Below are 57,671 nucleotides of genomic sequence, written 5' to 3' on the forward strand. Positions count from 1 at the left end.
TGCAGCTTCTTCGCGAGCTTTCGATATGCCTTCTGGATATCGGCCGAAGACGCCGTCGGGGCAACGCCAAGAATCTCGTACGGATTTCTCACTACCTGCTCCGCAACAACATAATGCCCCCAAGGTCATGAGGGCTCAAAACGAGACGATTTGCAACACCGCTCGCGCCGACTCATCGTGCGACGGCCGCATCGCTGGCGCACCGTTCTTGCTGCTGTACTCCCGCTTCGATCGGCCGCTCGCGCCGGTTTGCGGTATCGCCTGGCTCTCTGAGCAGCGAGCATCCATGCCGCCAGCGCGCTAGGACGTATGTCCCGGGTCCAGATAGTTCGGCATGTTCTTCTCCTGCTGAGGCGTCATTCTGGCGGTGTCCGGCTTGCCCACCACTCCCCTCGGACCCAGCAAGGCTCGCGTGATGTCGTCTTCGCTCAAGCGTGGCTTTCGATCGTCCAGTTGTCCGTCACCCCCGTGACTCGGTCCCATGACCGACCTCCTGTGGATGATCTCCTGTGAACGGCCGTCCAGAGAATACCGCGTCCCGACGGAAAAATCCGGCAGGGCGCGGTGCCAATTCCCAACGCTGGTCGCTCGCGCACTGCGATTTGTCGGTATGGTAGGACAGCGACACGCTCCTATTATGCTCGATAACCAACCGCGCACGGGGCCGGCGCCCGGCAAGCTTCGTCCGGCCCAATCGTCGCATTCCCGCAAAATTGAAATTGCCTGGATCGCGCCAGCGGCCGAGCAGCGAACGCGGCGTTGCCGGACGGTCATCACTTCTTGCGTGGCTCTGCTCACCGCGATCGACGAGGATGTCGGCAACAGGCACGCGGCCCATTTCGCGCCGAGACGAATGCAGCGGATCTCCAAAGCCGCCAAGCAGAAGGTCGCTGGAATGAACAGGATCGAGATAATTCCGCACCATCGCCTACAGCTTGTCGGGTCGACACGGGAGATCATTTAGCATCATTTAGCAATGACCATGCCACTTGGTGCATGACGCAATTTCAACAGCTTGTAATCTGCGTTTGCCGAGTTACGGACAGTTTGTTCAAATCACGCAAGACAAACTGTCCGCGCAACCATATCTCCGCCTACGCGTTCTCCAATCTATCATCCAGTCTTGCACAACGCGTGCGATCAACGGCTGCGTGACGTCGGCACTTTCGTGCCTTGTCAGGCAACGCCGCGCGCGACGGCGTCGGCCGATACCGGCGTATCCGCGAAAAACTTCGGTCATTGACTATCCCTCGAAAGGGTCACACGATGAGAGCGACAGTGATGTTCGCTTGTTCGCTGACGTCACCGCGTGCGCAATGACGGATGTCATCATTCCGCCATCTCTCGACGGCGCCAATAGGTGACATGCAGCAACTCTTATTGCTTCGTTGCCGTGAGGTGCCAAGATGAACGTAGAAAAGTACACCGATCGCGTACGGGGCTTCATCCAGTCGGCGCAATCGCTCGCCATGCGCGAGGGGCACCAGCAATTCTCGACGCTTCATATCCTGAAGGTGCTACTCGACGACAGCGAGGGCCTGGCGGCAGGCCTGATCGACCGGTCGGGCGGCAACTCGCGCGCGATCCTGAAGGCGACCGAGGATGCGCTGGCGAAGCTGCCGAAAGTGTCCGGCGCCGGTTCAGGGCAGATTTATCTGGCGCCCGAGACCGCGCGCGCCTTCACCGCGGCAGAACAGGCCGCCGACAAGGCTGGCGACAGCTTCGTCACCGTCGAGCGGCTGCTGCAGGCGCTCGCGGCCGACAAGGACAGCGAGGCCGGCAAGCTGCTCGCCAAGGGCGGCGTCAGCCCGCAAAACCTGAATGCGGCCATCAATGCGCTGCGCAAGGGACGCACGGCCGACAGCGCGTCCGCCGAGAACGCCTATGACGCGCTGAAGAAATACGCTCGCGACCTGACCCAGGCGGCGCGCGACGGCAAGCTCGATCCGGTGATCGGCCGCGACGAGGAGATCCGCCGCACCATCCAGGTGCTGTCGCGGCGGACCAAGAACAATCCCGTGCTGATCGGTGAGCCCGGCGTCGGCAAGACCGCGATCGTCGAGGGCCTGGCGCTGCGCATCGTCAACGGCGACGTGCCGGAAAGCCTGCAGGACAAGGCGCTGCTCGCGCTCGACCTCGGCGCACTGATCGCCGGTGCGAAGTATCGCGGTGAGTTCGAGGAGCGGCTCAAGGCAGTACTGCAGGAGGTGACTTCGGCCGAGGGCGGCATCGTCCTGTTCATCGACGAGATGCACACGCTGATCGGCGCCGGCAAGGCCGACGGCGCGATGGACGCGTCCAACCTCTTGAAGCCAGCGCTCGCCCGAGGCGAGCTGCACTGCATCGGCGCGACCACGCTCGACGAGTATCGCAAGCATGTCGAGAAGGACCCGGCCCTCGCCCGACGCTTCCAGCCAGTGTTCATCTCCGAGCCGACGGTCGAGGACACGATCTCGATCCTGCGCGGCTTGAAGGACAAGTACGAGCAGCATCACGGCGTCCGTATCGCCGACTCCGCGTTGGTGGCCGCGGCCACGCTATCGAACCGCTACATCACCGACCGCTTCCTGCCCGACAAGGCCATCGACCTGATGGACGAGGCCGCGGCGCGGCTGAAGATGCAGGTCGATTCCAAGCCGGAAGAGCTCGACTCACTCGACCGCGACATCATCCGGCTCAAGATCGAGCAGGAGGCGCTGAAGAAGGAGAGCGATGCCGGCTCCAAGAGCCGCCTGCAGACGCTGGAGAAGGATCTCGCCGACCTGGAAAGGAAGTCGGCCGACATGACGTCAAAATGGCGATCGGAGAAGAGCAAGCTCTCCGATGCCCAGAAGATGAAGGGCGAGCTCGAACAGCTGCGCACCGAACTCGCCAACGCGCAGCGCAAGGGAGAATTCCAGAAGGCGGGCGAACTCGCCTACAGCCGCATTCCGGAGCTCGAGAAGAAGCTCGTCGCGGTCGAGACCAGCGAGACCTCGTCGACCAGCGAAACCGTGACGGCCGACAATATCGCGCAGGTGGTATCGCGCTGGACCGGCGTACCGGTCGACAAGATGCTGGAGGGTGAGAAGGACAAGCTGCTGCGCATGGAGGAGATGCTCGGCAAGCGCGTCGTCGGCCAGGCCCAGGCTGTGCGCGCGGTGTCGACCGCCGTGCGCCGCGCGCGTGCCGGCCTGCAGGATCCCAACCGGCCGATCGGCTCCTTCATGTTCTTGGGCCCCACCGGCGTCGGCAAGACCGAGCTCGCCAAGGCGCTCGCCGAATATCTGTTCGATGACGAGACCGCGATGATCCGTCTCGACATGTCCGAATACATGGAGAAGCATTCGGTCGCACGGCTGATCGGCGCTCCACCCGGCTATGTCGGCTATGACGAGGGCGGCGCGCTCACCGAAGCGGTGCGGCGTCGGCCCTACCAGGTCGTGCTGTTCGACGAAATCGAGAAGGCCCACCCTGATGTCTTCAACGTGTTGCTGCAAGTGCTGGACGATGGCCGCCTGACCGACGGCCAGGGCCGCACCGTCGACTTCCGCAACACGCTGATCATCATGACCTCGAACATCGGCGCCGAATATCTCGTCAACCAGCCCGAAGGCCAGGATACCAGCGCGGTGCGCGACCAGGTGATGAACATGGTGCGCGCTCACTTCCGCCCCGAATTCCTCAACCGCATCGACGAAATCATCTTGTTCCACCGCCTGCAGAAGAGTGAGATGGGCCGGATCGTTGAGATCCAGTTCGCGCGGCTGCGAAAACTGCTGGAGGATCGCAAGATCGAGCTGGAGCTCGACCCGAAGGCGCGGGACTGGTTGGCGGACAAGGGTTGGGATCCTGCCTACGGCGCCCGCCCGTTAAAGCGCGTGATCCAGCGCGCCGTGCAGGACCCGCTCGCCGAAATGATCCTCGCCGGCGACGTGCGCGACGGCTCGGAGGTGAAGATCTCCGCCACCAAGGCGGGCCTCACCTTCAATGGCAAGAAGCCGGAGACCGCCGGGGCGGACGAATTCGAATCGGCGTGAGACGGGCCCGGACAACGCTGCACACGCGCCATGTCATCGCAGCGTCGTCTCCCGGCATCATAGGCAAGCTGCCCTTCAACCACGGAGGAACACATGTCGGAGCTGAAGGTCAAGGACGGTATGGAGGTCATCGGCGCCGATGGCGTGCATGTCGGCACCGTCGATCGCGTCGAAGGCAGCCGCATCAAGCTCAAGAAGCGCGACAGCGGCGATGCGCTGCACAAGGGGCACCATCACTATATCGAGCTCGGCTTTGTCGCGGATGTTGAAGGCTCCAAGGTCCGTCTCACCGCCAACGCCGCGATTGCGGTGACGCTTGAGGAGGAGAAGTCCGGAAAGCCGACTGGTCCTGCTGCGGAAGCCTAGCGTTTCGAGCTCTTGTAAAGGTAACGGTTGCATGCTCCTCTCCTTGTTCTCTGGGTCTTCCGCCGAGCGCCTGCTCGCTGCAGTCGTGGAATAATGCTTCAGTAAGGAGAGATGCGTGCCATCAGCCGTTCCGCAACCGGTCGCTGCGAAGCTGACGCGCGCCGCCATCTTCCTTGCCGTCACGCTCAAGCCAGATCCGGCACATGACGCGGTGGTGCGGTCTTTGTGCAGCGATCTCGCCGCGCTGGTGCGGGCCGTGGGCTTCCGCGACCTCGAGGGACGGCTGTCGTGCGTCATGGGCATCGGCTCCGACGCCTGGGACCGGCTGTTCGGCGCGTCGAAGCCGAAAGATCTGCATCCGTTTCGAGAGATCCATGGCGTCCACCACGCCGTCGCGACGCCGGGCGACCTCCTGTTTCACATCCGCGCCGTGCCGATGGACCTGTGCTTCGAGCTGGCGACACAGATCGTGGCCCGGCTCGGCGATGCGGTTGCCTCGTCGGACGAGGTGCACGGCTTCAAGTATTTCGACGAACGCGACCTGCTCGGTTTTGTCGACGGGACGGAGAACCCGGAGGACCAGGCTGCGGTCGACGCCACCATCATCGGTGACGAGGATGCGGCCTTTGCCGGCGGCAGCTATGTGATCGTGCAGAAGTACCTCCACGACATGAAGAAGTGGAACGAGCTGCCGGTCGAGATGCAGGAGAAGATCATCGGCCGAACCAAATTGTCCGACATCGAACTGGACGATGCGGTGAAGCCGATCTACGCGCACAACGCCCTGACCACGATCGTGGAAAACGGCGAGGAGCTCGATATCGTCCGCGACAACATGCCGTTCGGCAACATCAGCAAGGGCGAGTTCGGCACCTATTTCATCGGCTACGCGAAATCTCCGCGTCGGATCGAGCAGATGCTGGAGAACATGTTCGTCGGCCGGCCGCCGGGCAATTACGATCGCCTGCTCGACTTCAGCCGCGCCGTAACGGGTACGCTGTACTTCATTCCGTCGGTGACGTTCCTGGAAGACGCCGCGAACGCGGGCCCCGCTCCCTCGCCCGCAGAATCGTCGCTCGACGACGATCGGGCCGACGATGCCCCTACACCGAAAATGCCGCCGTCCGATGGCTCGCTCGGTATCGGCTCACTGAAAGGAGAGGCTGGACATGAATAACCTTCATCGGGGACTCGCCCCTATCTCAGACGCGGCATGGGCCCAGATCGAAGAGGAAGCCTCCCGCACGCTGAAGCGCCATTTGGCGGCGCGCCGTGTGGTGGATGTCGACGGTCCGAAGGGCACGGACTTCTCCGCGGTCGGCACCGGCCATCTGCGGAAGATTCCGACGCCGGGCGACGGCGTCGAGGCAACGCAACGCGATGTCAGGGCGCTCGTGGAGTTGCGCGTCCCCTTCGAGCTCAGCCGTCAGGCCATCGACGACGTCGAGCGCGGCTCCAACGATTCCGACTGGGATCCGCTGAAGGCTGCGGCACGCAAGATCGCCTTCGCCGAGGACCGCGCCGTGTTTGATGGATACGCTGCGGCGGGTATTCAGGGCATCCGCCAGGGCAGCAGCAACCCGGTGCTGACGCTGCCGTCGAACGTCAAGGGCTATCCCGGCGTGGTCGCGCAGGCGGTGAGCCAATTGCGGCTGGCGGGTGTCAACGGTCCCTATACGCTGCTGCTCGGCACCGAGCCGTATACGGCAATCGGCGGCGCGACCGACGACGGCTATCCGGTCCTGCAACACATCCAGCGTCTTCTCGATGGAAAGATCATCTGGGCGCCCGCGATCGAGGGCGGCGTCGTGCTGACCACGCGCGGCGGCGACTTCCAGCTCTCGATCGGCCAGGACCTGTCGATCGGCTATCTCAGCCATTCGGCGACCGCCGTCCAACTCTACTTCCAGGAGACCATCACCTTCCTGATGCTGACAAGCGAGGCGTCGGTGGCCCTGGCGTCGGAAGCGAAGAAGAAGTCCGCCTGACGGCGGACGACATCAAATTGCCGGAGCGGCCTCGGGCCGTCCCGCGCTGGGAATTCGTCCAACGCGAACGGAGAGGAGGCCCTCAATGCAGGAATACGATCTCTACATCAATCCACAGAAAGCCTCGATCGGCCTCTACGTCCGCAAGGGCGCGGGTCTTCCCGACCTCGCCGACTCCAAGAACTGGGTGTTCGACGGCACTGCCGCACAGGCCAGTCTGCCGCCGGCCCTGGTCGAGGAAATCGAAGCCAACGGTCACGCCTTTCGCGACATGGATTGAGGCCCAGGCACGCTCGTCGATTCTGTCGGCCGGCTCGCAGAATTCTGTCTGACGCGGCATCCATTCCGCTCAGGACGCAAGGATAGCGGCGACCTTCTCGGCCAGGGCCGCTCCCAGATCCGCATTGTTCTCGGCCGAGAAGTGGATGCCGTCGGCGCCGCCGGTCGAAATCACACCTCCCGCGTCGAAGAAATCGACCTTCATGGAGTTGGCGAGCGCCTTGTAGTGCGACGCGAGCGCCAGCGTCTTTTCGCGGCTGCCTTCGAACAGGCTCTCGAGGGAAGAATCGTACAAGGCGGCCAACGGAGGCGGCGCAACGATCAGCACCTTCGGCGCACGATAGGCGGTCCCGGACGCCAGCACCTGCGCCACCAACTCCGACATCCCGATGGCGATGTCGTGCGGTGTGCGGCGGTAGTCGCTCTTGGTATCGTTGGTGCCAAGCAAGATGATGACGAGGTCAAGCGGACGGTGGCTCGCCAGCGCGATCGGCAGATAGGCGGAGCCGTTCAACCCCGGATCGACGGGATCGTCGATCGATGTCGTGCGCCCACTCAAGCCCTCCTCGATGATCTCGTAACCGGCGCCGAGCCTGGCCGCCATGACACCGGTCCATCGCTGGTGATACGGGAAGCGCGTGGGCGACGTCTCCGGCGCCACGATCCACCCCCAGGTCAGGGAATCGCCAAAGCACATGATGCGTTTCGTCATCGGTACCCTGCCCCGTCAGGTTGAGAGTGCATGTCGTCGGAGAATACGGCGAGCAGAATCATCAGCGCGTCGACGATACGATCGATTTACCACCAGCACAGCAGAGCTTCGACGGTTCACGCCTCGCCGGTTTTGACGGGGGCTGTCTCGGGCATCAGGCTCATTGCAATGAGGCCGACGGTCGCCGCGAGCAGCAGGTACCAGGACGGCGCCAATGGATCGCCCGAAACATGAAGCAGCCAGGTGACCACGAGCTGCGCGGTGCCGCCAAATGCCGCGATCGCAACCGCATAGATCGTGGCGAAGACGCCGCCGCGAATGTTCTGCGGCAATGCTTCCGTGAAATTCGCATAGAAGGCGGTGAACGGCAAAGATCCGATGAATGACAGGATACCAAAGCCGATGAGCAGCGACGACATTCCGGGATCCTGCACGATCCAGAGGAAGGACGAATAGGTCAGCACCAGCACGACCAGCTGCGGCCAGACCATGATCGGCTTGCGTCCAAAACGGTCCGCGAGCCATCCGCCGAACACCGCGCCGATGATCTGGAGACCGTTGCTTACCAGCGACACGGCGAACGCCAGGGACGACGACACATGCAGGGTGTTCTTGGCATAGGTCGTCATATACTGGGTCACATAGGTCGAGATCGTACCGCTGGCGAGGATCATCACCGCCAGCACGATCACCCGGATATGCCGGCGCGCCAGCGCGACATGGCTCGAGCTCTCGACACGCTCGGCGGCACGGGCATCGTGCGAAATCGTTTCCGGCAGCGTGCGGCGCATCCACAGGCCGAACGGCAGGCAGACGGCCCCGATCAGGAATGCGATGCGCCATCCATAGGCCTGGATCATGTCCGGCGTCATTGTGCTGCTCAGGATGACGCCGACCAAAGCGCCGGTGGTCGCCGCGATCTCCTGGCTGGCAGGCTGCCACGCCACCACCAGGCCGCGACGCTGCGGCGAAGCGATCTCGACGAGATAGGCCGTGGTCGGCCCGACCTCGCCGCCGAGCGCAAATCCCTGCATCATGCGCGCAGCGATCACGATGACCGGCGCGGCCAGACCGATCGAGTCGTAAGACGGCGTGAGCGCGATGGTCAGGATCGCGGCTCCCATCAACGCGAAGCTGAGCAACATGGCCGGCCGCCGCCCGACACGGTCGGAATAGATGCCGAGCACAATGCCGCCGATTGGCCGCGTCAGAAAGCCGGCGCCGAAGGTCGCCAGCGACAACATCAGGCTGCCGTATGCGCTATGCGCCGGAAAGAAGGTGTGGCCGATCTCGATGGCGAAGAAGCTATAGGTGATGAAATCATAGAACTCCAGCATGTTGCCAATGGTCGCGGCAAATGCTGCGCGCTGGACGCCGAACTCCTGCTTGTCCTGAATATCCGGCAACGAACCCGGTTCCTTGTGCTCTCGATCAGTCGGGATATTATTCTCACGGCTGTGTTAGGCAAGGCACGGCAGACCCACGCGGCCTGCACGCAGGTCGCAATCAACAAGAAGGATGGAGACTTGGTGCCGGCCGACAGACTCTTTGCCAATGCGCGCTTCGCCGACGGCTCTCGCGGCAACATGCTGGTCCGCGGCGGCCGTATCGTTGCGATCGAGAGTTCCGAGCATCACCCGGCCGGTGTCGATGCCGTCGACCTCGACAATGCGCTGGTCGTTCCCGGCTTTGTCGAAGGTCACATTCACCTCGACACGAGCTTCTATGGCGACACTTGGCGGCCGCATAGACCGTGCACGAAGGGTTTCGATGTCCATGAGCGGGTGGCGTTTCAGGCCGAGAATCTTGCTGTCGCCGCGCCCATGGACGTCCGCGCGCGGAACCAGCTCGATCTCTGTATCGGGCATGGCACGACGCACATGCGCAGTCACGTTATGGTGGATGGTTCGGTGGGCCTGAGGTCGCTGGAAACCATCCTGGGAGTCCGCGACGAATACCGGCACCTGATCGACATCCAGCTCGTTGCCTTTCCGCAAAGCGGTATTCTCAGCAGTCCCGGCACGCCGCAATTGCTCGACGAGGCGATCAAGCTCGGCGCGAACGTCGTCGGCGGCCTCGATCCCGCAAGCTTCGATCGCAATGTCGAAGGCCATCTCGATGTCGTCTTCGGCGTCGCGCAAAGGCACGGCGTCGACGTCGACATTCATCTTCATGACGCCGGCAGGCTCGGCGCCTTCGAAATTGAACAGATCGCAGCGCGCACGCGGGCGCTCGGCATGGAAGGCCATGTCGCCGTCAGTCACGCCTATGGGCTCGGCGATATTCCGGCGGACGCGCTGATGAAAATCGCCGACATCTTGGCGCGCTCGGGGGGTCGCGATCATGACGAATGCGCCCGGCAGCCGGCCGTTTCCTCCGATCGCGGCGCTCAGGGCGGCCGGCGTCACGGTGTTCAGTGGAAACGACAACATCCGGGACTCCTGGTGGCCTTACGGCGATGGCGACATGCTGGGGCGAGCGATGATGATCGGATATCGATCGGGCTTCTACACAGACGAGGAGCTTGGGATCGCGTTCGATTTGGTCACTGCGGCGGGAGCCAAGGCGCTCAGGTTCGAGCACTATGACCTGCGCGTCGGCGCGAAGGCGGATTTCGTGACGTTGAAGGCCGAGCATATCCAAGAAGCCGTTGTCGCGCTGCCTGCGGGCCGCTCTGTCTACAAGGGCGGAGTGCTCACGGCGCGCGATAATCGCATCATCAAGGATGCCGGCCAGGCCTGACCCGGGAGCCGCCGTCGCGACGTCACTCGCGCAAGCGACCGAGCCCTCGGGCAAATTCCACGACCTCGACATACCCTGGATTGCACATTATGACCCTTCGCACTGGCCATGCCGCGTAGCGCGAGATCAGCTCGTGGTCGGCCACTCCCTCACGGCGATCCGGCCGACACAAGGAAGCGACATGGCTCACGCTTTGAACCGCGATACGGATCAAGCTCCGACCACCGAGACCGGCCGGGTTGCACCGAACCGTCCGGATTTCGACAGCGAAGCCGTGTGGAACGCCCGCGTCGATCTCGCCGCCTGCTTTCGCTTCGCCGCGCGCCTCGGCATGCACGAGGGAATCTGCAACCACTTCTCCGCCGTCGTGCCGGGCTATGACGATCTCTTCCTGGTCAATCCCTACGGCTACGCCTTCAGCGAGCTCACCGCCTCGCAGCTGTTGATCTGCGACTTTCACGGCAACGTGCTGTCCGGACAGGGATTGCCGGAAGCGACCGCCTTTTTCATCCACGCGCGACTGCATCTGAAGGTGCCGCGAGCCAAGGTCGCCTTCCATACCCACATGCCGCACGCGACCGCACTTTGCATGATCGAAGGTGAACCGCTGGGATTTGCCGGCCAGACTTCGCTGAAGTTCTATGGCCGCACCAGGGTCGACCGCGACTACAACGGGCTGGCCCTCGACGGCACGGAAGGCGATCGCATCGCCGCAGCCGTGGGCGATGCCGACGTGATCTTCATGAAGCATCACGGTGTGCTGGTGCTCGGCAACTCCATCGCGGAAGCCTGGGATGACCTCTATTATCTCGAGCGCGCCTGCGAGGTGCAGTGCATCGCGATGTCGACCGGACGCCCGCTTGTTCCGGTTCGCACCGATATCGCAGCGGCGACGGCGAGGCAGATGCGGGAAGGCGACGCCTCCTCGGCCCGGCAGCATCTCGAAAGCCTGAAGCGGATCCTCGATCGGGAGGAGCCGTCCTATCGGAGTTGAGCCCCCGATCAGCTCAGCAGCGCGGCCGGCGAACTTCAGCGCGCGGAGGGAATGATCGCGCGCAAGATATCCCGATTCCATGCCTGACGCGCGCCATCGAACGCAGCAAAATCGTGATCGAACTGCCAATAGGCCCACGCCCAGCCGTATCGCTCGGCCGTTCGCGCCACGAACGACAGGTATTTCGTCCGGCTGTCCGAGGGAGCCCGCTCGTAGACGCCGAATTCGCCAAGGTAGATCGGACGTCTTTCTTTCTCCGCCCAGAGACGGATCCTGTCGAAATCCGCCATGATCTTCGCTTCGTGCTCCGCGCTGCCCCAATTCAAAGGTCCGATCTTCGAGAACGTCGGCGACCACGGCGCGCCCTGTTGCGTGAACCGAAGGGGCGCGTAATAGTGAAAGGTCACGATCAGTCTTCTGTCCTCGGCCAGCAAGGCCAGCTCGTCGATCGGCGCCTCCTCGGTATTCAACGCGGCGACAATGACACCTCGATCGGGACTTCCCGCCCGGATGATGCGAAGACATTCGCCAAGCAGTGAATTCCACTGGGCCGAGGTCATGTTCCCCCCGGGTTCATTGAGGATATCGAACAACAGCGCGGGATATCGTCCCGCATAGCGCGATGCGATCTGCCGCCAGAACGCCTTGAGTTTCTCCGCGCATGCCGCGACAGCGCGCTGGCAGAGGTCAGTATCGTGCTCGTCAAGGATGGGTATCAGCTTTCGGGCAAGCACCTGTTCAATCACGAAATCGAGCCGCCTCAGGACAGCTTCGTCCAGCACGTTCTCACCCGAAGAAATTGATCCTGACATGCGAGAAGCCCGCCTTGCGAATGGCGGACAAGTTTTTCAGACGGAATGGCGCATTCTGGTATCCCTCCCAGATGCCGTCATATCCGAGAATATTGATGCCACGCCCGAGTGCGGGGCCGCGTTCTGCCCCGTCAGCGGACCAGGCCAGCGCAGCCAGGAGAACGACCAGCAGCAGGTTGACGGTTCCCGGCCAACGAACGCGAGCAGCCATCATTCCACTCCGATTCACGACGGCTCCCGACTTACCGCGTAGACGGGCCTGCATATTGCGAGGAAGAAGGAAATCAGAAGCACCGATGCAAACATCGTCGAACGAAGAAAGGTCGTCTACGTGAAGTTCGTCTGGTAACTGAGAACGACAAATCCGATGATGAGAGCGCAATGGAGGCGGTCGATTGCCCGCTCGGAAATCAGGTAGAGCATCTTGTTTGAGAACAGGAAGACGCTTGCGGTGAAGAGAAGATACCCCAAGAATCCCGTTTCAATCAGAACGGCAATGTAGCCGTTGTGATAGTCGTCAAGCACCCATCCGTGGTTCTGATTGAAATAGTCATAGATCTCCGGATTGGTCCAGAATCCATTGATCCCGAAACCGAGCAAGGGCGCATCGTCGAAATGACTGATCGCGTAGTGCCAGATGAAGGTTCGCTCGGTGAAGTTGATCGTGGAGTCGAAGAGGTGAATGGCGTCTTATCCGGTCACGTAGAAATACAGGATCAGGATTCCTCCTGCTACGCACATGACGCACGGCAGCACCGCATAGATCTTCATGCACCCGACCGACCGCATGGACGTAAGGACCAGAGCGCAGGCAGCGAGTGCCACGGCGCCGGCGCCGCGTGATTCCGATGCGAGGACACAGACCGACGCGAGCAGGAATGTGGCGAGGAAGGGCAGCCACCCCTGTCCGGTCATCTTTCGATAAGCCGAAAAGAACATCAGGTACGCGCCTACGAATCCCAGGGTCTGTTTCGACTCGAACACGCCTTGCCACTGACCGTTGTGCATCCAGGTGTGGTCGATCCCGACATCCGGGACGAACACCGCACAGAGAGTCGACGCTATCACCAGGACAAAAAGCCCTCTGACCGTCGACTTTATGATGTCATCGATCTCGACGCGGGTGATGAGACAGAACGCGCCGAAGGTCGTCATTGCGAGCGCCGCGGCCTTCATGAAAGCCGCCAGGCTCAGATTGGTCCACAGCACCGAGCTCGTGGCAAAGGCGTAGAATGCGACGACCGCGATCGTATCGAGATTGACGGCCAGTCGCAGACGGGGGCGTACAAATGCACTCGCGTAGATCAGCACGCCCCACATCAAGAGGGCGACCGACTGCTGCAGATAGGCATGTTCCGGCGCCAGCAGTCCTGAATTGAAGGTCCCCATCGACATGACCACGTTGACGGTGATGGACCAGCCGATGACCGTCTTCGCGACGTTTTCCGCCTCCACGCTAGGTGTCTGCCAAAGCCCGCGGTCAGCCTCGTCCCAATCCACCTCGGTTCGCGCTCTGGTCATGAGCCGAGCTTCATGAAGCATGGTTAATCATTTGCTAGCCCGGGCCGACTGGAGCCGGAGCGTACGCTTCTCGTTCTCGGTCGCCGCGCCGCCTCAGTCCCGCTTGGGACGCGAGGCCCTGGTGCGGTTGAACAGAAGATAGAGAGCATGCGGATTGGTGGTTAGGTAACGCCAGAACAGCCGGCGCGGCTCGAGCCAGAGGCGCCAGGCCCATTCCAAACCCGAGCTCTGCATCCATTGCGGCGCGCGCGGCCGGCTGCCCGACAGGAAGTTGAACAGCCCGCCCGAGGTCTTGATGACGCCTACACTGGAAAGCTGCGGCATGAACTCTTCGACGAACGCCTGCTCGTAGGGCACGCCAAGCGCGACCCAGAGGAAGTCTGGCGCCAGCGCGTTGATCTCATCGACCTTGGATCTCAGCGCTTCGCCGCGCAGATAGCCGTGCGAATGACCGACGATCTTGAGCTTCGGATACATGCTGCGGGCGTTGGCGACCGCCGCTTCGTTCTCCGCCGCATTGGCGCCGAACATGTAGAAGGACAGCCCGAGTGCCTGGGCCTTGCGCGCAACGACGTGGAACAGGTCGGTCGTGGCGACGCGTTCGGGCAGCGGCTGTTGAGACCGGAGCTTCGACATCATGACCAGCGGCTGCCCGTCGGCATTGATCAGGTCAGCGGAACGGAACAGCCGGTCGGTCACCGGCTCGGTCGAGCATCGCGAGAGCACCTCGCCATTGGCCGACGTCAGATATAGCGGCCGGCCGATGCGTCGCCGTGGAAACACCGCGTCGATCATGAAGTGTGCCGTCTGCTCGAGATCGACCACGGCGAGCCGCAGCCCGCCAACGGTCTCCCGAGGAATATTTGCGGTCGCGGCTCTGCCGACGGGGTTGGCGCGACGTTCACGCGTACCGGGTGCTTTGCTCAGCATCGCCGTCGACGCGGGGACGTCTGCCGGGGACTTCGGCTGCGCGCCGCGCTCTGTGTTCCAAATCCGGACACGCGGGGCAACCGTATCGGAATTGATACGCCGGGCGCGTTCGCCGTCGTGCCGCGACGACGAATTTTCGTAGGAAACGCGAGCTTTCTGACTATGACTCAACATGTTCACCGGAGACTCCAATGCTTCCGCGCCTCCAAGTGCAATATCCGGTCCAGCTCGCGCGCTCATCCGCGCCGAGGTCGTTGACCGGGCTGTCCACGGTTCATTAACGATAACGACGGACGGCATCGCGACTACGCCTGCGGCCGTACGTCTGGTGATGTGGCAAACGGCATTCGCGCGGCCGGGGACGACGGCTGTCGGCGCCAGCATGGTTGGGCCTCATATGCGTTTCCGCCAACCGCGAGATCGGCGAAGCCATCGTGTTAATACAAACCACATTCCGCTGCTGCCCGAACCACTCGGCCTTTGCTATAAGGGCGCCGCGCTGGCTTGGCAGGCGCCTCGAAACCACCGGTTGTCTGGTCTCACATGAATAAGAACAATGACGCGTTCGATGTATGCATCGACGACGCATTCGATTTCTTGTCTCAAGAATATGCAGAATTATTCAAGGACTCAGACGCCACCGCCTTTCAGCACCCGCTGTGGCTGAGCGCTCTCTACAGCAAGCTCGCGCCCGCCATGACGGCGAAGCCGCTGATTGTCGTCGTTCGCGATCGGGCAACCGGCGCACTGGCGGCGGTGCTGCCCCTGCTGCAGGTGCGGCGCGGGCCTATGCGGACCGTCGAGTTCGCGGACCTGCGCGTATCCGACTACCTGGCGCCTGTTTGCACCGTCAAAAAATTCGCCGATCTGCTCCAGGATCAGAGTGCCTGCGCGAAGCTTCGACAACTGATCAGGCCGTTTGATCTGTTGCGCCTGCCCAAACTGCTCGATGCCAGAATGCCGATCGAGAGTCTTCTGGCGGCGCCGCGCCGAGTTGCCGCGAATACGAATTCGTATGCAACGGTTTTGACGGCCCCATTCGAGCAATGGCAGGCCAACGCACTCAACCCTTCCTATCGAAAAGAGCTTGCAAAGAAGTGGCGTCAGCTTCAGAAGAAGGGTGCGTTGACCTTCTCGTGCTGCACCGACAGTGCTTCCATCATGGAGGCGATGGAAGCGATGAAGAAATTTCGTGGCCCGCGCTTTCAGGCACAAGGCGACGGCGACCTTCTGCAGCGCCCCGAGTATTTCGACTTCTACTCCGACGTGGCGCTGCGCGGCCTGGGCTCGTTTGTCCGGCTATATGTCATGAAGATAGATGGCAACGTGATTGCGACCGTGCTCGGTCTGTCTCACCGTGACAGCTTCCTCATCCTGATGACGGCGTTCGACATCGCAGGATACAAGAGCCAGTCGATCGGCTCGCTGACCTTCGAACGGGTCGCAAAGGCCTGTATCGACCGTGGTGATCTCGTCCTCGACTTCACCATCGGCGACGAGCCGTATAAGAAGCTGTTTGGAGGTCGGCCTTCGCCGATATCAAGCGTGACGCAAGCCGGCAGCGCCGCCGGGGCCGTTGCGATGTTCGCATTGAAGCAAGCGCCCTGGATCAAGCAGGCGGTCAAGAGAATGGCTGATTTCAGAGCTCAGCCGATCCGGACCTCGACCGACACATAGTAGCGGGGCTGCCCGAACGGCCCCTCTTCCGGCTACCTGAGCGCACTGCGAACGCGTGCGACCCAACCAGGCCGAATCCGGTCCACCCGGTGAGTGATGCTCCGTCGCAGGAAATGCAGTCTCCGCTGCACGTTCCACCGGATGTCCGTGCTCGAAGCCAGAGCCTGGCGAAAGTGCGCCACTTGCAATGAACGCTGGTCGGCCGCGACCTTCTCCCGGTCGGAATAGAACTGCGAGATCTTCTCGATGCCCATGCCGTCGGTCTCCAGCCAGCGCGGGACGTACTCCGTGCAGAGACGTTCGATATCCACCAACAGGCGGCTTACGCCGGTCCCGGCGGCAGGACAATTGGTCTGAAACGCATCGCCGATCGCCACGACACCCGGCTGTATGTGGCCTTCGATCACGGACAGGTCCATCACCCAGTTTTGCACCTGATCGATAACGCGGAAGTCGCCGACATACCGCTGCAATCCCGGCATCAAGCGAAGCAGTGTCGGCTTTGTATCCCGCCGCAATTCGCGCATGATCGGATCGTTCGGGTCGCGAAACAGGAACAGGTTTGCCCGCATGCCGTCCGGAACCGGAAACAGGTTGAGATAGTCGACGCCGTCGGTCGACCTCTCCCCGTAGCAGGTCAGCGATTCGAAATCGAACGGCGCGTCCTCCGCGGCCGCAATCGAGAATCCGAAGGAAACCGAATGGCGCGCGGCAAGCACCCGCCGCTTCATTCCGAGATTGTACCCAAGCGCCCCCGCCATGCCAGTCGCCAGAACGACGAGGCGCGACGTGACGCGTTTTCCGGAAGCCAACAGCAAATGTTGAAGGTCTTCGCTGCAGTTTATGCCGGTGACCTCGTCACGGATGAAGCTGGACTGGTCGGCCAACAGGCGTCGGGCCGTGGCAACGAGGTCGGAATAGCGAATCCCGTACGCGCGGCGGACACTGAAATCGACCACCTTGCCCTCCCTGATGTTGACCACCCGGTCAAAGGTAGCGGCGGCTGCCTCGATGTCGCCGAGGAAGCCCAGCCGGCGAAAGATATCGACCTGCGTACCGGCGATCTTTTCAACGCGAAATTCGTGCGGAGGGACCGTGCGCTTGTCGATCAGGACAACGCGATATCCGGCGCGGGCCAGCACGGCTCCGGCGAGCGAACCGCTCAACCCGGCGCCGACGATCGCAATATCGGTCTCGATCACCGCAGTGTCATCTGTTGCTGTCGGCTTTGTCGTGCTCTGGTCGGCGATCATGCTGTCCACTCCAACGGCTGATGGCGCCGGGACTGCAATTTCCCTGCCGGCTGCACATCCTTCCCCGAGCCGCTCCGATCCATTGCGATATTGAGGTTAACGGCAACACATGAGACCCGGGCGACGGCAGCTCGGCACGCACCTTGCACGATGAGCGTCATGAAAACCTGTTTTCCTGAGGCTCAGCAGCAGAGTTCGCGGTCGTTTGCTGCCGGATCGATGGCGCGAATCCAGTCCCGGAGAGCCACGATATCGTGCCTATGATGCGCAGATCCGGCCCCGCACCGCTGCATTCACGCGGCTACGCCTACCGCGACGACCCCCTCGCGCCTGCCTCATTTGGAGACAGCGAGGAGTGCGGCGTTTCGGAATGGAGCAAAACGGCTGGTTCGCCCGGTTCACACCCGCGGGGAGATGAGAGCGGCGAGGCGGAACTGAATCTTAGCAACCGACCGTTAACACTCCCCGCCTCACCGATTGTTTCGCCTCGACGGCGTGGCAGTTTCTTGAAAGGAGAAGGGTCCCTCGCCTTCATGTTCGCCTCTCTTCTCCAACTGATGCGGCGTGACGTGACACGCGGCGTTGCCGGGACGATCCTCCTCAAGGTCGGCAGCGGCGGGCTTGCGTTCGCGTTGTTCTCGCTGGCGGCGCGGGCCATGTCACCCGAGGCGTTTGGAGATTTTGCGACCTGGCTGTCGGTTGCCCAGATCGCATCGGTCGTGGGTCTGATCGGCCAGGAGCTGCTTCTGGTTCGCTTCCTCAACGAGTACGAAGTCAAAGGCCGCACCGATCTTGCCAAGGGGGTGCTGTTATCCAGCCTGAAGAGCTCGGCGATCGCCATGCTGATCTCGATCTCGGCCATCGCGGCGGTGGCAGGCATTCGCGGCGAATGGTGGCTCCTGATCCTGTCGGTCTCGGCGTTTACGGCCGTCAATGCCGGCCTGATGCTCGGCAGCCAGATCGCGCGATCCCTGGTCAGCATTCTAATGGGAGAAGGAAACCGGGAGTTCTTCTGGCGGGTTGCCGTCGTCCTGTTTCTGATCGCAGTTCTGTTCGGTCACCGGCAGCTCACCCCCGCGGGACTGTTCACCGCGATGACGGTCGCAATGCTCGCAGGCTTGCTCGTACAGATCGTTTCGATCATGCGTGTTATTCCGCACCTGCGCGACGTGACCGCCCGCTTCGAGACGTCCCGCTGGAGGACGAGCGCGTTTCGGTTCTGGCTTTCCTCCATCCTTGAGGCGGCGAACCAGTACTTCGACGTCATCCTCGTTTACTGGATGCTGGATCCTGCAACAGCGGGTGTTTATTTTGCGGCCTCGCGCTTGGCGAACATCTTCGCCATGCTCTCGGCAGCGCTATATACGTTCGGCGCGCGCCGGCTCCCCTCGCTGTACTTCAGCAGGAACCACGATGAGCTTGAGCACACCCTGAAGCTCATGGCGGAGGTGACCGCGCTTTGCGTGCTCAGCGGGCTATTCCTGGTCTGGGTCGGAGCGCCCTATCTTCTCGGTCTGTTCGGGCCGCACTTCGTCGCTCAGCAATGGGTGTTGATCGTGCTCGCGATAGGGACGGCATTTCAGGCGGCGGGCGGCCCGGCCGCGGCGATATTGCAATTGACCGGCCATGAGCGCGAATATGTCCCCGTCGTCACTGCCAACGTCGTGTTGCGGCTCGTCGGGTTTCTTGTCCTGATCCCCTGGCTCGGCGTGCTCGGCGCCGCGATTTCCGCCACGGTGTCGCTGGCGCTCGCTACCATCGCGCTCAACGTGCTTTGTCGCAAGCGAACCGGCCTCGACCCGTCCATTCTGGCACTTTGCCACTTCGCGTCTGATAAGGCAGATACCTACGCGGTCGGCACGGCGGACTCGAACGACTAGGTCGGTTCAGTCGCGCTCAGCTCGCGAATCCCAGCGCCTCGGCTCGCGCGGCGTGGGCCGTCGGGCTGGCGGCTACACGGTTGACGACAACCGCCATGGACACGCTGCCGAATTTTGATAGGCCAGCTTGTGCCTTGCGTATGGCGGCTGCATTGGCCGCGCCGTCGCGAACCACCAGGATGACCAGGTCGGCATAGGCAGCCAGCGCCGCCACATCCGGCTGCGCGACAAAGGACGACGCGTCGACGATGATGAGGCCGAAATCGGCACGAATATCGTCCGGCGGCAACGGCCGGCTCTTCATACTGCCGTTCAGGAGCTCTTCGACGGAGCGAAGGTCCGACTTGACGATGCCGGATGCTTGCGTCACAGGCGTCGCATCGGTGGGCTTCGGTTCCATCTCGATCAGGACGCTCAGCGTTCCGTTCTTGATGGCAGACCGGTTGAGCGATCGTGCCACCGTGCTGCCGCCGGCACTGGCGTCCGCGGACATCACAAGCGCGACCTTGCCGTGCGGCCCCGGAAGCTGCTCGATGTTCTCGATCAAGCGTTGCAGATGCGGACTGAGATCGGGTTCGCCCGTCGTGGAGATCGGCGTCTGCCAGACGCTCTTGATGGAGCCCGGCGACGACACGTTGGGAATCCGGACCAGAACCGGCGGCTCCGGCGGCAACTCGGTTTGCAGCGAGGGAGCATCCGCACCGCGGGTTCCCGGAACGGGTTTCGCCGGGAGCAGCTTCAGGCCAGGCGCGGCGACGATGGCCGTCGCGATCAGCAGCGAGGCAATCGCGAGCGCGGCGATCAGCAGGGGCAGCGGCGGAAGCGTCGAGCGCACCGGCGCTGTGGCAGGCGAAGCGATCTTGGTCTGAGAGTTCTGCAGCAGGCGCTGCTCGTCGGTCGTCTTGTACCGCGACAGGAACTGCTCGTAGATGTTTTTGTTGGCGTCCGCGTCACGCTGCAACTCCTGCAACCTGACGAGCGCCTGACCGTCGACCAGGATCTGCGATTCGACCGCTTTCAGCTGGTCTTCAAGGCCCTTCTGCTGGTCGCGCTGGGCCTCATATTCCGACTTTGCAGTCTCGATGTTCTTCTTCCGCTCGATCTCGATCCGCCGGTTGAGGTCGTTCAACTGGCCGTACGACATGACGAGGTCGGGGTGACGGTCACCGAGCACCGCACGCTTCTGCGCAATCTGATCGTTGAGCGCCGAGCACTGCGCCCGCAGCGCGGCCAGGAGGTCCTGCTTGACCGGCCCATCGACATTCGCCTTCAGGTCGCGTTGCACCTGCTCGTAGCGCGCCTTGGCCTCCTCGGTGCGCGCACGTGCGGCGGCAACCTGCTGCGTGAGATCGGTAACGCGCAATTGCTGGGTCGTTGAATCCCTGCCGGCATTCACGATCCGGTGCTCGAGCTTGAACGCGGCGACGGCATCCTCCGACGCCCTCAAGCGGTCGCTCAGCGTCTTCAGCCGGCTCTTGAGCCAGTCGGCCGCCTCGTCGGTGGCCACGACGCGGGTCCCGCGCTGATTGGCAACGAAGGCCTCGGCCACGGCGTTGGCGTAGTATGCGGCGCGCTGCGCATTGTTGGACGTGAACTTGATGGCGATGACGTAAGTGAGCCCACGACGGGAAATGTCGAGCCGGCTGCGAAACTTGTCGAGCAGACGGGTGGGGTCGCTCTTGCCGCCGGCAATGTCTTCGTCGTCCGCGACCTTGAGCTCGATCAGCGGCCGCAGGAAGCCGTCGGATTTCGCAATCTCGACCAAGCTCTGAAGCGCTGCGGCATCCTGGCCGATCCCCGGCAGCACGTCCTGATCGGTGGTCACGCGCTGCTCACGCGGGTCGACGACAACCAGTGCAGTTGCCGCATAGCGAGCCGGAATAAGCAGCAGGAGGATGGTACCGATCGCGAAGATGACCGACGCGAGCGTCAATATGCGTCGACCGTTTTCGCGCAGGAAGGAAATTGTACCTGCAAGAGTCAGCACACCCTTGGGGGCTTCCCCCACAGGCTTGCGGGCCGGTACACCAGTCTCCCACGACGCTGCGGGATCCGTTGGATCGGACCGTCTCGGGCCTTGGCGGCTACCGAACATCATGGGTTCTGACTCAAGTTCACTGGCATTCACTGCTCAGCGGCCTGCCTTAAGTAGATATCTATGGTTAATCGACAGTTACCTCTAGTTGCACGGCCGTAACCGATGCATGGCCGTAACCAATTAGTTAACGCGCTGCCTGTACCTTGCCGCCAACACAATGGAATCTCGCTTCGCCAGCAAGTCCGTAAAATGTGCAGTAACCTCAACACGCGTTGCTCGACGTACGAACGTGTCTCGCGTGATAAGGATGCGCATAAAAATGAGGGAGACGAATCCACTCCCTCAACGGCTGAGGAATCCGTGCTCCACTTTAAGCCAAGCCCAGACCTGCGCGAGGCGCCGCTCCAATCGTCATCCGCATCACGCGATCGGCCAAGCACGATCCAGCCGAAGCAGCGCGTCATCCTGATGCAGACTCAGGCGGAGAACGCCGGCGCTCAGGAGATCTCGAGACTGCTTGGCAACGGCCTGACCGCGCGCGGCTATGAAGTCTACAATCTGTTCTTCTTCCGCAAATCGGATTCCTTCGACGAGCCGCCCAATACGCTTTACTGCGCTGCGAGCCGCCCGGGAAATCCAGCCGCGCTGCTCAGGATGCTGTGGACGCTCGCCGGTCATATCAGAACCATCAAGCCCGATGTCGTCCTGACCTTCCAGCATTTCGGCAACGTCATCGGCGCAGGCGTATCGCGCCTCGTCAGCCGCGCCCCCGTTATCGCCAACCAGGTGTCCTCGGCAATGTCGATGAGCTGGCCGGTTCGTGCCGCCGACATCGTCATGGGCAGCGTCGGATTCTTCACGTGCATCACGCTGAACTCGCGGGACATGGAGCGCGAGTACGCGCGCTACCCGGCTCCCTATCGGTCGCGCATGAAACACGTCCCGCACGGTTTCGACGACAAATCTCGCGGTCTGCCAAGAAAGATTGCGCGGCAACAGTTCAAGCTGCCGCCGGATTGCATCCTGCTCGGGTGCGCCGCCAGGCTGCACCCGCACAAGCGGCTTGATGCGGCAATACGTCTGCTCGCCGGCGAACTGTCGTGGCACCTTGCGCTCGCCGGGCAAGGTGCGGATAAGGAACGGCTAAGGGGTTTGGCCGACGAGCTGAAAGTAAGCGACAGATTGCACTTCATCGGCGAGATTGCGCCACAGCAGATGGCGGACTTTCTGGCCTGCCTCGACGTGTTCGTGTTCCCCTCGCAAGCCGAAACCTTCGGACTCGCCGCCGTCGAGGCCGCGAGCGCGGGCATTCCTTGCGTCGTAAATGACCTTCCTGTCCTGCGCGAAGTGCTGTCGTTCGACCGCAAGCCCGCTGCCATTTTCGTTGATGCTGGAAACCAGGCCGAGTTGTGGGCCGCCGTTTCCAGGATCCTGGTGGACAGCACCCTGAGCGCAGAGCTGCGACAATGCGCCAAGGGCCTGAAGTCGCGCTATTCGCTAGATATCATGGTCGACGAATACGTCCACATTCTCGACGAAGCCATTGAAACGGGCGTACATCAGGTGGGCCGGACATGATCATCGAGTTTCGCTGCGAAAGGGAGCATGCACGGCTGTGGATGTGCCGCGAGATGCTACCCGTCAACGGACAGGACGTCCCGGTGCAGATCGCGTGGATCGCGACGGCGCAGCCTCGGCCCGCCGGCCTGGAAGCGCTGTTCGATCTCGAGCGCATGGTGTTGCGCAAGGGCAAGGCGGGCGGCGCCGACAGATTGAAGGCAATCCCCGAACAGTCGCGCGCTTCATTGGGCAAGGCCGACGTGGTGGTCGACTTCACGACTGCGAAACGGAATCCGGACTGTTCTGCCCGGCTCTATCTTCGTCCGCGATTCAACGGCGTGGCGGGAGAGAACGCCGCGCTCGCGGCCGTGCTCGCCGGTGATCTGCCGGTGATCGAAATCGTCAATGAGCTCGACGGTACGGTGATGGACCGCGGCCATCCTTCCGGCGAAATCGCAACCGGCTTGAGCGGTGCGCTTGAAACGGTCATGGCACGAACCCTGACGATGCTGACGGCAATTCTGTCCGGAGCCACACGGCTGGTGCCGCAGCTGTCCGCTTCGACCAGCGGACGCACGCCGCAAAATGCCACCGCCTATGTCGCACGCGGCCTGGCTGCTTCGATTGCCAAGGAGATCTATCGCCTGTGCTGCTACGCGCCGCATTGGCATGTCGGCTGGCGCTTCGTCGAAAACGCGGATGTCTGGCACACCGGCGATCTATCCGGGCCGACCTGGAACGTGCTGAGGGATCCCGGGCATCGCTTCTTCGCCGATCCTTTCCCGGTCAAATGGCAGGGACGAACATTCGTCTTCTTCGAAGACCTCGACCACCGGGTCGGCAAGGGCATCATTTCCGCCGTCGAGTTCGACGGCAAGGGGCCGGTCGCAAACGTCGTGCCCGTGCTGGAAGAGCCATGGCATCTGTCCTACCCGTTCCTGATCGAAGACAATGGCGAGCTATGGATGATCCCGGAAAGCACCGAGCATCAGGACGTCCCGCTGTACAGGTGCATTCGGTTTCCCGACAAGTGGGAGCGTCACGGCACGCTGCTCTCCGGGCTTGAGCTCGCCGATGTGACCATCACGCGCCACAACGGCCTCTATTATCTGTTCGGGGCCTGGCGCGACGGCACCGGCGGATATTCCGATACATTGGCGATCTACTATGCCGAGCAGTTGTTCGGCCCCTGGTTGCCTCACGCCAACAATCCGGTCTTGATGGATCGCGCGAGTGTCCGACCGGCCGGAAACTTCGTGAACATCAATGGCCGGCTGTGGCGGCCGGTGCAGGATTGCACCAACGGATATGGCGGGGCGCTCGGTCTTGCGGAGGTGCTCGAGCTGTCGCCGACGACCTATAGGCAGGCCGTTCGTCACTCGCTCAAGCCCGGTCCGGCATGGACCGGGCGAAAGCTGCACACGCTCAACCGGTGCGGCCAGCTCGAGGTGATCGACGGGTCGCGGGTTCAACCGAAGACCACGGTTTTGCTGCGCGGATTGCTGTCCGCGGCCCGCACGTCCCTGTCGGAATGGCATAGCGCGGCAGGAGCGAAACCTGTCGCAAGGCGGGTCCAATAGCGCGCCTGCGACCTTTTTCGTCGCGGATCGGGCTCCGAGGCGCTTACGGCTATTTCCCGATCTCAACTGTCGCCGATCGGCCGGACACCAACGCAACATTGTCCGGAATGTGGTCCAGCACGATGCGCACCGGCACGCGCTGCGCAAGCCGAACCCAACTGAAGGTCGGATTGACGTTTGCCAGCAGGTTCGCACCTTCCGCCCGGTCGCGATCCTCGATACCCGCCGCGATGCTCTCGACGTGCCCGGTCAGCCGGGTCGGATCGCCCATCAGCCGTATCCGTGCCTTGTCGCCGACGTGGAGGCGCGCGAGCTTGGTCTCCTCGAAATAGCCCTCCACATGCAGCGTATCTGTGTCGACGAGCGCCATCACGCCCTTGCCGGCGGTGACGTAGGCACCGGGCCTGAGATCCATGTTGGAGATCGTGCCGTTCACTGACGCGTGCACCTCGCTGCGGTCGAGGTTGAGCTGTGCCACCGCGCGATCGGCGACGGCCTGATCATAGGCTGCTTTCGCCTGGAGCTGAGCGGCCAGAACCTGCTCCTGCTTCTGCTGCGACACAGCGTCGGTGGTCAGCGCGCTGTAGCGCTTCAGGTCGGCGTTCGCCTGATCCAGCGTGGCGCGATGGCCGGCGACCGCGGCATCGGCCTGCTGCAGCGCCAGGGCGAAGCGTTCGCGATCGATCCGGAACAGGACATCGCCGCGACGAACTTTCTGATTGTCCTTGACCAGCACATCGGTGACGAAGCCGGATACGTCGGGTGCAACCTGAATGACGTCGGCGCGAACCCGGCCGTCACGCGTCCATGGAGATTCCATGTAGTAGACCCATAGCGCCCGGCCGACGGCGAGCGCCGCGACGACGGCGATAAGTGTCAACGCAACGCGGCCAAGCCAGGTGAGATTCCCCTTCATGGCAAAAACTCCGAAAGATAGACGACGACGCCCAGCAGGCAGACGTAGAGGGCAAAATTGAACAGCGCGCGGTGCCAGACCAGCCGGTCAAGGCCGAAGCGCTGCATGATCCGGCTGACGATAGCGCTCAGCGCATAGGCCACGATCAGCCAAAGCAGCAGCGCCGGAACCAGGACGCCGTAGATGTCGAGCTCATATCTCATGCCGCAAAACTCTCTTCGGGCCGCGGCTGGTACGCCGGCGCATTCGGAAACAGGCCGCGACGGATGCCGACGAGGCCGAGCAATGCATCATCCCGCGCGCTGTCATTGGGGTCCTTGACGACCTCGGCCAGCGCTGCATCGATGCGTGACAGCAGTTCGAGACGCACTGCACCTCCCGCATGACGACGAAAGACGGCCGCGAGATCGTCGAGCATGTCGTCGATAACGCGCACGGTCGATGCGGCCAGGCCGTAGCGGGCACGTCGCAGGTCGATAATGTTGAGTCCGATGCGAAGCTGGACCAGGCTGTCGGCATCGCGGCGGTCGCTCTCCGAGATGAAGGCAATGCGCTGCACCAGCAATCCAAGCCGATGCAGCATCAGGCCGGCGAACTGCGCGCGATCACCGCGGCCGCGGCGCTCGGCGGCGACCGCGAGCGTCTGCCAGCTCGATAGCATCAGGCGCTTGGCGACCCACTCAGCGCCGACGCCGCGTGCGATCCGCGTCACGACTTCGGCAACAACAACGCCGACGAAGAAGGCGACGGCGGAATTGGCATAGGTTGCAAAATCCGCACTGTAGGTCGATTGCAGCGCGAGCAGCGTCGCGGTGTTGGCGGCGAGCGCCATGCCGGTCGGCGCGGTCGCGGGCCGCGCGATCAGAAAACCGTACAGCAGGAAGGTCGGCGCCAATGCGACGATCAAGACCTCGATATGAGAAATTCCAGGCACCAGCGCGAATTGATAGATCGCGACGACGACGATCGCGACCAGCGACCACAGACCGAAGGCCCGGATGCCGCGCGCGGGCTCGTCATGCGCGGCGAAGAAGGAGCAGGCGACGGCTGCCATCATAGGCGCGGAAGCTCCGTCCGCCCAGCCGGTCGCGATCCACAGGCCGCAGCAGATCAGGACGGCTACCGCCGCACCTGCGGCCGACCACAGCGCCATGCCGTGATCGCGATGACGAACCGGCGCAGCGCCCGACTCGGGGCGGAACGCCAGCGCAATGGTGGAGACATCCCTGCCGGCCGCGATCGCATCGCCCACCGCGCGGCAGTCGGCCGAGATGTCGACAAGCTCGCACAACCGCAACAGCAGGCTGATCGTGATGATGCGCTCCCGAGGCGCGACGCCGTCGAGCGCGGACTGCCGCTCCGCAATCGCAGCACGGATCCGCTCCCCGGATTGCCGCAAACGATCCTCGTTCACGATCCATTCGCCGAGATCGCCGAGCAGTTGCCTCAGCTCCGGCTGCCTTTGCAGCGCGCCCTCGCCCAGTGCGGCAAGTCGATCTTCGATCGAGGTAATCACCGGCAACAGCATCAGCATGCGCAACCGGACCTCACTGAGGCCGCGCACGGCACCGGCGGCGGCCAGCCGGTCATAGGCGAGATGAGTGGCCAGTGTGTCGATCTCGACGATATCGGTGGCAAGGCGAAGGCGCTGGACCCGGTGCGTCTCGCTGGTCCCGTGTTGAAGCAGCACGTCGCGGGACAGGCGGCGCGCATCCGACAGCCAGCTCCTGACGCGGCCGCCAACGGCCGGCGCGACGCTGCGAGGAAACACCACTGTTGACACCACGCTGGCACAGATGATGCCAAGCGATATCTCCTCGAGCCTCGCCACCGCGATATCGAAGATGTTTCCCGGCTCGGCCACGGACGGAAAGCCGATCAGCGCGACGGTATACCCGGCCAGCATGAAGACGTAGCTGCGCGGCGTTCCGTCGAGTAGCGACAGGTAAAGGCAAAGCCCGACCCAGAGCGCAATCGCGAGGCACAGCAGCTCCGGCGCATTGATCAGGTTCGGCACCATCGCAACCGTCACGGTCGCGCCGATCAGCGTCCCCATCACGCGGAAGAATGCCTTGGAGCTTGTCGCGCCGGCCAGCGGTTGCGAGGTGATGTAGACAGTTGCCATCGCCCAATAGGGTCGCGGCAGATCCAGCGCCAACGCGACCACGAGCGCCAGGATCGACGCAGCGAACGTCTTCAAAGCGAAAATGAGGTCCGCGTGGCGGACCAGAAACGGCTCTTCCGCGCGCATGACTATTTCGCCTCTGGAGCAGCCTTCGGTTCCTGCAGGCGGCTGGCACGCTGCTCGATGCGCTGGAGCATCTCGAACGTTATCGCAAGTTCGTCGCTGCCGATATCCTTCAGCAGACTGGCCCGCACGCGGCGCAAGATCCGGTTGGTCTCCTCGACTTTCGCCTCTCCGGCCGCGGTGAGATGCAGCGTTTTGGCGCGCCGGTCGGTCGGGTCCTCGCGGCGCTCCACGAGCCCTTCGGTCTGCAGCAGATCGATCAGCCGCACCAGCGAAGGCCCTTCGATCCCGAGCTCATCGGCCAGTACGCCCTGACGGACGTTTTCCCCTTGTCGCGACAGCACCAGCAGGGGAATCGCGGTCGCGTAGGACAGGCCGTGATCCGACAGCACCTGGTCCGACTCGCGGCGCCAGATGCGTGCAAGCCTCGTGATCAGGCGGCCGATTTCGGCGTGGATATGCGCTTGCGATGGAGCCATGCAAATTAGATAGGATACGAACTATTAGGCTGCAACTATATAGGCTAAGACATTTCGGGGGATCACGAAAAAGCGAATGGCTGCGCAGGAGGGCGCGGGCCTGACGGCAGCGGCACGCGAGGAACTTTCCGGCGAAGGCAGCCCGGCGCTCGCGGATTTATGTCCCAGTGCTGCTCCTGACGCCCCTCGCAACTTGTCAAGGACTGGCTGTCGGCTGCCACAGCCGCTATCTGGAAAGCGAGAGGCCGGCGTAGGCGCGTGCCTTGTGCAGGGAGTTCCAGGTGTGAGCGTCGCATTCACCAAGGAAGAAAGTGCCGAGACCGCGTCCGAAACGCTGCTGCCGGACCGTCCGATCTCGTCTCACCCGAATCTTGTCACGGCGGCCGGCCTGAAGGCGCTGGAAGCACAGTTGAAGGCGGCGCAGGAAGCTTACGAGATCTCGCAAAAGATCGACGATGTAAACGAGCGGCGGCGGCAAGGCGCGCTGCCGCTGCGAGATGCGCGATATTTCGCGGAGCGGGTCCGGACGGCTCAGGTGGTCCCGGAGCCAACAACGTTTGACACCGTTTGCTTTGGAAGCACGGTCACCTTCAGCCGCGATGACGGTCGCATCCAAAAGTATCGAATCGTGGGCGAGGACGAGGCCGACCCGAAGAAGGGGATGATCTCCTTCGTTTCACCGATCGCCAGGCTTTTGATGGGCAAGTCCGTCGGAGAGGTGATCGAAGCGTCGGGACAGGACATCGAAGTCGTCGCGATCTCATAGCGATCGGGACTGACAAGCAAGGCACCTCGTATCGAGGTGGAGATAGCGGGCATTGAGCGTGTCGCCTGGCGCCGGCGACGGCCGGGTCGATCGGTCTGGAGTCCAACGGACTCCAGACCGATCCGTTCGATGGTTAGCTGAACTGGTTCATCGTGTTGTGGACACCACCGGCCTTCAGAGCAGCCTCGCCGGCGAAGTATTCCTTGTGATCGTCGCCGATGTCGGATCCAGCCATGTTCTGATGCTTGACGCAGGCAATGCCCTGACGGATTTCCTGCCGCTGGACGTTCTTCACATATCCCAGCATGCCCTGCTCGCCGAAATATTCCTTCGCGAGGTTATCCGTCGATAGAGCAGCCGTGTGATAGGTCGGCAGCGTGATCAGATGGTGAAAGATACCGGCGCGCTTTGCCGAATCGGCTTGGAAGGTACGGATACGCTCGTCGGCTTCGATCGCCAGCGGCGTGTTGTCGTATTCCGCCTTCATCAGTTCGGCACGGTTATACTTGCTGACGTCCTTGCCGGCTTCCTTCATCGCATCGTAGACCTGCCAACGGAAGTTGAGCGTCCAGTTGAAGGAAGGCGAGTTGTTGTAGGCCAGTTTCGCGTTCGGCACCACCTCACGGATGCGATCGACCATCTTGGCGATCTGCTCGATGTGGGGCTTCTCGGTCTCGATCCACAGCAGGTCGGCGCCGTTCTGCAGCGAGGTGATGCAGTCGAGCACGCAGCGATCTTCGCCGGTGCCGGGACGGAACTGATAGAGATTGCTGGGAAGGCGCTTCGGACGCATCATCTTGCCGTTGCGGTTGATGATGACATCGCCATTCCTGGCGTTCTCGGCCGTCACTTCCTCGCAATCGAGGAAGCTGTTGTACTTATCGCCGATGTCGCCGGGCTTGTGGCTCACGGCGATCTGCTGCGTGAGGCCGGCGCCGAGCGAGTCGGTGCGGGTCACGACGATGCCGTCTTCCACGCCCAATTCGAGGAAGGCGTGACGGCAGGCACGGATCTTCGCAAGGAAGACGTCGTGCGGCACAGTCACCTTGCCGTCCTGGTGGCCGCACTGCTTCTCGTCGGAGACCTGGTTTTCGATCTGCAGCGCGCACGCGCCGGCTTCGATCATCTTCTTGGCGAGCAGGTAGGTCGCCTCGGCATTGCCAAAGCCGGCGTCGATGTCGGCGATCACGGGCACGACGTGGGTCTGGAAGTTGTCGATCTTCTCGATCAGCTCCTTTTCCTTCGCCTTGTCGCCCGCCTTGCGGGCCGCATCGAGCGCGCGGAAGATGTCGTTGAGCTCGCGGGAATCAGCCTGACGCAGGAAGGTGTAGAGCTCTTCGATCAGGGCCGGCACCGAGGTCTTCTCGTGCATCGACTGATCGGGCAGCGGTCCGAATTCGGAGCGGAGCGCCGCGATCATCCAGCCCGAGAGGTACAGGTAGCGGCGATCGGTGGTGCCGAAGTGCTTCTTGACCGAGATCAGCTTCTGCTGGGCGATGAAGCCGTGCCAGCAACCGAGCGACTGGGTGTACTTGGTACTGTCAGCGTCATAGGCGGCCATGTCGGCACGCATCAGCGCCGCGGTGTAGCGCGCAACGTCGAGACCGGTCTTGAAGCGATTCTGCAGGCGCATCCGCGCCACGGCCTCGGCGGTGACGCCGTTCCACGTCGGCTTGGTCTTGAGGAGCGCTTCGGCTGCCTCAATCTCGCTCTGATAGGACGCCGGTCCCTGGATGGCCCGGTCGCTGATCCCACGCGGTTGGAAGTTCATGTGCATGATCCCTTCGGTGACGACAAATCTGGAGCGTTTGTACGCGCCACCTCGCCGGTTGCCAGTCATCCCGCAGAAAGCTTGTCATACTTTACAGGAATATGGTGTATTGTTGTAAGAACATTACAAAGCACGAGAATTCGATATGACAACCTCCAGCGCCCGCTCCGTCTTCATGGGACCACGACTGCGACGGCTGCGACGCGACCTCGGGCTGACCCAGGCGGACATGGCGGCCGACCTGGAAATATCGGCCCCCTACGTCGCGCTTTTGGAACGCAATCAGCGGCCGGTGACGGCGGATATGCTGCTTCGTCTTGCCCGCACCTACAAAATCGACCTCGCCGATCTCGCAGGCGACGGCGGCGCCGATCACACGGCGCGCATGCAGTCCATTCTGAAGGAGCCGATGTTTTCCGACATCGATATCCCCGCACTCGAGATTAGCGACCTCGCCGTCAGCTATCCGGGAATGACCGAAGCATTCCTTCGCCTCTACACCGCCTACCGCGAAGAGCAATTGGCGCTCGCGGAGCGAAGCGCTCCGGAGCGGACCGGCGCGACATCATTACCGGGCCAGGAGAGCTTTGACGCAAACGACCCGGTCGCGGAAGTCAGGCGGTTTCTTGCCGCGCGCCGCAATAACTTCGCCAACCTGGACGATGCAGCCGAACGTCTCGTCCAGGCACCTTCCGGACCGGCTGGATTCATCGAACGCTTTCGGGTTCGTCACAATCTTCAAGTGCGCTATCTGCCGCCGAACGTCATGCTGGGCTCGGTCAGGCGGCTGGACCTCCATCGCAGACAGCTCCTGCTTGAGGATTCTCTCGATACCGCAAGCCTCAATTTTCAGTTGGCCAAGCAACTTGCCTATCTCGAACTGGAAGATGAGATTGGCGCGGCACTGGAAGCCGGCAAGTTCTCGACCAAGAGCGCTGAATTGCTGGCACGTCGGGCGCTCGCAGCGTACGCCGCCGGCGCGCTCATCATGCCCTATTCCGTGTTCGCGAAAGCTGTCGATACGCGTCGTTACGATGTAGAGGCGCTGGCGCGTCAATTCGGCACCAGCTTCGAACAGACGGCGCATCGCCTTACGACCTTGCAGCGGCCAGGGCTTGAGAAGGTCCCGTTCTTTCTGATCCGCGTCGATCCGGCCGGCAACATTTCCAAGCTGCTTGACGGTGCGGGATTCCCGTTTGCCAAGCACGGAGGCGCGTGTCCGCTTTGGTCTGTCCACGGCGTCTTCAGGACACCACGCCAGATTGTCACGCAATGGCTGGAATTACCCGATGGACAGCGCTTCTTTTCGATCGCCCGCACTGTCACCGCCGGCGGAGGTTCGTTTGGCGCGATCCGCGTGGAGCGGGCGATCGCGATCGGCTGCGCTGCCGAGCATGCGGGACAGTTGATCTATACCCGCGACGGGCAGGGTCCGCGTGCGGACGAGCCGACGCCGATCGGCGTTGCATGCCGCGTCTGTCACCGCCCGAAATGCGCCGCACGATCGGCGCCGCCAATCGGACGCGAGATTCTTCCCGACGATTTCAGGACCTCAAGCGTCCCCTTCGGGTTCTCCGGGGACTGAAATCTTCTCAAGGTGAACGCCGTTGTCGACGCATCCGATGCAGCAGGGTCCGTTCGGGCCTTGTCGAAAACTGCGCCGTGCGAACGCCCAGCCTCGGCGTTGTACGAGCCGCTCGAGCTGCCCACCAGTCAATCATCCCGCCCGTGTCCGAATGCCCTTGGCTTTGTCTAGTTTTGTGTCACGTTCCAGCCCAAAGCCCTCCAGCCTGTAACGTGCTCGTCCCCAGCACACGCCGATTTTTCAACTGGAGGTGGAAGACCGAACTTAACGCGCACCGAGGCCCTTGGAGCGCCTGGTTTTGGTTTGCCTGTATTAAGCTCTCATGCATGGTCGCGCGTTCTCGTTGGCAGCGCAGCCGCGCCGGGCGGCGACGCGCTCTGCTTTTCCCGCACAAGCGCGGATCTCGGCGCCGCACGGGCCAGGCCGGCCAGCGCCATCTTTCGCCGCCGGCGTGCCTGCAATTGCTGATCCGCCAGCACGCCGATCAGAATCACCGTCCCCATCACGGCGAAGTTCAGGGAATTGGGGATGCCCAGGATATTCACCAGGTTCTGCAGCACCTGCAGAAGCGCCGTTCCCAGCACGATGCCGAGAATGGAGCCCTCGCCTCCGCGCAGGCTGCACCCACCGAGAACGGCAGCCGCGATCGCATAGAGCTCATAGAAGTTGCCGAACGAACTCGGAGAGACGGAGTTGGTGTAGAACACGAACAACACGGTCGAAATCCCGGCCAGTCCACCGCTGATGATATAGGCGGTCGCGATCACGACATTTGTGCTGATACCGGAGAAGCGCGCCGCCTCCTCGTTCTTGCCCACCGCATAGAGCCAGCGCCCGTAGACCGAGCGGTGCAGCAGCACGCCAAGGATCAGCGCCAGGATGATCAGGAAGATGAAGGTGTTCGGGATGCCCGCGAGATTGCCGGAGGCGATGTTGCTCAACGTGCTCGCCTCGTCACCGTAGCCGAAGCCGCGTGTCGAATCGCTCGTGTAGTAGCGCGCGACGCCGCGATAGATCAGCAACCCGCACAACGTCACGATGAAGGGCTGCATCTTCAGCCGTGTGATCAAGAAGCCCTGGATGCCTCCCAGCGCCAGCCCGCCCAGCAGGACCAGCAACAGCGCGAAGGGCCAATAGATCTGATAAGTCGTCAGAAGGTCGACGAAGACGACGCCGAGCAGCGCGAACATCGAGCCGAGCGAAAGATCGATGCCTCCGGTGATGATCACGAGCCCCTCGCCTAGCGCGAACACACCGAACAGGCCGATCAGATTGGCCAGGTTCAGCAAGTTCACCAACGAAAGGAAGGCCGGATTGATCGCGCCCGTGATGGCGGAGACCACCGCCAGAAGCAGAAACAGTCCGAGTTCTTTTTTCACCATGACGCAGCGGCTTCCGTGGTTTCCAGTGCCTGGCCCATCGCAAGCCGCAACACGTTGTATTCGCTGAACTGCTCGCGCTCCAGCACGCCGCTGACACTGCCTTCATGCATCACAGCTACCCGGTCGGAGACGCCGATGACCTCCTCCATGTCCGAGGAGATCATCACGATCGCGACACCCTGGTCGGCGAGCTCCCGCATCAGCGCGTAGATCTCGCTCTTGGCACCGACATCGATGCCACGGGTCGGCTCGTCGAAGAACATCACTCGAGGCTGCATGGACAGCCACTTGCCCAGCACGACCTTTTGCTGGTTGCCGCCGGAGAGCGTCACAGCCTCCATATCGATGCTCGGCGCCTTTATGGACAGGCTCCTGGCCTGTTCCTTCGCGACCTTGTGCTCGGCCGCGCCGTTGACCAGCCACATCCGTGCATAATTCAGCAAGTTCGCGAGCGTCACGTTCTCCCGGATCGGCAGCTCCAGCACCAACCCGGATTTCTTGCGGTCCTCCGGCACCAGATAGATCCCTTGCCTGATCGCGTCCCGCGGCGACGCGACACCGACCGGCGCGTTGTCGATCCTGATCTCGCCACCCAGCAGCGGATCGATGCCGAACACCGCGCGGGCAAGGGAGGTGCGGCCAGCGCCCACGAGCCCGGCCAGACCGAGGATCTCGCCGCGCCGCACTGAAAGGTTAATCTGCCGGTCGGGAAAGGCGGCCGTCACGAGGCCGGCGATATCGCAACCGCCCTGCTGCGGCGACCGCGCCGGCGGCGTATACAGCCTCTTCAGGTCGCGGCCGATCATCAGCCGGATCATTGCGGCATGGCTTAGCTCGTTCCGCGTCAGCTCCCCCACCGTGCGCCCGTCGCGCAGCACCACAACGCGGTCAGCGCAGGTCATGATCTCGCCCAGCCGGTGAGAAATATAGATCACTGAGATGCCGTGCTCCCGCAGGTCGGCAATCACCTCCAGCAGCCGTTCAGTCTCCGAAATTGTCAGACTGGAGGTCGGCTCGTCCATGATGATCACGCGGGCGTCAATCGAGAGCGCCTTGGCAATCTCCACCATCTGGCGCTCCGCGATGGACAGGTTGTCGACCGGCGTGTCCGGCGCGAAATCGGCGCCCAGCCGCTCCAGCAGCGGCATCACGCGGGCGCGCATCTCCTCGTTGTCCACCAACTTCAGCGGGCCGCCAGTGAGCTTCTCGCGCCCTATGAAGACGTTGGCCGCGACGTCGAGATTCTCGAACAGGTTCAGTTCCTGGTGCACGAAGGCAATGCCGGCCTGTGTCGCCTCATTCACTGTCATCCGGGCGTGGTTGTTGCCGCCAATACGGATCACGCCCTCGCTCGGCGCGATCACGCCTCCTAGCACGCGCATCAGCGTCGATTTGCCGGCGCCGTTCTCGCCGATCAGGCCCAACACCTCGCCGCGATACACGCGCAGGTTAACATCGTCGAGAGCCCTGACACCGGGATATGTCTTGCTGATCCCGGCGAGTTCGAGCAACGTGTCTGCCATTTAGCGTTTCCTCCCGCATGACGCCCGGCGGCCTGTGGCAGCCGGGCGTTGAAGCACGCCGAAGTTACTTCTTCAGCAGTTCCTTCAGATTTGCGGTGAACTCCGCGACATTGGACTTGCTGACCACCTTGGTCGGCACGATCAGCTTGCCGTCCGCCGGGATCCAGGACTTGTCGCCGTTCAACGTTTTGATGATGTTGTTGGCGGAGAGGTAGCCGAACTCGTACGGCTGCTGCACGACCGTGGATTCGATCGTGCCGTCGGAAATGCCCCGCAGCGTGCGCTGGTCCTCGTCGAAGCCGACGATCTTCACCTTGCCGGCCTTACCCGCAGCCTTCACCGCGTCATAGATCAGCGGTGTCTCGTAGCTCCACAGGCCGGACAACAGCGCAATGTCGGGATATCTGACGAGCACGTTCTCCATGTTCGCCTTGGCCTTGGCGAAGTCCACCTGATCAGTGAACACGTCGACCAGTTCGACCTTGGTACCGGCGATCGCCTCCTTGATACCCTGCACCCGCTCGCGAGCGTTGTCAGCGTCCATCGTTCCGACGAACAACGCGATCTTGCCGCCGTTCGGCAGCGCCTTCTTGATTTCCTCGCCCGCCTGCCGCCCAGCCGCGACGTTGTCGGTGCCGATATAGGCGAGACGATTGCTCTGCGGCGCGTCGCTATCCGTCGTGATCAACACGGTCCTCGCCGCAACCTTGTTGAGTTCTTCGGTTGCGTGCTGCGCATCGTCTACAGAGATGGAGATGCCGGCGACGCCGCGCACCAAGAGGTCGTCCAACTCGCGCCGCTGGCCCGCCGCGGTGCCTTCGTTGGTGACGATCAACTCGATATTGTAGTCCGGATGCTCCTTCTGCGCCTTCTCAAGCCCGCGCCCGGCGATGGTCCAGAAGTCGGCCGCGACATTGGTCACCAGTGCGATGGTCTTTTTCTGCTGCGCCTGCGCCACTCCCGTGGCCATCACGAATACGGTTGCGCTCGCCAGCAGCGGCACGATCAGTTTCTTTATTGAGCCGTTCATGTGCACCTCCCTTTCGTCACCCCACCGTGAGGGGACCCACGTCCGGGCGCTTGTTGCGCCTTATTTTATTTATTAAGAGAATAAATTAGGCAGAATCAGACCTCCAGTCAAGGGTGTATCTGTTCTATTCTTCAAGTACTAAGCGCAGATGCGATACGATACGGCAACTCTACGGCACACATCATCTGTTTACATCTGCTAGTAGTGCAAATTAGTTTCAGATTGCGAACTAAAAGTCGTCACGCACATTGATTAACTTCACTCAGCGAATTAAAAATGCCCAGCATGGTCGAGCAACCTGAGCCGCCGAGACGTGCCTCAAGCGTGGCCCGCGGATCGAACCGCGGCCGCCTCGTGGAAGTCTTGCGACGTCAAGGGCCGTTGCCGCGCGTGGAGCTTGCACGCAGTACGGGGCTGAGCTTCCCGGCCATTTCGGCCATCACGTCGAAACTGATAGCGGAAGAACTGCTTTGCGAGGCCGAGACCGACACGGGTGCGGCGACGTCGTGGCCTGACGACACCGACGAAGAGGATGCGGACGGGCTGAATGGCCGTCGCCGTGGCCGGCCGGCGGTGCTGCTGACCCTGAACCCTGAGTTTGGCCGCATCGTTGCGGTCTCGCTGCGCATGAACCTGATTGAGACACTGATCGCGGATTTCAGCGGCTCTGGCCTGGCGCAATCGCGACTTGCGCTCGCGACACGCGCTCTCGATGCAGGCGCGTTGCGCGATCTCGTGAGCGCACAGATCGAGGCTATGCTCGACGCGACAGCCACGCCGCGGCATCGGCTGTTGGGAATCGGGATTGCGCTGCAGGGCATCGTAAACGCCGACACCGGCCGGCATCTGTGGAGTCCGGCGCTGTCGATGACCGACGTCGACCTGGCGAAGCCGATCCGTCAGGCATTCGGCGTCGACGTCGTGATGGCGAACGACGCTGTTGCAGTTGCGGTGGCCCTCGCAGCCTCGGAACCGGCACTGGCACAAGGCCTCTCGGCCACGATCATGGTCGGCCACGGCGTCGGGATGGGCATCGTCGTCGACGGTGAAGCGCGCTGGGGTGCCGGCGCCGGCAGTGAGATCGGCCATGTCAAGTTGGCGCCGAACGGTCCGCAATGCCGGTGCGGTCAACGCGGCTGCATCGAGGCCTATCTCGCCGACTACGCTCTCTACCGCGACGCCCGCACCTTTCTCGACCTGCCGCCGGCGGTGTCGCAGCAGCCGTCCGAGGCGCAGATGGCCCTGCTGCGCGAGCGAGCACTGGGCGGCGATCCTCGTCTCGAGCACCTATTCCGGCAGGCAGGCCACGCGCTTGCCGAGGCGGTCGCCACAACGATATCGGTGCTACGCCCGCATCATATCGTCCTGGCGGGTCCCGGCCTGCAGGCATTTGACATGATGCGCCGCGCCTATGAGGAGCGGCTCGATCAGGCAGTGTTGCCATGGCTGCTCAAGTCCACGGCGATATATGTGCGTCCAAGCGAGTCGGCGGCAATTGTCGACGGCATGGTGCGGCGGACCCTGCGGGTCGTGGATCGAAGCCACATGGAGACGACCGAGTGAATACCGGGAGCTGCGGCCCCGTGTTTGAGCCGCAGCAACGCAACCGACGCCCTCCAGGCGCCAAAATCGAGAGGATGCCAATGCAGGGCGCCATCTATCCAAGCCTCAAGGACCGGACCGTGCTCGTGACCGGCGGCGGTTCCGGTATCGGCGAGGCCATTGTCCGCCAGTTCGTCGGCCAGGGCTCGCGGGTCGGTTTCATTGACATCGATGTGAATGCCTCAAAGCGACTGCTGGCCAGCCTACCGGCGCATGCCAGCGTGCACTTCGAACACGCCGATCTGCGCGACATCGGCGCCCTGAGACGCGCGGTCGCCGGCGTCCGCGAGGCGCTCGGGCCGATCACCATCCTGGTCAACAACGCTGCCCGCGACGACCGTCACACGATCGAGGACGTCACGCCGGAATTCTGGGACGAGCGGATCGCCGTCAACCTGAAACATCAGTTCTTTAGCGCCCAGGCGGTTGCGCCGGACATGACCCGGGCAGGAGGCGGTTCGATCGTCAACATCGGCTCGGTAAGCTGGCTGATCGGCCAGGGCAACATGCCCTGCTACACCACCGCCAAGTCCGCGATTCAGGGGCTAACCCGCGCGCTCGCCCGCGATCTTGGGCCGAACAACGTGCGGGTCAATTCCATTCTGCCCGGATGGATCATGACCCAGCGGCAGCAGGATCTGTGGTTGACACCTGAAGGTGAGGCCGAACTCATGCAGCGCCAATGCCTTAAGCGCAAGCTCATGCCGGACGATATCGCCCGCATCGTCCTCTTCTTCGCCGCCGACGACAGCGGCGCCTGCACCAACCAGAGCTACATCGTCGATGGCGGCTGGGTCTAACCATATTTGCCGACTGCGTTGTCGAAGTCTGGCGAGCTCGACGGATGCGTGTCGAGTCTGAAGCGCGCGACGAAGTGCGTTCGCCGTTGGGGACGAAACGGCAGCGTAGCTAAAACTGCGCACGACCGAAGTCCAAGCCTCTTGCCGAAGCTAGCTGGATCCGATTGGGACGATGGTGTCGGGCCTACCTGGTGAACATCCAGAGTTGCTCGCTCGCCATGTAGCCGGCCAGCAACAAGGCGCAGAACGCAACGATCACGGCTGCGGCGCCGACCTCGATCGCTCTCATTGCGAGTATGCCGAATCCGGCCCGCGCGCTCGCGAAACGGCTCGCGAGTTGCCGCGCGCTGATCGCGGCTGTTGCGATCGCGGCTACCGTGATGGCCGTTCCCAATCCCATGATCAGCGTTGCGCCGACGCCGGTCCAGAACAGGTCCTGCGCCAGCGCGAAGATGAGCACGATGATCGCGCCGGAACATGGCCGCAGTCCGACCGCAACGACCGCCGACAAGCCACGCTGCCAGCCACCCGAGCCGGCAAGCTCGGCCGGTTCGGGCCCGTGGGCGTGCCCCCAGGCCGATTCGTGATGGTCAGCACACTCGCAATGAAAGCCGTGTACGCGACTGGTGCACCCATCAACCTGGCATTGACCGCCGCGCATGGCCGTCGCGGCGAGCCGCGGGTTGGGCAACTGAAGGGCGTTAACGCCCCGAGCCGGAGCGAAGGCGAGGACAGGCGTCTGGCGCCACGTCAGTTCGCGGCAGGCTATGAGAAGGCCGCGGCCTTTGACGTACAGAAGCCGCAGGCCGATCAGGATCACCAGCACGTAGCTGACGATCTCGACGAGGTGCACTGTCAGGCCAATCGCCTTGGCGGTCGCGCCTAGAAGGACCGCCGCAATCGCCACGACAATGATGGCAACGAGGGATTGAATGCCCGCCGACACAAAGGACAGAACAACACCACGGCGCCAGGTCTCTTCGTTGGCGACGAGATAGGAGGAGATCACGGCCTTGCCGTGGCCCGGCCCGACGGCATGGAAGACGCCGTAGACAAACGAGATGCCAAACAGGCTCCACATCGCCGCTCCATCCTGCTTGCTCGCTTTGATGAAGCCGGACAGCGAACGGTAAAAGGCCGCCTGCTCGGCGAAGATCCAGCCCATCAAGCCTGAGGCCGGCGCAGCGGTTGCGGGATGAGGAGCGCCAAAGGGCGCGCCCCGCGCCGACGCAGCATCGATGCCACAGAGGGCCGCGACCGCTACCAGCCCAGCCAATATCAGAACATGCGACCTGGTCATGGGCACTTCACCAGGATCTTGTTGGCAAAGGTCTCGCCATAGGTGCTGGAGGGGTCGAGCGGCACGGCATCGAGTTGACTGAGCCGCGCCTGTTCGGCCGGTGTCGGCTGATGCGGCAGATCGTAGGTGAGCAGGCATTGCGGTGCCCCGCTCAAGGACACCGGCTTGTCCTTGGCGAACTCGAAATCCACGAAGATGGAGGGATCGTAGATCTCGATTTGCGTCGCCTTCGCCGGGGCCGCCGCCTTCAACGGCAGGGTGAAATGCAGGGTGAGGGCGGCGTTCTTGTATTCGAGCCAGTAGTCGACCGGATCCGAAAATTTCAGCTTCTTGCCGTCGGCGCGCGCATAGGTGAAGTAAGCATACTCCTTCAGTGAATCGACGTTGGTCTGCGCGAGCGACGCCAGTTCCTCGCGCGTGTATTGGCCCTTCTTGGCGTGGGGGATACCCTGAAGCGCATAAGCGGAAAACATGTCGTCGAAGGTCCAGGCGTGGCGAATACCCGTCATGGTGCCATCCGCCGCGTAAAGCACTTCGCTGTGGAAGGCGACCCAGACGTGGGGATGCGCATGCGCGCGGTGGACGGGTAACGCGAGCAGGAGCATCGCGCAGAAGGAGGGATAGAGCCGTTTTATCATGACTATTTTGCCCGATCGGAGAGCCGGTGTCGAACGCCCGCACGCGGCGGGCGCGGCGATCTCGGATGCGCTCGCATGAAGCAGACGTCGGCGCCGAACAGACGGCAGCAGCTCTCAATCTGCGACCAAGGAGAATCCGATGGCTTCAGCTATTGTATGCGTCGTCGCATGTCGTGCGGCGTAGGACAGCGACTCCTGCTCTCAGCAGGCAGGCGGCGCGCGCGACAGGAAGGCCACGCGGCGCGGCTGAATTGCGATATCCGGAACGGGGTTGGGCGAACGATCGAGGTTGTTCCATTGGAGCAAGGGCAGCTTTGCCGGCGCATGCAGTATCGACGAATTCGCCAACAGGAAGCTCGAGAAGCAGATCGTGCAGTGTTCGTCGTCATCGGCCAGCCGCGACGGATGCCGCTCGGCGATCTGCCGTTGCGGCCGGACTTGCCCGACGCTCGCGACGTCGCGGCGAGCGCGCCCGGAGAAAGCGAAATCATCCTTGTGGACGTGGGCGAATGACAGCACGAGCTGCAGCGTGAGCGCCACGAGCGCAAGACAGGCTCCACAGCGCTGCACGAAAACCCGTGCCGGCATGAACTTCGTCAACGCCTTATTCCCCTTCTGACGCGACTATGGACCAAAAGAATATGGCGATCCATAGGCTATAATTGTCCTTGCCATCGACAAAGCAGTGCCATGGCGTGCTGCCGGCCGGAGCGCCATCAAAGCAAAGCGTCACGGCACGACGTCGATACACAAGGGCAGTTGAATATGATTATTGAGCGCACAATCGAGTATCTGTGGGAAGGCCGGGCGCTCTCGATCGGAATGGCGAGCGCGGGAAATGGTCCGGACGTGATCCTGCTGCCTGCACTCAGCTCGATTTCGACGCGAGCCGAGATGTATCCGCTGCTCGAGCGACTGGCATCCGACTGTCGTGCGACAACCGTCGACTGGCCTGGATTCGGCGACCTGCCGCGCCCGCGCGCCGACTGGTCGCCCGAGATGCTTTCGACATTCCTGGACTGGTTCTTGAGCCAGATGTCGCCGACGGCACGCATGATTGTCGCCGCCGGACATGCGGCGACCTATGCGCTTCATCATGCGGCGCGCCACCGCGACGCGGTCGACCGCCTCGTGCTGCTCGCGCCGACCTGGCGAGGGCCCCTCCCCACGATGATGGGCTATCGCCCCTGGTTCGCCCGCGTGCGAGCGGCGATCGATTGGCCGCTGATCGGCCAGTTGCTCTACCGGATCAATGTCAGTCGTTTTGTGGTGACGAGCATGGCGCGCGAGCACGTCTATAGCGAGGCGGACTGGCTCTCTGGCGACCGCCTCGCCGCCAAGCTTGCGGTAACACAGGCAAAAGGAGCACGCCACGCTTCGGTGCGGTTTGTGACCGGATACCTCGATCGGGTCGCGAGCCGCGAGGACTTTCTCGACCTGGTGCGGAAGGCGGACAAACCGACACTGGTGGTCTATGGGCACGAGACCCCAGCGCGCTCGCGCGGCGAAATCGAAGCGCTGGCGACTTTGCCGCATGTCCGGCTGGAGCGGCTGGAGAAGGGCAAGCTGTCTATCCATGAGGAATTCCCGGATGCGGTCATTTCCGTCATCCGGCCGTTTCTTTTCGATGGAGTGGGCTCGTTCCGCCCTTTTGCCTCCCTTCCGTAACGCGAGCGTCCCGCCGCTCGCCGGCCGCATCGACCGGCGGGAATATGCTGTCGTAGATCGCGCGGGCCTCCCGGATCAGACGCGCCCGCTCGAGTTCGGATTTCGAAACAAATCCTACGATCTCTCCCATCTGCACTCCCCTTAGGCGCAGCAAGCCTCAAAGCCTTGCTTGAGCACGTCCGTAGGCAGATCGCGTCCGATGAAAACGAGCCGGGTCTGGCGCGCCTCGTCCTTCTTCCACGCACGCTGGCTGCCACCTTCGATCAGCATGTGGACGCCCTGAACGACAAATCGCCGGTCGTCGTTCGCCAATGCAATGATTCCCTTCATGCGCAGGATGTCGGTGCCGAAGCGTTGAGCGACATTGTTGATCCACGGGATGAATGTCTCTGGATTCATCGGGCTGTCGGCGATCAGCGACAGGCTGGCAACAGTGTCGTCGTGCTCGTGATCGTGCTCCTCGGTGAGGAAGCCCGGCTCAACCTCGAGAATGCGGTCAAGATTGAAGGCGTCCCGCCCTAGCACCTGGTCGAGAGCGAGGCTGCAGCGCTCGGTTCGATGGATCGCCGCGTAAGGATTGATCTTGCGGATGCGGCGCTCGATCGTCACGAGACCCTTCTCGTCGACAAGATCGACTTTGTTGACGAGAACGACGTCGGCGAACGCCAACTGCTCCTGCGCTTCAGGGGTCCGGTCGATCTGGTCAAGCAGGTGCTTGGCGTCCGCGACTGTGACGATAGCGTCAAGCTTGGTCTTGCGGCGGACGTCGTCGTCGACAAAGAAGGTCTGTGCGACCGGGGCGGGGTCGGCAAGTCCCGTGGTCTCGACCACGATACCATCGAAGCCGCGGCTGCGCCGCATCAGCCCCGCGATGATGCGAATGAGGTCGCCGCGCACCGTGCAGCAGATGCAGCCGTTGTTCATCTCGAAAATCTCCTCGTCCGCGTCGACGATGAGATCGTTGTCGATGCCGACCTCTCCGAATTCGTTCACGATCACGGCAAAGCGCTTGCCATGCGTCTCGGAGAGAATGCGGTTCAGCAGCGTCGTCTTCCCGGAGCCGAGATAGCCGGTCAGAACCGTGACGGGAATCCGGGGTGCAGCATCGGCCATGGTGTTGTTTCCTCCTCGCGCTTCATGGGCGGCAGCGCTTTTCGCCATATCGTCGGGATCGCGGATCTGCGCATCGTGGGCTTCGGGCCGGGATCGAACAGAAGGACGCCTTCGCAACTTGACGCGAAATGCCACTCGAGCTCATTGCGACCCATAACGTAATGTTATAACATTACATACGATCGGGAGAAGACGCAAGGGACATCAATCAAGCGATTTGGAGAGGCCCTCTTTGTTCCGGCTGTGTCGCGACACCCCAGTACATGCCGAAGCTCGACGGCAGTTTGATTTCCATTTGGCCCGTCGTTCGCCACACGACCTCTCCAAGGCGTGGCAGAAGGCCGGTCTTCGATGGTTCCGGCCGATAATCTTGGTTGGCCTTGCGGTGGCCTTGGCGATCTTGCCCGCCTCAGCGCAGCAAGAAGCAACAAAGCTAAAGGTCGTGGCGACATTTTCGATCCTCGGTGATTTCGCCAGGAACATTGGCGGCGATCGGGTTGACGTCACGACGCTGGTCGGTCCCAACGGTGACGTCCACGTCTACACGCCCACGACCGCCGATGCGGAAGCGATCAGGAATGCGAGACTTGTGATCGTCAATGGCCTCGGCCTGGAGGGCTGGCTGCCGCGGCTCATCAAATCATCCGGCAGCAACGCGACCACCGTCGTTGCAACCCGCGGCATCGTGCCACGCAAGATCGCTGCTGGCGAAATACTGAGCCGTGATCATGGCGTGGGGTCAGTGGACCCGCATGCCTGGCAATCCGTTACGAACGTCGAGATCTATGTCGCCAATATCCGCGACGCCGTGGTAGCCGCCGATCCGGCCAACGCTGCGACATATAAAGCCAGTGCATCGGCCTATTTGGCCAAGCTGGAGGCACTCGACCACAAGGTTCGCAAGGCGCTGGCGCCGATCCCCCTGAAGCGGCGCAAGGTGATTTCAACCCACGATGCCTTTGGTTATTTCGCTCTCGCCTACCACGTCACGTTCGTGGCGCCGGAGGGCGTTTCGACCGAAACCGAGCCAAGCGCGCGGGATATCGCAGCCATTATCGCGCAGATCAACAAAGAGAAGATCCCGGCGGTCTTTCTGGAAAACGTAAGCGACCCAAGACTGATGCGCCAAATTGCCTCCGAGACCGGCGCAGCGATCGGCGGAACGCTCTATTCGGATAGCCTGACCAGCGAGAATGGCGAGGCTCCGAGCTACATCGAGATGATCAGGCACAATGTCAGGACGATTGCGAGTGCTCTCACGAACTGACACGCTTGTCCGGCCGCGTCATTCAGCCCTAACGCTTGAACACGCCGCGACGCTTGAACTAGCATGCAAAACGCATCGACAGGAGAATTGATCTCGTGCGGTCAAGATCCGTCCGTCTGATCATGAATATCTTCAGCCTCTTCGTCATCGTCTTGCTGGCGTCGCCATGGTCTTTTGCCGCGCAGCAATCATCCGGCATTCCGGTCTGGATGAGGGCCCATGTCGGCGAAGGCGAAGATCAAATCGCGCCAGTCGTGTTGCAGAGGGCCCGGGCGCTTTACCTACGAAAGGTGAACGAAGGCACGGTCAAAAATCCCTGCTACTTCGCGATGGACGCGACGCGTCCCAACGATTTTAGCGACGGCAAATTGGGGCGCCGGTTCTACGTTATCTGCGAATCCGACCGATCGTTTCGTGCGATTTCGGCCGGTCACGGCGGCGGTCGCGATTTAAAGGGCATCGCGGATTTCGTCAACGGAAGACGGTGCGCGAAGAACTTCGGCAATGCGTTGGATTCAGAACTGACGGCCGGCGGGGCCTATGTGACCGGCGAGACGAAGACGTCCTTCAAAGGCTACTACCGTATCTCGGCGAAACAAGACGCGGTTCTGATGCGCTCATTCGTTCAGTTTGACGGCGAAGGCGAGACCGCAAATGCCCGACAGCGCGAGATCGGCGGGCATCCGGCCGAGTTGTTGAGGAACGTCTGTCTTCGAAAAGATCCACGCAGTCCGTACGCAAACCACGACGGTTACGTTCCGTTCGGAACGCTGGTTGATTACGCGGGCGGCCGCAGCAACGGCTGCACCAGTTGGTCGCCATCGGACGCAGCGCAAATCATCGCGATGGTGAAGGACAATCCGACGACGCTGTACGTCTATCCCGACGCCGCCGACGTCGACGCCGTCGCGCAAGTGGTTGCGGCCGGCCGGTCGCCGTCGGGCGTCGGATTATATTGGAACGCTGCCTGTTTGAAGGAAATCCGCGTTCCGAAATTTTGGCCAAAGCAGACCCTCGAGCCGATCCTCGCTCAATACAAGAAGGATCATCCGGCACCGCCGCAACGGCCGACGCCGACTTGCAAAGGGCGGTAAACTCTGTCGCGCTACTCGGGCTCAAAATCCGCGACTGCCTCAAGATGTAGCGCTGCCGCCACCCCTCGGCCAGCGGACCCTGCGGACTCCGGTGTGGCGCGAGATGACGGCGCGGCTGGCACAACCATTAGCAGCTCCGTTAGCAACAATTTCGCAGAAAAACCCATCGGCTTCCCGCGAGACCAGTGCATTAGGACAGCTGCCTGATCTCAACCTGGCCAGCTTCTCCTTTCCCGATCACTCGACATCGCCCGCTTCCGTGCGCGCGGATCGGAAGCCTCGGGCCTGAGGCGCGCCGGTCTGAGGCGAAGATATGACAGCACCGTCACTGCCGCGCGGCTCGCGCCCTCTCCCCCTCCTCTTGTTTCTTATAATAGATCGGTTCGTGCGCATGGACTGCACTAGTGTCGTGCGCGCCGCTGCACCCGCCGCGCACGCACTTGGCGATCGTGCTGAAGCTGGGATTGCAGACCCTGGGTGTCTTGATTGCACAACTTCGCAAAAAGCACGGCGGCGACGCACATCGAGAGCCGCACGATGGCGTGTCATTTCTGCCGGAACGATTGGTTGAACGACATCACGAGCGGCCCAACGATGTATTCAAATGCGGTGCGCTGCACGGTCGGGATCATCACTGTTGCAGGCATGCCGGGATACAGCCGAATATTCGGCATGGCCGCCAGCTCGTCCCGGTCGATCCGCACGAAGGCGGTATAATAGGGCGCGTTGGTTTTCGGGTCAGTCAAACGGTCGGCCGAGACTTGAATCACGTCGCCATGAATGATCGGAACGATGCGCTGCTTATAAGCGGTGAGGTGAACCTCTGCGCGCATATCCGGATGCACATCGCTGATGTCCTCGACACCGACCTGCGCTTCAATCGTCAACGAATCCTCATCCGGAACGATGTCTAGGATCTTGTCTCCGCGCTGGATGACTCCGCCAACCGAGAATACGCTCAAACCGACGACCCGTCCCGTATAAGGCGCCCGGATCTCCATGCGGCCTAAAACCGCCTTGGCGCTCAGCGCCTTGGGAATTACCTCCAAAAGCTTGGCTTGCGTGTCGCGCAGATCCTTGGTGACGTCGGTCATCCGATCGTTGTCGAGCTGCGCGATCTGCTGCTCCTGTTCGGCGATCGCTTGCCGCGCCTTGGCGATGTTCGCCTTTGCATCCGCGATCTGGCCTTCAAGGCCGTAGGCCGTTCTCTCCAATTGCAGAATTCGCGGTCGCGCGATCAAACCCCGTTCGACCAGGGGCGCAATATCATTGGCTTCCTTGTGAATGGAGTTGATCTGGTCGGTAAACGATTTGACCTGCGCCTCCGCCCCTACGATCTGTGAGACGAGTTGGTTGATCTTCTCACGGACCACGCTTCTCTGCCCTTCCAGCGAAATCCGACGGCTCTGGAACTGATTGAGCTGTCCGGTCCAGACGCTCTTGAAGTAAGGATCGTCAGCGCGTGCTTTAAGATCCGGCGGCATCACGAGCTCGGAGCCATGTTCGAGTTCGGTCAGGAGCCGGATTTCAGTTGCCCGCAGAACGGCGTATTCTTGCGTCAGCACTTCATATTCGGCGCGGGCCTGGGTCTCGTCGAGCACGATCAGGAGGTCACCGGCGCGCACGCGCTCGCCTTCCCTGACATGCAATTCCTTGACAATGCCGCCGTCGAGATGTTGGACGCTCTTGCGGTTGCCGTCGACCTTGATCACGGCATTCGCGACCACGGCGCCGTTGAGCGGAGCCGTCACTGCCCAAGTCCCAATCCCGCCGAAGAACAGGGCGATGATCAGCCATCCTACCAGGGCAATCCGTCGCATCGAGTCGTTCGGGCCGCTGTTTTGGCGGGGCGCACCCGACGCCGGCGTCCTTATGCTGCTTAGGGCATTCAACAGGGCCATGCGACGCCCCCTAACTCGCCGCTGCCTGCACGGGCGAGACCGGCACTGGTCGCGTCAAGCGCGACAGGATTTCATTCCGCGGGCCGAACATCTCGGCGGCACCTTCACGCAGCACCAGGATCCGGTCGCAAACGCCAATTGTGGCGGGCCGGTGCGAGATCAGCACGACCGTGGTTCCACGTTGCTTCAGCTGGAGGATGCAATAGGCGAGCGCTGCGTCACCATCTGAATCGAGGTTCGAGCTCGGCTCATCAAGCACAACCAGGCTCGGATTGCCGTAGACTGCCCTGGCCAGACCAATGCGCTGGCGATAGCCGCCGGAGAGGATTACACCGCCCTCCCCGACCTGAGTGTCGTAGCCCTCAGGCAGCCGCACGATCATTTCATGCAGGCCGGCCATTTTTGCTGCAGCGATAATCGCACCGTCGTCGCCATCGTTGAACCGGCATATGTTCGCGGCGACGCTATCGGCGAACAGCTCGATGTCCTGCGGAAGGTAGCCTAGGTGCTGGCCCAATGACGACCTGATCCAGGTCGAAATATCGGCACCGTCCAAGCGGGCCGCGCCTGCCGAAGGCGCCTGCACACCTACGAGATGGCGAGCCAGCGTGGATTTTCCGGCGCCGGACGGTCCGATGATGCCCAGAACTTCTCCCGGTTCAATCCGGAAGTTGATCCCGCGCAGAATGGCTTTTGAAGTTCCCGGCGCCGCGAACGACAGGCCTTCAATGGAAAGCTGTCCCTCCGGGCGCGGCAGAGTCAGCCCAGCTTCACGCGGTGGATTAGTGGCCAACAACTCGCGCAGACGCAAGAAGGCACCGCGAGCTGAGACGAGGCCGCGCCAAGACCCGACGATCTGCTCGATGGGCTGGAGCGCACGCCCGAGCAGGATGCTCGCCGCAAACATCGCACCGGCGGTAGTGAGACGTTCGATCACGAGATAGGCGCCAAGTCCCAGGATCAAGGATTGCATGGAGAGCCGCAAGAAGCGGATCATGCTCTGCATGGTGGCCGCACGCTCGCTGGCGGTGACCTGCCGCTCGATCATCCGAATGCGATCGCGGCTCCAGCGTCGCAACAGACCGGCCGTCATCCCCATGGCGCGTACCACTTCGGTATTGCGCAGGCTCATCTCGGTGAAACTGTAGCTCCGGCTGGCCGCCTCGTTGGCCTCGGAGAGCGGCGCCTTGACCGCCCATTCATTGAGAAGGGCCATCAGGATCAGAATGATGCAACAAGCCAGGGCAAAGGCGCCCAGGAACGGATGCAATGCGAAAATGACCAGGATGTAGATGGGCGCCCAGGGCAGATCGAAAACAGCGTGAATTCCAGCGCCGGTGATGAATTGGCGGAAGGCGTCGAAATCGCGCAGCAGCTGGCTACGCATGCTGCCGCTTCTCAGCGAGCGATCGATAACGGCGGTCATCACGCGCGGTGCGATTTGATGGTCCAGGCGAACACTGGCGCGCGTGAGTACGCGCGCGCGTACCGCGTCGAGACCTGCAAGTGCTCCGTAACCCAGCAACAGGGCCATGGTGAGCATGAGCAGTGTGATCTCGCTTGCACTCGAGATTACGCGATCATAAACCTGCAGCATGTAGAGCGGGCCGGCCAAGTAAAGCAGGTTCATGGCCAGGCTGAACATTGCAGCCGTGGCGAAATAGCCCTTGCAGGCTTGCAGCAATTGCCGGAGTTCGTCCGGGGGTTTACGCGGAACAATCACCTAGTTACCTGGCGGAAAAGCCGCCCCCCTACAATGTCGACCGTCAATGAAATCAGCGATGAAAGCTGCAAATAAATCAATCGGTCCGAATTTATTAGCATAGCCGGTCGCCCGACGGAAAGCTGTCGACGGGACAAAACAGCAGGGACGGTAAACCTGCGGGATTTTCACCTTCCCAGAATACAGGGATGCCGGCTTGCAATAGGTTCGCAGCACCTCCTCTGCCGGCGTCGACGTCACGACCTGATCGCGCGGGAAGCTCCCCGCGGCTTGGTCGAGCCGGCTGTGATTTGCCGCATCGCATATAGCGGCAAATCACAGTTCGGGTGGGGACGCCCCGTATGCTCCAGGCAGACGCCAGCGGTGTCGCTCACGCGATGTGGTGCGGATCATAGCTGACCACCGTGCCGTTCGTTGCGTCCGCCTTTTCGTTGAAGCCCGTCGGATCATACTGGCCAAGCAGGACGATGTTCGCGGTATGAACACCATCCGACACTGTCAGGGTGCCACCGGTCCCCGCTTGGTTTCCCGTGAAGCTCACCGTGGTCCCTGCACCGAAACCGATACCCTTGAGATCGATGTCGTCGTTGGCCGTCAACCCACTGACCGTGCCGGTGAAATGGAAGGCATCGTCCAGGATTAGGTGACCGGTAGCGTTCGCGTCAAACGTGACGTTGGCGGCCGACGCCGCTCCGAACTCCATTGTTCCGGTCCCGCTGATCTCGGCCGTGCCCGAACCGCTGACCTCACCCAGCGCCGTCACCGTGCCGCCGTTCGCCCACAGCTGGCCCGAATTCGCGATCGCGCTGTCGATCAGAAGACCGCCGCTGCCGGTCGCCTCGAGCGTACCTGCGTTCGTGATTACGTTGGTACCGGTGTCGATCACCAGGGCATGGGTGCCGGTAGCATCGATGGTGCCCTCGTTGCTCAGCGTCAGGCTGCCCTCCCCCAGCTGGCCAGCGCCGGAGATCACGTTGTCGACGTTGTCGAGCGTGACGTTCGGCGCCGTGCCGGCGATGATGTTGTGATCATCGTCCGAGAGGACCACCTGGCCGCCGCCATTGAGCGTGATGCCGGTCTGGATCAGCTGCAGCAGCGTGTCGTCGCCGGACGCCTGCAACTCGATCGTGCCGGTGTTGTGGATGATGCCGGAGAGCGGCAGCATCGCGCCGTCGCCGATCGTCATCGGACCCGGGTTCTCTGTCGTTGGCGTGACATCGAACTCGAAGTTCGCCGAGCTGAGATCCGCCGCATGCACGCCATCAAGCGTGATCGTCTGACCATCGGCTAGCGTAATCACCGCGTTGCCGCTCGCGTCGTCCGCGGTGTGCGCCTGAACGTCGCTGAAACTCTGCCAGCCGTAGCTGATGAGGTCGATCACGTCAGATGAGACATCGAAGCTGTGCACGACGTCGTTGCCGATCGGCTGGGAGAAGACGAAGGTGTCGTGCGCACTGGAGCCGGTCAGGTTGTCGTCGCCGGACCAGGCGAAGATAGGAGAACCGGGGGCGTAGGCTTCAAGGTTGTCGACGACTATTGCCTTTCCGATGGTGCCATCGGTGTTGGTCCAGCTTTCTACAATGTGCAGTGCAAGCGCACCTGTATAATTGGCAGAAGTCGCAACGCTCAACAAACCAACCTCGCTGGTCGTTAAGGACCATGAGCCGTCGCCATTTTGAGTTGCCCCACCAAAGACCCAACCGTCGGGTAGATTTTGGATTGAAACGCTTACGATCGATCCACCCGTGGAGGAAAGACCCAAGTCAATAGGCGCCCCCGATTGGCCAGCAGGCGCGGTATGAGTGCTGGTCGTGGTGTTTCCAGCTATATCATATTCAGTCACAGTCAGGCTGTCGCCGTTCAGGCCTGACTGTGTGAGTGTCCACGTACCTGCTGATTGCAGAGTTGCATTGTAATCGGCAGAGGACGTGTTGTCATGGACTGTGACCTTCCAAACTCCGGAAGTATCAGTCGTTGCTGTCAGCTTACTTTGACCATTGTTATAGCTCCAGCTGAGTGTTGAGGGTGGCGTAGTATCTAAAGTGATCACGTCGGCTGAAGTGGTGGAGAAATTGCCGGCGGTATCGGTGAACTTGGCCGTGATCGATTTCGAGCCGTCGCTGCCCAGGTCACCCGCGGTCACCGTCAGGCTCACAGAGCCGGCGCTGATGTCTGCCGAGGTGATCGTATGCGTGACGTTATGCGCCAGCGCCGAGCCGCCGAGCAGCAGCTGCACTGTGTCGCCGACCGCAACCGTCGGGTTCAGTGCCACCGTGAACGTCGGATTCGTGACTTTGGTGATGTTGTCCGTACTCGACGAGCCGGAGTCGGACGCCGCCGTTAGCGCCGGCGTGCCACCGGTCGGAGTAATCTGGTCCAACGTATAGCTGTGACTCGTGCCGGCCGTCGTATTGCCCGCCGTGTCGATCGTCCGGACCGACAAGGTTCCCGTGCCGGACGACAGCGTCACACCCGACGCTGTGAACGTGCTGGATCCGGCCGTCGCGTCGACCCAGGTCGAGCCATCTGCGCTGACCTGGATCTTCTCACCTGGGCCCAGTGTCCCGGTGAACGTACCGCTCACCGTCTGCGATGCCACATTGGTGATAAAATCGCTCGATGAGCTGCCGCTATCAGAGCTCAGCGCTGTCACTGTCGCAGTCGCCGTCGGCGCAATCGTGTCAACCGAGAAGCTGAACGCGCTGGAAGCGCTCGACGTGTTGCCCGCCGCATCTGTCGCCGTTGCCGTCACGCTCTTGCCCGAGCCCTGCCCGATTGTTGTAATGTTCCCGGACGTGAGCGTGTAGCTCCAGTTGCCGCTGCCATCCGCCGTCGTGGTGCCCAGCTGCGTGGCGCCGCTGAAGATCGCAATCGTGCTGTTGGCTTCCGCCGTGCCGCTGACCACCGCGTCCCCGGACTGGCCACTGACAATGTGATCCGACCCGCCGATCGCGCCGCCGTCGCCGACATGGGCAATCGTCGGAGCCGTCGGCGCAACCGTGTCAACGGAGAAGCTGAACGCGCTGGAAGCGCTCGAGCTGTTGCCCGCCGCATCTGTCGCCGCCGCCGTCACGCTCTTGGCCGAGCCCTGGCCGATCGTAGTGATGTTGCCGGACGTGAGCGTGTAGCTCCAGTTGCCGCTGCCATCCGCCGTCGTGGTGCCCAGCTGCGCGGCGCCGCTGAAGATCGCAATCGTGCTGTTGGCTTCCGCCGTGCCGCTGACCACCGCGTCCCCGGACTGGCCACTGACAATGTGATCCGACCCGCCGATCGCGCCGCCGTCGCCGACATGGGCAATCGTCGGAGCCGTCGGCGCAACCGTGTCAACGGAGAAGCTGAACGCGCTGGAAGCGCTCGAGCTGTTGCCCGCCGCATCTGTCGCCGTTGCCGTCACGCTCTTGCCCGAGCCCTGCCCGATTGTTGTAATGTTCCCGGACGTGAGCGTGTAGCTCCAGTTGCCGCTGCCATCCGCCGTCGTGGTGCCCAGCTGCGTGGCGCCGCTGAAGATCGCAATCGTGCTGTTGGCTTCCGCCGTGCCGCTGACCACCGCGTCCCCGGACTGGCCACTGACAATGTGATCCGACCCGCCGATCGCGCCGCCGTCGCCGACATGGGCAATCGTCGGAGCCGTCGGCGCAACCGTGTCAACGGAGAAGCTGAACGCGCTGGAAGCGCTCGAGCTGTTGCCCGCCGCATCTGTCGCCGCCGCCGTCACGCTCTTGGCCGAGCCCTGGCCGATCGTAGTGATGTTGCCGGACGTGAGCGTGTAGCTCCAGTTGCCGCTGCCATCCGCCGTCGTGGTGCCCAGCTGCGCGGCGCCGCTGAAGATCGCAATCGTGCTGTTGGCTTCCGCCGTGCCGCTGACCACCGCGTCCCCGGACTGGCCACTGACAATGTGATCCGACCCGCCGATCGCGCCGCCGTCGCCGACATGGGCAATCGTCGGAGCCGTCGGCGCAATCGTGTCAACCGAGAAGCTGAACGCGCTGGAAGCGCTCGACGTGTTGCCCGCCGCATCTGTCGCCGTTGCCGTCACGCTCTTGCCCGAGCCCTGCCCGATTGTTGTAATGTTCCCGGACGTGAGCGTGTAGCTCCAGTTGCCGCTGCCATCCGCCGTCGTGGTGCCCAGCTGCGCGGCGCCGCTGAAGATCGCAATCGTGCTGTTGGCTTCCGCCGTGCCGCTGACCACCGCGTCCCCGGACTGGCCACTGACAATGTGATCCGACCCGCCGATCGCGCCGCCGTCGCCGACATGGACAATCGTCGGAGCCGTCGGCGGCGTGGTGTCCTCGGTCACCGTGAAGCTGTTGGTAGACACGGCACTCTGGTTGCCGGCCTGGTCGGTCACCCGCGCGGTGAGAGTGTAGGTGGTGCCGTTGGTCAGCGTCCCGGTCTGCACATTCGCAAAGCCGTTGCTGATATCGGATGAGGTCAGCGTATAGGACGTGCCGAGCTGGCTCGTTGTGCCGCTTCCGTTGTAGAGCTGCACCGTATCGCCTGCCACCGCGCCGGTGCCGATCAGGCTAACCTTCACCGTGAGGTCGGTGTCGTTGGTGCTGGCTCCACTCGTCAGCGTGCCGGTGAGCGGCGAGACGTCGTCGGTTATCGAGGTGATCGACGGGGCGGTGGGCGCCGTGGTGTCGATGGTGACCGACTGCGCCGCCGAGGTGCCGGTGTTGCCGGCGAGGTCGGTTGCCGAGGCTGTCAGGCTGTGGGTGCCCTGCGCCAGCGTCACGTTCGCCAACGTCCAGTTGCCGCTCGCATCGGCCGTCGCCGTGCCCAGCGTGGTCGAGCCGTCCTTCACCGTGATGGTGCGGTTGGCATCGGCCACGTCGATCGTGCCGCTGATCGACACCGTCGTCGTGTTGGTGATGAAGTCGCTGCCGCTCGTGCCGTTGTCCGGCGCAATTGCCGTCACCGCCAGGATGGTCGCGCTCTCGTCGACCGCGATGGTGTGGTCGGCCGCGGCCGGGTTGCCGGCGACGTCCGAAACGCTGGCATGCACGGTGTAGGAGCCGCCATCGCTGAGCGCGGCGACGTCGGCCTGGGCGACGCTGGCCGACCAGCTGCCGTTGGCGGCAACCGTGGCGCTGTAGTCGTGGCCGTTGAGGCTGACCGTGACGGTCTGGCCGGCTTCCACGCCCGTGGTGGTGCCGGTGATGGTCAGCGCAGACTGCGACTCCGCCGCGTTGATGACGTCGTCCGTCGCGATCGTGTTGATCGCGATGGTCGCGCTCTCGTCGACCGCGATGGTGTGGTCGGCCGCGGCCGGGTTGCCGGCGACGTCCGAAACGCTGGCATGCACGGTGTAGGAGCCGCCATCGCTGAGCGCGGCGACGTCGGCCTGGGCGACGCTGGCCGACCAGCTGCCGTTGGCGGCAACCGTGGCGCTGTAGTCGTGGCCGTTGAGGCTGACCGTGACGGTCTGGCCGGCTTCCACGCCCGTGGTGGTGCCGGTGATGGTCAGCGCAGACTGCGACTCCGCCGCGTTGATGACGTCGTCCGTCGCGATCGTGTTGATCGCGATGGTCGCGCTCTCGTCGACCGCGATGGTGTGGTCGGCCGCGGCCGGGTTGCCGGCGACGTCCGAAACGCTGGCATGCACGGTGTAGGAGCCGCCATCGCTGAGCGCGGCGACGTCGGCCTGGGCGACGCTGGCCGACCAGCTGCCGTTGGCGGCAACCGTGGCGCTGTAGTCGTGGCCGTTGAGGCTGACCGTGACGGTCTGGCCGGCTTCCACGCCCGTGGTGGTGCCGGTGATGGTCAGCGCAGACTGCGACTCCGCCGCGTTGATGACGTCGTCCGTCGCGATCGTGTTGATCGCGATGGTCGCGCTCTCGTCGACCGCGATGGTGTGGTCGGCCGCGGCCGGGTTGCCGGCGACGTCCGAAACGCTGGCATGCACGGTGTAGGAGCCGCCATCGCTGAGCGCGGCGACGTCGGCCTGGGCGACGCTGGCCGACCAGCTGCCGTTGGCGGCAACCGTGGCGCTGTAGTCGTGGCCGTTGAGGCTGACCGTGACGGTCTGGCCGGCTTCCACGCCCGTGGTGGTGCCGGTGATGGTCAGCGCAGACTGCGACTCCGCCGCGTTGATGACGTCGTCCGTCGCGATCGTGTTGATCGCGATGGTCGCGCTCTCGTCGACCGCGATGGTGTGGTCGGCCGCGGCCGGGTTGCCGGCGACGTCCGAAACGCTGGCATGCACGGTGTAGGAGCCGCCATCGCTGAGCGCGGCGACGTCGGCCTGGGCGACGCTGGCCGACCAGCTGCCGTTGGCGGCAACCGTGGCGCTGTAGTCGTGGCCGTTGAGGCTGACCGTGACGGTCTGGCCGGCTTCCACGCCCGTGGTGGTGCCGGTGATGGTCAGCGCAGACTGCGACTCCGCCGCGTTGATGACGTCGTCCGTCGCGATCGTGTTGATCGCGATGGTCGCGCTCTCGTCGACCGCGATGGTGTGGTCGGCCGCGGCCGGGTTGCCGGCGACGTCCGAAACGCTGGCATGCACGGTGTAGGAGCCGCCATCGCTGAGCGCGGCGACGTCGGCCTGGGCGACGCTGGCCGACCAGCTGCCGTTGGCGGCAACCGTGGCGCTGTAGTCGTGGCCGTTGAGGCTGACCGTGACGGTCTGGCCGGCTTCCACGCCCGTGGTGGTGCCGGTGATGGTCAGCGCAGACTGCGACTCCGCCGCGTTGATGACGTCGTCCGTCGCGATCGTGTTGATCGCGATGGTCGCGCTCTCGTCGACCGCGATGGTGTGGTCGGCCGCGGCCGGGTTGCCGGCGACGTCCGAAACGCTGGCATGCACGGTGTAGGAGCCGCCATCGCTGAGCGCGGCGACGTCGGCCTGGGCGACGCTGGCCGACCAGCTGCCGTTGGCGGCAACCGTGGCGCTGTAGTCGTGGCCGTTGAGGCTGACCGTGACGGTCTGGCCGGCTTCCACGCCCGTGGTGGTGCCGGTGATGGTCAGCGCAGACTGCGACTCCGCCGCGTTGATGACGTCGTCCGTCGCGATCGTGTTGATCGCGATGGTCGCGCTCTCGTCGACCGCGATGGTGTGGTCGGCCGCGGCCGGGTTGCCGGCGACGTCCGAAACGCTGGCATGCACGGTGTAGGAGCCGCCATCGCTGAGCGCGGCGACGTCGGCCTGGGCGACGCTGGCCGACCAGCTGCCGTTGGCGGCAACCGTGGCGCTGTAGTCGTGGCCGTTGAGGCTGACCGTGACGGTCTGGCCGGCTTCCACGCCCGTGGTGGTGCCGGTGATGGTCAGCGCAGACTGCGACTCCGCCGCGTTGATGACGTCGTCCGTCGCGATCGTGTTGATCGCGATGGTCGCGCTCTCGTCGACCGCGATGGTGTGGTCGGCCGCGGCCGGGTTGCCGGCGACGTCCGAAACGCTGGCATGCACGGTGTAGGAGCCGCCATCGCTGAGCGCGGCGACGTCGGCCTGGGCGACGCTGGCCGACCAGCTGCCGTTGGCGGCAACCGTGGCGCTGTAGTCGTGGCCGTTGAGGCTGACCGTGACGGTCTGGCCGGCTTCCACGCCCGTGGTGGTGCCGGTGATGGTCAGCGCAGACTGCGACTCCGCCGCGTTGATGACGTCGTCCGTCGCGATCGTGTTGATCGCGATGGTCGCGCTCTCGTCGACCGCGATGGTGTGGTCGGCCGCGGCCGGGTTGCCGGCGACGTCCGAAACGCTGGCATGCACGGTGTAGGAGCCGCCATCGCTGAGCGCGGCGACGTCGGCCTGGGCGACGCTGGCCGACCAGCTGCCGTTGGCGGCAACCGTGGCGCTGTAGTCGTGGCCGTTGAGGCTGACCGTGACGGTCTGGCCGGCTTCCACGCCCGTGGTGGTGCCGGTGATGGTCAGCGCAGACTGCGACTCCGCCGCGTTGATGACGTCGTCCGTCGCGATCGTGTTGATCGCGATGGTCGGCGGTGTCTCGTCCACGGTCAGCGCATGCGTCGCCTGCGTCGCCGGGTTGCCGGCCAAATCCGACACATTCGCCGTTACGGTGTAGCTGCCGTCCGGCAGCTGCGCATGTGCCAGGTCTGAAGCCGGCGCCGTCACTGACCAGGCGTTGTTGGTCACCGTGCCGGTGTAGGTATGCCCGTTCAGCACTACGCTGACCGTCTGCCCGTTCTCGACCCCACTCGTGGTACCGCTGATCGTCAGGTTCGAGGCGGACTCCGCCAGGTTGAGACGATTATCACCCGCGATCGTGTTGATCGCGATGGTCGGCGGTGTCTCGTCCACGGTCAGCGCATGCGTCGCCTGCGTCGCCGGGTTGCCGGCCAAATCCGACACATTCGCCGTTACGGTGTAGCTGCCGTCCGGCAGCTGCGCATGTGCCAGGTCTGAAGCCGGCGCCGTCACTGACCAGGCGTTGTTGGTCACCGTGCCGGTGTAGGTATGCCCGTTCAGCACTACGCTGACCGTCTGCCCGTTCTCGACCCCACTCGTGGTACCGCTGATCGTCAGGTTCGAGGCGGACTCCGCCAGGTTGAGACGATTAT

Annotated in this window: 41 protein-coding genes and 3 pseudogenes (2 of these 44 only partly in view); 19 read left to right on the forward strand and 25 right to left on the reverse strand. The window is 62.8% G+C overall.

The genetic code is table 11. From position 1 onward, the window contains the following. Both MTX19_RS33575 and MTX19_RS33580 read right to left on the reverse strand, forming a co-directional pair. On the reverse strand, positions 1-92 hold the start of the coding sequence (locus MTX19_RS33575) for a J domain-containing protein (RefSeq protein WP_280981049.1). It extends 811 nt beyond the left edge of the window; the window shows 92 of its 903 coding nt (coding positions 1-92); the start codon lies at positions 90-92; its stop codon lies off the left edge, out of view. Positions 93-300: 208 nt separating this feature from the next. Then, on the reverse strand, positions 301-483 hold the full coding sequence (locus tag MTX19_RS33580; RefSeq protein WP_280981050.1) for a hypothetical protein: 183 nt from the start codon (positions 481-483) through the stop codon (positions 301-303). On the opposite strand from MTX19_RS33580, the gene MTX19_RS33585 reads away from it, so the two are divergent. The 6 genes from MTX19_RS33585 (at position 482) to MTX19_RS33610 (ending at position 6,653) form a co-directional block, all read left to right on the forward strand. Beyond that, a complete protein-coding gene (locus MTX19_RS33585; protein ID WP_280981051.1) occupies positions 482-964 on the forward strand; it encodes a hypothetical protein in 483 nt (160 codons plus the stop codon). The genes MTX19_RS33580 and MTX19_RS33585 overlap by 2 nt on opposite strands. Positions 965-1,406: 442 nt before the next feature. Further along, positions 1,407-4,019, forward strand: a complete 2,613-nt coding sequence (clpB, locus tag MTX19_RS33590; protein ID WP_280981052.1) for an ATP-dependent chaperone ClpB — start codon at positions 1,407-1,409, stop codon at positions 4,017-4,019. 93 nt (positions 4,020-4,112) lie between these two features. Continuing rightward, positions 4,113-4,385 (forward strand): DUF2171 domain-containing protein, encoded by a 273-nt coding sequence (locus tag MTX19_RS33595; RefSeq protein WP_280981053.1) that lies wholly within the window; start codon positions 4,113-4,115, stop codon positions 4,383-4,385. A 115-nt stretch (positions 4,386-4,500) separates the two neighbouring features. Then, positions 4,501-5,562, forward strand: a complete 1,062-nt coding sequence (locus tag MTX19_RS33600) for a Dyp-type peroxidase (protein ID WP_280981054.1) — start codon at positions 4,501-4,503, stop codon at positions 5,560-5,562. Then, entirely contained in the window at positions 5,555-6,373 is an 819-nt protein-coding gene (locus MTX19_RS33605; RefSeq protein WP_280981055.1) for a family 1 encapsulin nanocompartment shell protein, read from the forward strand. Before MTX19_RS33600 ends, MTX19_RS33605 begins: the two co-directional genes overlap by 8 nt. 85 nt (positions 6,374-6,458) lie before the next feature. After that, positions 6,459-6,653 (forward strand): hypothetical protein, encoded by a 195-nt coding sequence (locus MTX19_RS33610; RefSeq protein ID WP_280981056.1) that lies wholly within the window; start codon positions 6,459-6,461, stop codon positions 6,651-6,653. A gap of 69 nt (positions 6,654-6,722) precedes the next feature. Here MTX19_RS33610 and MTX19_RS33615 read toward each other — a convergent pair whose 3' ends face one another. Then, entirely contained in the window at positions 6,723-7,364 is a 642-nt protein-coding gene (locus MTX19_RS33615; RefSeq protein WP_280981057.1) for an SGNH/GDSL hydrolase family protein, read from the reverse strand. A gap of 116 nt (positions 7,365-7,480) precedes the next feature. Then, a complete protein-coding gene (locus tag MTX19_RS33620) occupies positions 7,481-8,770 on the reverse strand; it encodes an MFS transporter (protein WP_280981058.1) in 1,290 nt (429 codons plus the stop codon). Positions 8,771-8,893: 123 nt separating this feature from the next. Here MTX19_RS33620 and MTX19_RS33625 point away from each other — a divergent pair. Further along, a pseudogene (locus MTX19_RS33625) lies at positions 8,894-10,106 on the forward strand (amidohydrolase family protein). 181 nt (positions 10,107-10,287) lie between these two features. Beyond that, positions 10,288-11,100 carry an aldolase gene (locus MTX19_RS33630; RefSeq protein ID WP_280981059.1) on the forward strand — a complete coding sequence of 271 codons (813 nt, stop codon included), beginning with the start codon at positions 10,288-10,290 and terminating at the stop codon, positions 11,098-11,100. A 35-nt stretch (positions 11,101-11,135) separates the two neighbouring features. On the opposite strand, the pseudogene MTX19_RS33635 reads toward MTX19_RS33630, so the two are convergent. The 3 genes and pseudogenes from MTX19_RS33635 to MTX19_RS33645 form a co-directional block, all read right to left on the reverse strand. Beyond that, positions 11,136-12,126 (reverse strand): annotated as a pseudogene (locus MTX19_RS33635) (cellulase family glycosylhydrolase). A gap of 11 nt (positions 12,127-12,137) precedes the next feature. Beyond that, positions 12,138-13,433: pseudogene (locus MTX19_RS33640) on the reverse strand (O-antigen ligase family protein). A 93-nt stretch (positions 13,434-13,526) separates the two neighbouring features. Continuing rightward, complete coding sequence (locus MTX19_RS33645; RefSeq protein WP_280981060.1) at positions 13,527-14,363, reverse strand: WecB/TagA/CpsF family glycosyltransferase; 837 nt, start codon at positions 14,361-14,363, stop codon at positions 13,527-13,529. Between the two features lie 543 nt (positions 14,364-14,906). Here MTX19_RS33645 and MTX19_RS33650 point away from each other — a divergent pair. After that, positions 14,907-16,040 carry a GNAT family N-acetyltransferase gene (locus tag MTX19_RS33650; RefSeq protein WP_280985671.1) on the forward strand — a complete coding sequence of 378 codons (1,134 nt, stop codon included), beginning with the start codon at positions 14,907-14,909 and terminating at the stop codon, positions 16,038-16,040. 32 nt (positions 16,041-16,072) lie between these two features. On the opposite strand, the gene MTX19_RS33655 is transcribed toward MTX19_RS33650, so the two are convergent. Further along, positions 16,073-17,293 carry an NAD(P)/FAD-dependent oxidoreductase gene (locus MTX19_RS33655; protein WP_280981062.1) on the reverse strand — a complete coding sequence of 407 codons (1,221 nt, stop codon included), beginning with the start codon at positions 17,291-17,293 and terminating at the stop codon, positions 16,073-16,075. Positions 17,294-17,826: 533 nt separating this feature from the next. Between MTX19_RS33655 and MTX19_RS33660 the strand changes: the two genes are divergently transcribed. Beyond that, positions 17,827-19,173: a polysaccharide biosynthesis C-terminal domain-containing protein gene (locus MTX19_RS33660; RefSeq protein ID WP_280984962.1), complete on the forward strand. Its 1,347-nt coding sequence runs from the start codon at positions 17,827-17,829 to the stop codon at positions 19,171-19,173. 16 nt (positions 19,174-19,189) lie between these two features. Here the strand turns inward: MTX19_RS33660 and MTX19_RS33665 are convergent, their stop codons facing one another. After that, positions 19,190-21,268 carry an exopolysaccharide transport family protein gene (locus MTX19_RS33665; RefSeq protein ID WP_280984963.1) on the reverse strand — a complete coding sequence of 693 codons (2,079 nt, stop codon included), beginning with the start codon at positions 21,266-21,268 and terminating at the stop codon, positions 19,190-19,192. A 303-nt stretch (positions 21,269-21,571) separates the two neighbouring features. On the opposite strand from MTX19_RS33665, the gene MTX19_RS33670 reads away from it, so the two are divergent. Together MTX19_RS33670 and MTX19_RS33675 are read left to right on the forward strand one after the other, a co-directional pair. Continuing rightward, a complete protein-coding gene (locus MTX19_RS33670; RefSeq protein WP_280984964.1) occupies positions 21,572-22,789 on the forward strand; it encodes a glycosyltransferase family 4 protein in 1,218 nt (405 codons plus the stop codon). Beyond that, positions 22,786-24,351: a hypothetical protein gene (locus MTX19_RS33675; protein ID WP_280981063.1), complete on the forward strand. Its 1,566-nt coding sequence runs from the start codon at positions 22,786-22,788 to the stop codon at positions 24,349-24,351. Before MTX19_RS33670 ends, MTX19_RS33675 begins: the two co-directional genes overlap by 4 nt. A gap of 49 nt (positions 24,352-24,400) precedes the next feature. Here the strand turns inward: MTX19_RS33675 and MTX19_RS33680 are convergent, their stop codons facing one another. From MTX19_RS33680 to MTX19_RS33695, 4 genes are read right to left on the reverse strand one after another with little or no spacing between them, the layout of a single operon-like run. Further along, positions 24,401-25,267: an HlyD family secretion protein gene (locus tag MTX19_RS33680; protein WP_280981064.1), complete on the reverse strand. Its 867-nt coding sequence runs from the start codon at positions 25,265-25,267 to the stop codon at positions 24,401-24,403. Further along, on the reverse strand, positions 25,264-25,470 hold the full coding sequence (locus tag MTX19_RS33685) for a DUF1656 domain-containing protein (protein WP_280973811.1): 207 nt from the start codon (positions 25,468-25,470) through the stop codon (positions 25,264-25,266). The genes MTX19_RS33680 and MTX19_RS33685 overlap by 4 nt, the downstream gene beginning before the upstream one ends. After that, the gene (locus MTX19_RS33690) at positions 25,467-27,518 is read right to left on the reverse strand and encodes an FUSC family protein (RefSeq protein WP_280981065.1); all 2,052 of its coding nucleotides are present in this window, start codon (positions 27,516-27,518) and stop codon (positions 25,467-25,469) included. The genes MTX19_RS33685 and MTX19_RS33690 overlap by 4 nt, the downstream gene beginning before the upstream one ends. A gap of 2 nt (positions 27,519-27,520) precedes the next feature. Then, positions 27,521-27,994 carry a MarR family transcriptional regulator gene (locus MTX19_RS33695; RefSeq protein WP_280981066.1) on the reverse strand — a complete coding sequence of 158 codons (474 nt, stop codon included), beginning with the start codon at positions 27,992-27,994 and terminating at the stop codon, positions 27,521-27,523. 283 nt (positions 27,995-28,277) lie between these two features. Between MTX19_RS33695 and greA the strand changes: the two genes are divergently transcribed. Next, positions 28,278-28,760: a transcription elongation factor GreA gene (gene greA, locus MTX19_RS33700; protein ID WP_280986150.1), complete on the forward strand. Its 483-nt coding sequence runs from the start codon at positions 28,278-28,280 to the stop codon at positions 28,758-28,760. 133 nt (positions 28,761-28,893) lie between these two features. On the opposite strand, the gene MTX19_RS33705 is transcribed toward greA, so the two are convergent. After that, entirely contained in the window at positions 28,894-30,531 is a 1,638-nt protein-coding gene (locus MTX19_RS33705; protein WP_280981067.1) for an isocitrate lyase, read from the reverse strand. Positions 30,532-30,676: 145 nt separating this feature from the next. Here MTX19_RS33705 and MTX19_RS33710 point away from each other — a divergent pair, with 145 nt between their 5' ends. Next, the gene (locus MTX19_RS33710; RefSeq protein WP_280981068.1) at positions 30,677-32,116 is read left to right on the forward strand and encodes a helix-turn-helix transcriptional regulator; all 1,440 of its coding nucleotides are present in this window, start codon (positions 30,677-30,679) and stop codon (positions 32,114-32,116) included. Positions 32,117-32,436: 320 nt separating this feature from the next. Here the strand turns inward: MTX19_RS33710 and MTX19_RS33715 are convergent, their stop codons facing one another. From MTX19_RS33715 to MTX19_RS33725, 3 genes are all read right to left on the reverse strand, one after another. After that, positions 32,437-33,498 carry an ABC transporter permease gene (locus tag MTX19_RS33715; protein WP_280985672.1) on the reverse strand — a complete coding sequence of 354 codons (1,062 nt, stop codon included), beginning with the start codon at positions 33,496-33,498 and terminating at the stop codon, positions 32,437-32,439. Next, complete coding sequence (locus tag MTX19_RS33720; RefSeq protein WP_280981070.1) at positions 33,492-35,021, reverse strand: sugar ABC transporter ATP-binding protein; 1,530 nt, start codon at positions 35,019-35,021, stop codon at positions 33,492-33,494. Before MTX19_RS33720 ends, MTX19_RS33715 begins: the two co-directional genes overlap by 7 nt. A 64-nt stretch (positions 35,022-35,085) precedes the next feature. Next, complete coding sequence (locus tag MTX19_RS33725) at positions 35,086-36,051, reverse strand: sugar-binding protein (protein ID WP_280981071.1); 966 nt, start codon at positions 36,049-36,051, stop codon at positions 35,086-35,088. A 285-nt stretch (positions 36,052-36,336) separates the two neighbouring features. On the opposite strand from MTX19_RS33725, the gene MTX19_RS33730 reads away from it, so the two are divergent. Beyond that, positions 36,337-37,614 carry an ROK family protein gene (locus tag MTX19_RS33730; RefSeq protein ID WP_280984966.1) on the forward strand — a complete coding sequence of 426 codons (1,278 nt, stop codon included), beginning with the start codon at positions 36,337-36,339 and terminating at the stop codon, positions 37,612-37,614. An 80-nt stretch (positions 37,615-37,694) separates the two neighbouring features. Then, on the forward strand, positions 37,695-38,453 hold the full coding sequence (locus MTX19_RS33735; RefSeq protein ID WP_280981072.1) for an SDR family oxidoreductase: 759 nt from the start codon (positions 37,695-37,697) through the stop codon (positions 38,451-38,453). 184 nt (positions 38,454-38,637) lie between these two features. Here the strand turns inward: MTX19_RS33735 and MTX19_RS33740 are convergent, their stop codons facing one another. From MTX19_RS33740 to MTX19_RS33750, 3 genes are all read right to left on the reverse strand, one after another. Next, positions 38,638-39,753 carry a nickel transporter gene (locus tag MTX19_RS33740; protein ID WP_280981073.1) on the reverse strand — a complete coding sequence of 372 codons (1,116 nt, stop codon included), beginning with the start codon at positions 39,751-39,753 and terminating at the stop codon, positions 38,638-38,640. Further along, a complete protein-coding gene (locus MTX19_RS33745; RefSeq protein WP_280981074.1) occupies positions 39,750-40,391 on the reverse strand; it encodes a DUF1007 family protein in 642 nt (213 codons plus the stop codon). Before MTX19_RS33745 ends, MTX19_RS33740 begins: the two co-directional genes overlap by 4 nt. Positions 40,392-40,592: 201 nt before the next feature. Further along, positions 40,593-40,991, reverse strand: a complete 399-nt coding sequence (locus MTX19_RS33750) for a hypothetical protein (protein WP_280985673.1) — start codon at positions 40,989-40,991, stop codon at positions 40,593-40,595. A gap of 90 nt (positions 40,992-41,081) precedes the next feature. Here MTX19_RS33750 and MTX19_RS33755 point away from each other — a divergent pair, with 90 nt between their 5' ends. Next, a complete protein-coding gene (locus MTX19_RS33755) occupies positions 41,082-42,059 on the forward strand; it encodes an alpha/beta hydrolase (RefSeq protein WP_280981076.1) in 978 nt (325 codons plus the stop codon). Here the strand turns inward: MTX19_RS33755 and MTX19_RS33760 are convergent. Continuing rightward, positions 41,998-42,189 carry a hypothetical protein gene (locus MTX19_RS33760; RefSeq protein WP_280981077.1) on the reverse strand — a complete coding sequence of 64 codons (192 nt, stop codon included), beginning with the start codon at positions 42,187-42,189 and terminating at the stop codon, positions 41,998-42,000. The two genes, MTX19_RS33755 and MTX19_RS33760, sit on opposite strands and share 62 nt — an antisense overlap. A gap of 11 nt (positions 42,190-42,200) precedes the next feature. Continuing rightward, on the reverse strand, positions 42,201-43,172 hold the full coding sequence (locus tag MTX19_RS33765; RefSeq protein WP_280981078.1) for a GTP-binding protein: 972 nt from the start codon (positions 43,170-43,172) through the stop codon (positions 42,201-42,203). A gap of 370 nt (positions 43,173-43,542) precedes the next feature. Between MTX19_RS33765 and MTX19_RS33770 the strand changes: the two genes are divergently transcribed. Then, a complete protein-coding gene (locus MTX19_RS33770) occupies positions 43,543-44,439 on the forward strand; it encodes a metal ABC transporter substrate-binding protein (protein ID WP_280984967.1) in 897 nt (298 codons plus the stop codon). Between the two features lie 95 nt (positions 44,440-44,534). Further along, entirely contained in the window at positions 44,535-45,533 is a 999-nt protein-coding gene (locus tag MTX19_RS33775) for a hypothetical protein (protein ID WP_280981079.1), read from the forward strand. A 545-nt stretch (positions 45,534-46,078) separates the two neighbouring features. On the opposite strand, the gene MTX19_RS33780 is transcribed toward MTX19_RS33775, so the two are convergent. From MTX19_RS33780 to MTX19_RS33790, 3 genes are all read right to left on the reverse strand, one after another. Next, positions 46,079-47,434 carry an HlyD family type I secretion periplasmic adaptor subunit gene (locus tag MTX19_RS33780; protein WP_280981080.1) on the reverse strand — a complete coding sequence of 452 codons (1,356 nt, stop codon included), beginning with the start codon at positions 47,432-47,434 and terminating at the stop codon, positions 46,079-46,081. Positions 47,435-47,444: 10 nt separating this feature from the next. Further along, positions 47,445-49,079 carry a type I secretion system permease/ATPase gene (locus tag MTX19_RS33785; protein WP_280984968.1) on the reverse strand — a complete coding sequence of 545 codons (1,635 nt, stop codon included), beginning with the start codon at positions 49,077-49,079 and terminating at the stop codon, positions 47,445-47,447. A 448-nt stretch (positions 49,080-49,527) separates the two neighbouring features. Then, a protein-coding gene (locus MTX19_RS33790) for an Ig-like domain-containing protein (RefSeq protein WP_348638239.1) crosses the window boundary here: on the reverse strand, positions 49,528-57,671 show its 3' portion. 1,357 nt of this gene lie beyond the right edge of the window; 8,144 of the gene's 9,501 nt are visible here — the last part of the coding sequence; its start codon lies off the right edge, out of view; it ends in the stop codon at positions 49,528-49,530.

Origin of the sequence: Bradyrhizobium sp. ISRA464 (assembly GCF_029910095.1) — a bacterium.
In the GTDB taxonomy this organism is placed as follows: domain Bacteria; phylum Pseudomonadota; class Alphaproteobacteria; order Rhizobiales; family Xanthobacteraceae; genus Bradyrhizobium.

Excerpts from the sequence above, each read along its gene's own strand:
- MTX19_RS33585 (WP_280981051.1), top strand. The coding sequence starts at position 482 with ATGACCGACCTCCTGTGGATGATCTCCTGTGAACGGCCGTCCAGAGAA.
- MTX19_RS33580 (WP_280981050.1), bottom strand. The coding sequence starts at position 483 with ATGGGACCGAGTCACGGGGGTGACGGACAACTGGACGATCGAAAGCCA.
- clpB (WP_280981052.1), top strand. The coding sequence starts at position 1,407 with ATGAACGTAGAAAAGTACACCGATCGCGTACGGGGCTTCATCCAGTCG.
- MTX19_RS33595 (WP_280981053.1), top strand. The coding sequence starts at position 4,113 with ATGTCGGAGCTGAAGGTCAAGGACGGTATGGAGGTCATCGGCGCCGAT.
- MTX19_RS33605 (WP_280981055.1), top strand. The coding sequence starts at position 5,555 with ATGAATAACCTTCATCGGGGACTCGCCCCTATCTCAGACGCGGCATGG.
- MTX19_RS33610 (WP_280981056.1), top strand. The coding sequence starts at position 6,459 with ATGCAGGAATACGATCTCTACATCAATCCACAGAAAGCCTCGATCGGC.
- MTX19_RS33615 (WP_280981057.1), bottom strand. The coding sequence starts at position 7,364 with ATGACGAAACGCATCATGTGCTTTGGCGATTCCCTGACCTGGGGGTGG.
- MTX19_RS33630 (WP_280981059.1), top strand. The coding sequence starts at position 10,288 with ATGGCTCACGCTTTGAACCGCGATACGGATCAAGCTCCGACCACCGAG.
- MTX19_RS33645 (WP_280981060.1), bottom strand. The coding sequence starts at position 14,363 with ATGCTGAGCAAAGCACCCGGTACGCGTGAACGTCGCGCCAACCCCGTC.
- MTX19_RS33650 (WP_280985671.1), top strand. The coding sequence starts at position 14,907 with ATGAATAAGAACAATGACGCGTTCGATGTATGCATCGACGACGCATTC.
- MTX19_RS33655 (WP_280981062.1), bottom strand. The coding sequence starts at position 17,293 with ATGATCGCCGACCAGAGCACGACAAAGCCGACAGCAACAGATGACACT.
- MTX19_RS33660 (WP_280984962.1), top strand. The coding sequence starts at position 17,827 with ATGTTCGCCTCTCTTCTCCAACTGATGCGGCGTGACGTGACACGCGGC.
- MTX19_RS33665 (WP_280984963.1), bottom strand. The coding sequence starts at position 21,268 with ATGTTCGGTAGCCGCCAAGGCCCGAGACGGTCCGATCCAACGGATCCC.
- MTX19_RS33675 (WP_280981063.1), top strand. The coding sequence starts at position 22,786 with ATGATCATCGAGTTTCGCTGCGAAAGGGAGCATGCACGGCTGTGGATG.
- MTX19_RS33680 (WP_280981064.1), bottom strand. The coding sequence starts at position 25,267 with ATGAAGGGGAATCTCACCTGGCTTGGCCGCGTTGCGTTGACACTTATC.
- MTX19_RS33685 (WP_280973811.1), bottom strand. The coding sequence starts at position 25,470 with ATGAGATATGAGCTCGACATCTACGGCGTCCTGGTTCCGGCGCTGCTG.
- MTX19_RS33690 (WP_280981065.1), bottom strand. The coding sequence starts at position 27,518 with ATGCGCGCGGAAGAGCCGTTTCTGGTCCGCCACGCGGACCTCATTTTC.
- MTX19_RS33695 (WP_280981066.1), bottom strand. The coding sequence starts at position 27,994 with ATGGCTCCATCGCAAGCGCATATCCACGCCGAAATCGGCCGCCTGATC.
- MTX19_RS33705 (WP_280981067.1), bottom strand. The coding sequence starts at position 30,531 with ATGAACTTCCAACCGCGTGGGATCAGCGACCGGGCCATCCAGGGACCG.
- MTX19_RS33710 (WP_280981068.1), top strand. The coding sequence starts at position 30,677 with ATGACAACCTCCAGCGCCCGCTCCGTCTTCATGGGACCACGACTGCGA.
- MTX19_RS33715 (WP_280985672.1), bottom strand. The coding sequence starts at position 33,498 with ATGGTGAAAAAAGAACTCGGACTGTTTCTGCTTCTGGCGGTGGTCTCC.
- MTX19_RS33720 (WP_280981070.1), bottom strand. The coding sequence starts at position 35,021 with ATGGCAGACACGTTGCTCGAACTCGCCGGGATCAGCAAGACATATCCC.
- MTX19_RS33725 (WP_280981071.1), bottom strand. The coding sequence starts at position 36,051 with ATGAACGGCTCAATAAAGAAACTGATCGTGCCGCTGCTGGCGAGCGCA.
- MTX19_RS33730 (WP_280984966.1), top strand. The coding sequence starts at position 36,337 with ATGGTCGAGCAACCTGAGCCGCCGAGACGTGCCTCAAGCGTGGCCCGC.
- MTX19_RS33735 (WP_280981072.1), top strand. The coding sequence starts at position 37,695 with ATGCAGGGCGCCATCTATCCAAGCCTCAAGGACCGGACCGTGCTCGTG.
- MTX19_RS33740 (WP_280981073.1), bottom strand. The coding sequence starts at position 39,753 with ATGACCAGGTCGCATGTTCTGATATTGGCTGGGCTGGTAGCGGTCGCG.
- MTX19_RS33745 (WP_280981074.1), bottom strand. The coding sequence starts at position 40,391 with ATGATAAAACGGCTCTATCCCTCCTTCTGCGCGATGCTCCTGCTCGCG.
- MTX19_RS33755 (WP_280981076.1), top strand. The coding sequence starts at position 41,082 with ATGGCGTGCTGCCGGCCGGAGCGCCATCAAAGCAAAGCGTCACGGCAC.
- MTX19_RS33760 (WP_280981077.1), bottom strand. The coding sequence starts at position 42,189 with ATGGGAGAGATCGTAGGATTTGTTTCGAAATCCGAACTCGAGCGGGCG.
- MTX19_RS33765 (WP_280981078.1), bottom strand. The coding sequence starts at position 43,172 with ATGGCCGATGCTGCACCCCGGATTCCCGTCACGGTTCTGACCGGCTAT.
- MTX19_RS33780 (WP_280981080.1), bottom strand. The coding sequence starts at position 47,434 with ATGGCCCTGTTGAATGCCCTAAGCAGCATAAGGACGCCGGCGTCGGGT.
- MTX19_RS33785 (WP_280984968.1), bottom strand. The coding sequence starts at position 49,079 with ATGTTCAGCCTGGCCATGAACCTGCTTTACTTGGCCGGCCCGCTCTAC.